Source organism: Vibrio owensii CAIM 1854 = LMG 25443 (assembly GCF_000817815.1).
GTDB classification, from domain to species: domain Bacteria; phylum Pseudomonadota; class Gammaproteobacteria; order Enterobacterales; family Vibrionaceae; genus Vibrio; species Vibrio owensii.
In genome coordinates, this window is sequence record NZ_JPRD01000011.1 from 1 (window position 1) to 57,671 (window position 57,671).

Annotated in this window: 47 protein-coding genes and 2 pseudogenes (1 of these 49 running past the window's edge); 29 read left to right on the forward strand and 20 right to left on the reverse strand. The window is 44.9% G+C overall.

The genetic code is table 11. The features are described from left to right. Positions 1–75: 75 nt before the first annotated feature. Positions 76–2,094, reverse strand: a complete 2,019-nt coding sequence (locus H735_RS05120; protein WP_020197994.1) for a methyl-accepting chemotaxis protein — start codon at positions 2,092–2,094, stop codon at positions 76–78. Positions 2,095–2,234: 140 nt separating this feature from the next. Between H735_RS05120 and H735_RS05125 the strand changes: the two genes are divergently transcribed. Next, the gene (locus tag H735_RS05125; RefSeq protein WP_009706073.1) at positions 2,235–2,723 is read left to right on the forward strand and encodes an NlpC/P60 family protein; all 489 of its coding nucleotides are present in this window, start codon (positions 2,235–2,237) and stop codon (positions 2,721–2,723) included. Positions 2,724–2,757: 34 nt separating this feature from the next. Here H735_RS05125 and H735_RS05130 read toward each other — a convergent pair whose 3' ends face one another. The 3 genes from H735_RS05130 to H735_RS05140 all read right to left on the reverse strand — a co-directional run bounded on the left by H735_RS05130 (position 2,758) and on the right by H735_RS05140 (position 5,173). Further along, a complete protein-coding gene (locus tag H735_RS05130) occupies positions 2,758–3,102 on the reverse strand; it encodes a DUF3802 family protein (protein WP_005427720.1) in 345 nt (114 codons plus the stop codon). A 140-nt stretch (positions 3,103–3,242) separates the two neighbouring features. Further along, positions 3,243–4,205 (reverse strand): GGDEF domain-containing protein, encoded by a 963-nt coding sequence (locus tag H735_RS05135; protein ID WP_020197995.1) that lies wholly within the window; start codon positions 4,203–4,205, stop codon positions 3,243–3,245. Continuing rightward, positions 4,205–5,173 (reverse strand): response regulator, encoded by a 969-nt coding sequence (locus H735_RS05140; RefSeq protein ID WP_027726852.1) that lies wholly within the window; start codon positions 5,171–5,173, stop codon positions 4,205–4,207. Before H735_RS05140 ends, H735_RS05135 begins: the two co-directional genes overlap by 1 nt. Before the next feature lie 224 nt (positions 5,174–5,397). Between H735_RS05140 and H735_RS05145 the strand changes: the two genes are divergently transcribed. Beyond that, positions 5,398–6,264: a fructosamine kinase family protein gene (locus H735_RS05145; protein WP_020197997.1), complete on the forward strand. Its 867-nt coding sequence runs from the start codon at positions 5,398–5,400 to the stop codon at positions 6,262–6,264. A 252-nt stretch (positions 6,265–6,516) separates the two neighbouring features. Further along, positions 6,517–6,711, forward strand: a complete 195-nt coding sequence (locus H735_RS05150; protein WP_005427574.1) for a CPXCG motif-containing cysteine-rich protein — start codon at positions 6,517–6,519, stop codon at positions 6,709–6,711. A 117-nt stretch (positions 6,712–6,828) separates the two neighbouring features. Here H735_RS05150 and H735_RS05155 read toward each other — a convergent pair. After that, a pseudogene (locus H735_RS05155) lies at positions 6,829–7,194 on the reverse strand (riboflavin synthase subunit alpha); the annotation flags it as partial. A 51-nt stretch (positions 7,195–7,245) separates the two neighbouring features. Between H735_RS05155 and H735_RS05160 the strand changes: the two are divergent. From H735_RS05160 to H735_RS05170, 3 genes are all read left to right on the forward strand, one after another. Then, entirely contained in the window at positions 7,246–9,246 is a 2,001-nt protein-coding gene (locus H735_RS05160) for a recombinase family protein (RefSeq protein ID WP_161624581.1), read from the forward strand. An 85-nt stretch (positions 9,247–9,331) separates the two neighbouring features. Continuing rightward, positions 9,332–9,604 (forward strand): helix-turn-helix domain-containing protein, encoded by a 273-nt coding sequence (locus H735_RS05165; protein ID WP_227741573.1) that lies wholly within the window; start codon positions 9,332–9,334, stop codon positions 9,602–9,604. A 100-nt stretch (positions 9,605–9,704) separates the two neighbouring features. Beyond that, on the forward strand, positions 9,705–10,427 hold the full coding sequence (locus tag H735_RS05170; protein ID WP_020198001.1) for a riboflavin synthase: 723 nt from the start codon (positions 9,705–9,707) through the stop codon (positions 10,425–10,427). A gap of 285 nt (positions 10,428–10,712) precedes the next feature. Here H735_RS05170 and H735_RS05175 read toward each other — a convergent pair whose 3' ends face one another. From H735_RS05175 to H735_RS05185, 3 genes and pseudogenes are all read right to left on the reverse strand, one after another. Next, positions 10,713–11,495 (reverse strand): HNH endonuclease, encoded by a 783-nt coding sequence (locus H735_RS05175; protein WP_020198002.1) that lies wholly within the window; start codon positions 11,493–11,495, stop codon positions 10,713–10,715. Then, positions 11,495–12,850 (reverse strand): AAA family ATPase, encoded by a 1,356-nt coding sequence (locus H735_RS05180; RefSeq protein ID WP_020198003.1) that lies wholly within the window; start codon positions 12,848–12,850, stop codon positions 11,495–11,497. The genes H735_RS05175 and H735_RS05180 overlap by 1 nt, the downstream gene beginning before the upstream one ends. Positions 12,851–13,097: 247 nt before the next feature. After that, positions 13,098–13,349: pseudogene (locus H735_RS05185) on the reverse strand (riboflavin synthase); the annotation flags it as partial. A 281-nt stretch (positions 13,350–13,630) separates the two neighbouring features. Between H735_RS05185 and H735_RS05190 the strand changes: the two are divergent. Then, complete coding sequence (locus H735_RS05190; protein ID WP_009706068.1) at positions 13,631–15,001, forward strand: MATE family efflux transporter; 1,371 nt, start codon at positions 13,631–13,633, stop codon at positions 14,999–15,001. A gap of 105 nt (positions 15,002–15,106) precedes the next feature. Then, the gene (locus H735_RS05195) at positions 15,107–16,123 is read left to right on the forward strand and encodes a DUF3080 domain-containing protein (protein ID WP_020198005.1); all 1,017 of its coding nucleotides are present in this window, start codon (positions 15,107–15,109) and stop codon (positions 16,121–16,123) included. Between the two features lie 7 nt (positions 16,124–16,130). Here H735_RS05195 and H735_RS05200 read toward each other — a convergent pair whose 3' ends face one another. Beyond that, a complete protein-coding gene (locus H735_RS05200; protein ID WP_005440958.1) occupies positions 16,131–16,973 on the reverse strand; it encodes a DNA ligase in 843 nt (280 codons plus the stop codon). A gap of 317 nt (positions 16,974–17,290) precedes the next feature. On the opposite strand from H735_RS05200, the gene H735_RS05205 reads away from it, so the two are divergent. The 13 genes from H735_RS05205 (at position 17,291) to H735_RS05265 (ending at position 32,454) form a co-directional block, all read left to right on the forward strand. Then, on the forward strand, positions 17,291–17,611 hold the full coding sequence (locus H735_RS05205; protein ID WP_005440957.1) for an STAS domain-containing protein: 321 nt from the start codon (positions 17,291–17,293) through the stop codon (positions 17,609–17,611). 28 nt (positions 17,612–17,639) lie between these two features. After that, entirely contained in the window at positions 17,640–18,488 is an 849-nt protein-coding gene (locus H735_RS05210) for an OmpA family protein (RefSeq protein ID WP_020198006.1), read from the forward strand. Beyond that, positions 18,485–20,584: an SLBB domain-containing protein gene (locus H735_RS05215; protein ID WP_020198007.1), complete on the forward strand. Its 2,100-nt coding sequence runs from the start codon at positions 18,485–18,487 to the stop codon at positions 20,582–20,584. Before H735_RS05210 ends, H735_RS05215 begins: the two co-directional genes overlap by 4 nt. Next, positions 20,584–21,273, forward strand: a complete 690-nt coding sequence (locus tag H735_RS05220; protein WP_020198008.1) for an AAA family ATPase — start codon at positions 20,584–20,586, stop codon at positions 21,271–21,273. The genes H735_RS05215 and H735_RS05220 overlap by 1 nt, the downstream gene beginning before the upstream one ends. 12 nt (positions 21,274–21,285) lie before the next feature. Further along, entirely contained in the window at positions 21,286–21,669 is a 384-nt protein-coding gene (locus H735_RS05225; protein WP_020198009.1) for an Hpt domain-containing protein, read from the forward strand. Positions 21,670–21,882: 213 nt separating this feature from the next. Beyond that, positions 21,883–23,442, forward strand: a complete 1,560-nt coding sequence (locus H735_RS05230) for a sigma-54-dependent transcriptional regulator (protein ID WP_027726853.1) — start codon at positions 21,883–21,885, stop codon at positions 23,440–23,442. Then, positions 23,417–24,493 carry a glycosyltransferase family 4 protein gene (locus tag H735_RS05235; protein ID WP_020198011.1) on the forward strand — a complete coding sequence of 359 codons (1,077 nt, stop codon included), beginning with the start codon at positions 23,417–23,419 and terminating at the stop codon, positions 24,491–24,493. The genes H735_RS05230 and H735_RS05235 overlap by 26 nt, the downstream gene beginning before the upstream one ends. A gap of 152 nt (positions 24,494–24,645) precedes the next feature. Next, entirely contained in the window at positions 24,646–25,830 is a 1,185-nt protein-coding gene (locus H735_RS05240) for a glycosyltransferase (RefSeq protein ID WP_020198012.1), read from the forward strand. A 10-nt stretch (positions 25,831–25,840) separates the two neighbouring features. Continuing rightward, complete coding sequence (locus tag H735_RS05245; RefSeq protein WP_042979616.1) at positions 25,841–27,013, forward strand: glycosyltransferase family 4 protein; 1,173 nt, start codon at positions 25,841–25,843, stop codon at positions 27,011–27,013. After that, entirely contained in the window at positions 27,006–28,427 is a 1,422-nt protein-coding gene (locus tag H735_RS05250) for a lipopolysaccharide biosynthesis protein (protein ID WP_020197385.1), read from the forward strand. Before H735_RS05245 ends, H735_RS05250 begins: the two co-directional genes overlap by 8 nt. After that, positions 28,424–29,809 carry an O-antigen ligase family protein gene (locus H735_RS05255; protein ID WP_020197384.1) on the forward strand — a complete coding sequence of 462 codons (1,386 nt, stop codon included), beginning with the start codon at positions 28,424–28,426 and terminating at the stop codon, positions 29,807–29,809. The genes H735_RS05250 and H735_RS05255 overlap by 4 nt, the downstream gene beginning before the upstream one ends. A gap of 96 nt (positions 29,810–29,905) precedes the next feature. After that, positions 29,906–31,030, forward strand: a complete 1,125-nt coding sequence (locus H735_RS05260) for a glycosyltransferase (RefSeq protein WP_020197383.1) — start codon at positions 29,906–29,908, stop codon at positions 31,028–31,030. Next, entirely contained in the window at positions 31,027–32,454 is a 1,428-nt protein-coding gene (locus tag H735_RS05265) for a GumC family protein (protein WP_020197382.1), read from the forward strand. The genes H735_RS05260 and H735_RS05265 overlap by 4 nt, the downstream gene beginning before the upstream one ends. Before the next feature lie 34 nt (positions 32,455–32,488). Here H735_RS05265 and H735_RS05270 read toward each other — a convergent pair whose 3' ends face one another. Continuing rightward, positions 32,489–33,997, reverse strand: coding sequence for an ABC transporter transmembrane domain-containing protein (locus H735_RS05270; protein WP_020197381.1), 1,509 nt, complete (start codon positions 33,995–33,997; stop codon positions 32,489–32,491). Continuing rightward, a complete protein-coding gene (locus tag H735_RS05275; protein ID WP_020197380.1) occupies positions 33,994–35,058 on the reverse strand; it encodes a molybdopterin guanine dinucleotide synthesis B family protein in 1,065 nt (354 codons plus the stop codon). Before H735_RS05275 ends, H735_RS05270 begins: the two co-directional genes overlap by 4 nt. A gap of 394 nt (positions 35,059–35,452) precedes the next feature. Between H735_RS05275 and H735_RS05280 the strand changes: the two genes are divergently transcribed. Genes H735_RS05280 through H735_RS05290 form a run of 3 tightly spaced genes read left to right on the forward strand, consistent with a single transcriptional unit; the run spans position 35,453 to position 38,419 of the window. Further along, the gene (locus tag H735_RS05280; RefSeq protein ID WP_020197379.1) at positions 35,453–36,565 is read left to right on the forward strand and encodes a glycosyltransferase; all 1,113 of its coding nucleotides are present in this window, start codon (positions 35,453–35,455) and stop codon (positions 36,563–36,565) included. Then, the gene (locus H735_RS05285) at positions 36,562–37,770 is read left to right on the forward strand and encodes a glycosyltransferase family 2 protein (protein WP_020197378.1); all 1,209 of its coding nucleotides are present in this window, start codon (positions 36,562–36,564) and stop codon (positions 37,768–37,770) included. The genes H735_RS05280 and H735_RS05285 overlap by 4 nt, the downstream gene beginning before the upstream one ends. Positions 37,771–37,780: 10 nt before the next feature. Next, positions 37,781–38,419: a sugar transferase gene (locus tag H735_RS05290; protein WP_020197377.1), complete on the forward strand. Its 639-nt coding sequence runs from the start codon at positions 37,781–37,783 to the stop codon at positions 38,417–38,419. A 47-nt stretch (positions 38,420–38,466) separates the two neighbouring features. Here H735_RS05290 and H735_RS05295 read toward each other — a convergent pair whose 3' ends face one another. Next, positions 38,467–38,856 carry an ATP-binding protein gene (locus H735_RS05295; protein ID WP_020197376.1) on the reverse strand — a complete coding sequence of 130 codons (390 nt, stop codon included), beginning with the start codon at positions 38,854–38,856 and terminating at the stop codon, positions 38,467–38,469. A 313-nt stretch (positions 38,857–39,169) separates the two neighbouring features. Here H735_RS05295 and H735_RS05300 point away from each other — a divergent pair, with 313 nt between their 5' ends. Then, positions 39,170–43,570 (forward strand): SslE/AcfD family lipoprotein zinc metalloprotease, encoded by a 4,401-nt coding sequence (locus tag H735_RS05300; protein ID WP_020197375.1) that lies wholly within the window; start codon positions 39,170–39,172, stop codon positions 43,568–43,570. Positions 43,571–43,658: 88 nt separating this feature from the next. On the opposite strand, the gene H735_RS05305 is transcribed toward H735_RS05300, so the two are convergent. Genes H735_RS05305 through H735_RS05315 form a run of 3 tightly spaced genes read right to left on the reverse strand, consistent with a single transcriptional unit; the run spans position 43,659 to position 45,302 of the window. Further along, positions 43,659–44,321: a DNA alkylation repair protein gene (locus H735_RS05305; RefSeq protein WP_020197374.1), complete on the reverse strand. Its 663-nt coding sequence runs from the start codon at positions 44,319–44,321 to the stop codon at positions 43,659–43,661. Continuing rightward, complete coding sequence (locus H735_RS05310) at positions 44,321–45,082, reverse strand: class I SAM-dependent methyltransferase (protein WP_020197373.1); 762 nt, start codon at positions 45,080–45,082, stop codon at positions 44,321–44,323. Before H735_RS05310 ends, H735_RS05305 begins: the two co-directional genes overlap by 1 nt. A gap of 4 nt (positions 45,083–45,086) precedes the next feature. After that, entirely contained in the window at positions 45,087–45,302 is a 216-nt protein-coding gene (locus H735_RS05315) for a DUF6434 domain-containing protein (RefSeq protein WP_020197372.1), read from the reverse strand. A gap of 253 nt (positions 45,303–45,555) precedes the next feature. Here H735_RS05315 and H735_RS05320 point away from each other — a divergent pair, with 253 nt between their 5' ends. Beyond that, entirely contained in the window at positions 45,556–45,987 is a 432-nt protein-coding gene (locus H735_RS05320; protein WP_020197371.1) for a hypothetical protein, read from the forward strand. Between the two features lie 56 nt (positions 45,988–46,043). Here the strand turns inward: H735_RS05320 and H735_RS05325 are convergent, their stop codons facing one another. Beyond that, positions 46,044–47,579, reverse strand: coding sequence for a diguanylate cyclase (locus H735_RS05325; protein ID WP_020197370.1), 1,536 nt, complete (start codon positions 47,577–47,579; stop codon positions 46,044–46,046). Between the two features lie 445 nt (positions 47,580–48,024). Between H735_RS05325 and H735_RS05330 the strand changes: the two genes are divergently transcribed. The 3 genes from H735_RS05330 to H735_RS05340 are packed head-to-tail and all read left to right on the forward strand — an operon-like array spanning position 48,025 to position 52,785. Then, complete coding sequence (locus H735_RS05330) at positions 48,025–51,183, forward strand: response regulator (RefSeq protein ID WP_027726805.1); 3,159 nt, start codon at positions 48,025–48,027, stop codon at positions 51,181–51,183. Positions 51,184–51,200: 17 nt separating this feature from the next. Next, the gene (locus H735_RS05335; RefSeq protein WP_020197368.1) at positions 51,201–51,680 is read left to right on the forward strand and encodes a hypothetical protein; all 480 of its coding nucleotides are present in this window, start codon (positions 51,201–51,203) and stop codon (positions 51,678–51,680) included. Position 51,681: 1 nt separating this feature from the next. After that, complete coding sequence (locus H735_RS05340) at positions 51,682–52,785, forward strand: porin (RefSeq protein WP_020197367.1); 1,104 nt, start codon at positions 51,682–51,684, stop codon at positions 52,783–52,785. 100 nt (positions 52,786–52,885) lie between these two features. On the opposite strand, the gene H735_RS05345 is transcribed toward H735_RS05340, so the two are convergent. From H735_RS05345 to H735_RS05360, 4 genes are all read right to left on the reverse strand, one after another. Continuing rightward, positions 52,886–53,827 (reverse strand): DMT family transporter, encoded by a 942-nt coding sequence (locus tag H735_RS05345; protein ID WP_020197366.1) that lies wholly within the window; start codon positions 53,825–53,827, stop codon positions 52,886–52,888. Between the two features lie 183 nt (positions 53,828–54,010). Beyond that, a complete protein-coding gene (locus H735_RS05350; RefSeq protein WP_020197365.1) occupies positions 54,011–54,625 on the reverse strand; it encodes a sugar O-acetyltransferase in 615 nt (204 codons plus the stop codon). A 173-nt stretch (positions 54,626–54,798) separates the two neighbouring features. Further along, positions 54,799–57,282, reverse strand: coding sequence for a PAS domain-containing hybrid sensor histidine kinase/response regulator (locus tag H735_RS05355; protein ID WP_020197364.1), 2,484 nt, complete (start codon positions 57,280–57,282; stop codon positions 54,799–54,801). A 201-nt stretch (positions 57,283–57,483) separates the two neighbouring features. Continuing rightward, positions 57,484–57,671, reverse strand: the 3' portion of a protein-coding gene (locus H735_RS05360) for a hypothetical protein (RefSeq protein ID WP_005442975.1). The gene runs 142 nt beyond the window's last position; the window shows 188 of its 330 coding nt (coding positions 143–330); its start codon lies beyond the right edge, outside the window — the gene reads right to left on this strand; the stop codon is at positions 57,484–57,486.

The window sequence follows — 57,671 nt, forward strand, 5'->3', positions numbered from 1 at the left end:
TAACTGATCGGCATTAGAGCGATTGCCCTGCCTTTGGTCGTATTGGAAGTTCGGTTGCTCTTACCTAATGCTGGATCAACTCACTTGATGCAGTTCGTATTTATGCAGCATCGCTTGTTGATGCCCCGCGATGTCTGCGACTTGCTCTGAACTTTCGACCATAGATTCTAATTGGAGTTTGGTGTGTTCACCTTGGTCAGAAATATGTGTAATGGCTTGCGACACGTCCGCCGTTGCTCGCTCTTGCTCTTCTGTCGCAACAGAAATCTGTTCGACACGCTGTTGGATATGCTGAACCGCTTCGTTAATGTCTGCGAATGCCGATTTGACTTCATCACTCGACTGCAATGCGTAAGACATTTCCTCACGTGAGTCATTCACCGCTTTACGTGATCGTTCTGCTGCTGCGACTAACTCATTCATCATTTCACGAATATTAGTGGTCTGCTGCGAAGTATCACTGGCTAACTTGCGAACCTCATCGGCGACGACTGCAAAACCTCGCCCTTGTTCCCCTGCACGCGCCGCTTCAATCGCCGCATTCAAAGCAAGTAAGTTGGTGTTATCGGCAATGCCACTGATCATATCAACCATCTCACGAATCTGTTTTACTCGTTGGTCGAGTTCAATCATGGAGTGTTCATTGATGTTGAGTGAACTTTCTAGTGACTCCAAACGCTGACGGTTTTGCTCTACCACTGCAACGCCTGTCACTGTGTGCCCCGTCGCTAAATGCGAATCTTCGGAAGAGGCATTCGTCACCGTCGCGATCTCTCTAATCGATGCCTCTAGTTGAGTAATGGTCGTCACCATGCTCGCCAGCGCTTCATTCTGCACAGTTAAGCTTTGATTGGTTTGCTCAGCCGCATCGTGGCTTATCTCAGCGGTTTGGTACAAGGTTTCGCAGTTACGCGTAACGGTTGAAATCGAATCGTGTGTTGAGTCGATAACTTGGTTAAGTTTGCGTGCGACTTCTTTAAGTTCAAACGGGCCAATCTCTTGCGCTTTATCTCGGAAATCATGTTCCGTTAACGCGGAAAGACGAGTGAGGATGTTTTTCAAACCTCGATTGATCCAAGTGCGAAGGCCAAACCAAGTCACTAACACCACGAGCGAGATAACGCCAGCGGCAACAACAACCATCAAACTGACGTTTTGAATGGTGCTGTGGACAATGGTTTCACGCTCATCAATCAGAGCAGAGGCGGAATCAGATACTTGGTCGAGCAAATACATGGTTTCGTTTGAGAGCTGAGAGGCACGTTGAAACTCGACCTTTTGCTGTTCGCTCTGCTCAAGTTTCGCCAGAATCAAACGCAAAACCCCATCATCTTTGAAGCCTGCTTGTACCATCTCATAAGGCGCAGTTAGGCTGGCGAACTCTGTCACTTCCGGATGCCATTCTTTGAAGTCATCGTAAGCGAGGTTAATACCAGCGATACGGTTTCTCATTTCTCTGTATTCTTGCTCCGCTTTCTCTAACTCGGTTTGCATCATCATGACCAAGAAGGTGCTTTCCATCGAGCTTGCAGACGCAATGAAGCGATTTGCCGCATCACTCGATTCAGGGTTGTCGTTGCTTAGAAAGGAGCTGATACGGTTCATCTCTGGACCAATCGAACTTAAACCATATCGAAACCCACCGACGGCCGAATTAATGTCGCTTTGCATCTGAATCACCGCAGACTGTTTCGATAAAATGGAATTGGTGACTTGATGCAACTCAGCAACGTTTTCTTTGAGCATACTTGATAGGTGTTCAGCAACTCCGGAAGTTTGCTCTATGAGCCCGTCACTTTGCTGCGTTAGCTCTTCAATTTGAGAAGTGATAAGAGGAAGTTCATTCGGATCGGTAATTTGCATTCCATAGTTCAGCAGTTTGACCTGCTCTAAAACGTTCCTTGTGAGTGTCGCATTTGCCATTGCCATGGGTAACGCTTTTTGAGACAACTCTTCAAATTGTTCGCCAATCTGTTCCATTCCTTTGAAACTTGAGACAGAAAGGGCTATAACAAGTGCGATGATAGTTAAAAATGTTGCACTGATAGTCTGAATCAGTGAAAGAGAAAGGCGTAAACGTTTGCGCTCTGTCATAATCAATTTATGTTCTTTCTTGGTTTTGAATCAACTTTCCGTTTACTTGTCACATAAGTGAGACAAAAACGTGATTTTCAGCCCATAGTAGGCATTGGTTATGACACTAATATTTCAGTTTTAAGTCATGGAGATGACCTGTGTACAAAGTACGTCGTATATTTTTCCCTTTAATAATCAGTACGCTACTTAGTGCGTGTTCTTCTGGCCCAGACCCAGAAACGCAAGTAAACGCCTCCCTTCCAGTCAACCAACTTCTGTCCGACAATCAGGACTTGTTTCAGTTTTTTAATGAATGGGAAGGCACGCCCTATCGTTTAGGCGGTACAAAAAAATCAGGCATAGACTGCTCCGCGTTTGTACAAAAAGCCTTTGTCGAGGCATACCAAATGTCATTGCCGCGAACAACGCGCCAACAGTCAAAGCAAGGTGTTGAGATGAGTTGGTCTGATGCGCAGCAAGGCGACTTGGTATTTTTCAAGACCCGTAGAAGCACATACCATGTCGGTATCTACTTGGGTAATAAGCAGTTTATGCACGCTTCCACATCGAAAGGCGTGATCATTTCGAGAATCGACAACCCGTATTGGGCATCGAAATTTTGGCAAGTAAGAAGAGTTACAATGTAACTCTTCTTTGAATAGGAATGACGAGAGATTGGAATCAGTCGTAGGTCGCGACAGCTGTATCGAACAAGTTCTTCACTAACGCAATGTATTCATCTAAAAAAGCGATCTGTTCATTGGTCGCTTTTTTCGTCCACACACCCGCTAGCACTTCACCCAAATCTTCTACTACCGCATCAGCTTCTTTTAGTAACTTAAAGCGCACACTTGAATGCAATTCTGGGTTTTGTTCGAATATCGCCATGATGTTCGACGCAACCATGTCAGTCACGACATCTTCAATGCTTTCTGATCCTGTGTCACCGATTTCAGACGTGAAAATATCTAAGTTAAGTGACAAGTGCTCGATTAGAGCGAGATATCCATCGGTTTCTACAACCACTGTTTTTCTCCGTTTAGTGCAAGCCTTCGAAGCTGAAAGCGAAATAGTTTCAATAGTAAGACATGCCGAGAAAATTTCATTAACTTATTTCATATTAATAAGCATTGATGCGTTAACTGAATGGTTTTCAACCAATTAGGTTAGTCATCTTCGTGACAACAGGTTTGATTTCGTCCATTTTCTTTAGCGCGATATAACGCAGCATCGGCACTCTTAAGCCATTGTGTGTGACTCTCGAAGTACGATTTATACTCGCAAACGCCGATACTTATCGTGTAGTTAATCAAAAAGTCTTCAACTTTCACGATTTCTTGCTCGATTCGCTTTCTTAAACGCTCTGCAAAATAGCTCGCCTGCTCTTGATTGGTATGCGGCAGTAGAACAGTGAACTCTTCCCCACCGAAACGTCCACAAACATCACTGCTGCGTGCAGTTTTACGCAATAAGCTAGATGTACGACGAATCACTTCATCGCCAGTATGGTGGCCATAGGTGTCGTTGACCTTTTTAAAGTGGTCAATATCAAAGATCACCAACGAACTTGCCCCTTCAATGACTTTGAGTTGGGCAAACTCTTCTTTCAATGACTGCTCCCAGTACGCACGATTAAACAGTCCCGTGAGACCGTCTTTACGACTGATTTCAGAAAGGTGCTGGTTGGTTTCTCTCAAGTGAATACGGTTACGCGCGGTTTCTGAGACATCGTTGATTTGAATCGCAATATGGCTCACTTCTCCTGAAAGTGAGCGCAATGGCGTGATAACTATGTCTTGGAACATAAGGTTGCTGCTGTTTGAAACCGGCGAGAAGTTGTTGAACTTAAAAAGATATGGTCGGTTTTCCCAGCTAGAGAATGAACGCGTCTCTAAATCCGCCGACGTTTTCAGCTTTGTCTCTAACCATGTTCGGGGTAGATCTTCAAAGTGATCAAATAAACACTCACCTAAGATGTTTTGCGACAGGATACCGCTGTAAGACTGCATGAAACTGTTCCACACACAGACTTTATACTCTTGGTCGAGTACGATAAGTCCAGAGTCCATGGTATCCAGAATTTGGGTAACCCAGTGAAAGTCTGCTATGTCCAGCGTGATTTCGGACATTAGATTAACTCCATGATTTCATAGATGATTTCTACGGATGATTTATCTATCAAAAACAGAACTTCACACTCAAAGTCGAGTGCCTCTGCCATGTAGGTGTATTCGATGGTAAAGAGTTGGCCAGCTTCGCCCTTTTCTTCACTGAAAGGCGTAATGGTTTCAATGATACCTGGCTGACGCAGAGAGAATTGCTTATCCAGTTGGTTACCTAAAGACGTTAGGAAAGAAGAAACCAACAAGTTAGAAACGTTTAAAATGATTTCATTGTGTGGCGTAAACTCCAGTAAGTACCCCAACCGCTCACCGATTTGGTTGATGTCTTTACCGCGCAGGCAAACCAGTGCTTCACCGTGGATACCACCACCGACAAATCGCTGGGCAACCGCCACAGAGCTATCTCGCCCGATCACATCCACCAGCGTCATATGAAGCTCGCCATAAGAAAGCGGCCCCACATGAGGCACTGGCAGTTGAATAAATTCGCGCAGATGGTCCGCCATGATTGCTGCACCTTTACCTAGCGCAATATTGGCCACCTCTCGGAACTTGGACAATGGGGTAATTTCTATGTTTGGCGTTGGTTCAGTTTCCAGACTAGAACTAAAGGCGTAGTGCAACCCCAGACTTTCATACAAAGGAACGACTTGTTCTTCAGAGAGTGGTTTTGCAATAAAGTCTATTGCACCAAGATCTAAACAACGTTGTTTGGCTTCTTGCTGGACGTCACCCGAAACGATGACAATCTTGGTTTGATGTTGGCTAACAGGCAGAGACTCTAGTACCTCGAATCCATCCATTATCGGCATCGTCAAATCGAGAAACAAAACGTCAATATTTTGTTCCGCTAGGATTTTCAACGCCTCGTGACCATCTTGGGCTTCGAGAAGGTGCAATGATGTATCTTGTACGATGGATCGGGAAATCAACTTTCGTGCGACTGCCGAATCATCACAAATCAGTATTTTCATGCCACCAATGGAACTAAAGTCAAAAAAATTATAATACTCGTTGTATCTCAATAGCTCCATATGTTAAGTCGATAAATCATAGAGTTATAGGCGACATGATTCACACTTATGCACATTTTTCACTATGACCGACGTATTTATTGTCGAAGTTTGCTCAAGTGCGCGTCAATCTTCCGCCGTTTATCCTAAACTATTGTTGGTCAAATAGATGAGCGAGGTTTTGTATGTGGCAAGCAATATCGCAACAGCTTTCTGATACCTTAATGTTTGAATATCAAATCACCGAGAAAGTGAAACTTTCAGGCGGCGACATTAGCGAAAGCTATATGATCAATGACGGAGAGCAACGCTATTTCGTCAAACTTAATGATCGGGATTTCTTAGCCAAGTTTGAAGTAGAAGCAGAAAGCCTTCACCTTTTGCGTGAAACCTCTACTCTATTTGTCCCTGAAGTCGTTTTAGTCGGTAAAACTAAAACGCACTCATTTATTATTCTTAATTACCTGCCAACCAAACCGCTCGAAGATGCCAGCAACAGCTTTAAGTTTGGCCAACAACTGGCTCGCCTTCACTTGTGGGGTGAACAAAAAGAGTTCGGTTTCGACAGCGATAATTATATCGGGTCGACACTTCAACCAAATCAATGGCACAAGAAATGGTGCGTCTTCTTCGCAGAGCAGCGCATCGGATGGCAATTACAATTGCTAAAAGAAAAAGGCGTATCTTTGGTTGATATCGATGACTTTATTGACGTCGTGAAACAGCTTTTAGCAAATCACTCACCTCAACCTTCTCTTCTGCACGGTGACCTGTGGAATGGAAACGTTGCACTGACCCCAGCAGGGCCTATTAGTTTTGATCCAGCCTGTTACTGGGGAGACCGAGAATGTGACCTCGCTATGACCGAGTTATTTGGGGGCTTCCAACCTGATTTTTATCAAGGATATGAATCAGTTGCACCACTTTCGGTTGGCTATGAAGAACGTAAAGATATCTATAACCTCTATCATGTTCTTAACCATTGCAACCTGTTTGGCGGACATTATTTGGAACAAGTGCAATCGATAATTAAGAAGATAATTTCTTATTGATTTGGAAGGAAAAGATCATTGCTGAGTGTAAATTTTCGACGCATATCACTCTAGAGAAAGACCCCAAGCCCAACGTTGGGTTTGGGGTCAACTTTTGTACTTATTTCGACTCAATTAGCAACAAGAGCACCTAATATTCTAAGTAACTCGGCTTACGTTGTATCTCTAACCCTAAGAGACAAGCGAGTAAATAAGGGCTGTATTTTCTCTACAATAAAGTATTAAAAGCCCTGCAATACTAGGAGTTTTTGTATGCAAAATTACACTGAAAGACATGTGAAATGTCCCCACTGTGGGCACTCAATCGGCATCACTCTCGATGCAAGTAATGGTAACCAAGAGTTCTATGATGACTGTCCGGCTTGTTGTCATGCGATTCACCTCAACATGAAAGTTGATGAGTTGCAGCAAAAGGTCGAATTGTTCATCGACGACAACTACGAGTAGGAACTCACATCCCCCCCTAAAAACAGAAGAAACAAAAAAGGAGCCTCAAGTGCTCCTTTATTATTTTTACCCTGTTACTTTTGCCTAATAAAACAGAGTTAACTATTTCTCGCAGAACTAAAGCTGCTTCGCTGCTAATACACGTTCTACCGTATCAACGATGGCTTGTGTTTGTGGATCGAATTCTACGTTGATTTTTTCACCCACTTGGCGACGACCAAATAAGGTTCTTTCGAGCGTTTCCGGAATTAAGTGTACTGAGAAACGGTTGTCTTCGACTTCACCAATGGTCAGTGAGCACCCATCTAAGCCAATGTAGCCTTTCGCAAGCACATACTTCATCGACTCTTCTGGCAGGGTAAACCAAATGGTGCGGTTGTTTGGCGTATCAATGACGTCTGCAATTTCTGCCATCAAGCTAATGTGACCAGACATGCTGTGACCGCCGATCTCATCACCGAACTTTGCTGCGTGTTCAATGTTGCCTAACTGAAGTTTAATCATGCTATCATGATTAAAAATGATGAGGGCGCTATGAGAATACCGAAGATACACGTTTATGCTCGTGTGAGTACACTAGGACAGGTCGAGTCTGGTTTATCGCTTGGCCTGCAAACTAACGACGACATGATAAACGAATACTGCCAGCGATACGGTGCAGAACTTGGGAAAGTATACTCCGATCACGGTCGTAGTGCTTTTCATCAAAAAAATCTCGCTGGTAAGCTCGGTGACTTCCTGACCGATATGGCTGACAAGAATAATCTCGACGTTCAGGCTGGTGACTATCTACTGGTTCGTGCGCTTGACCGTATTTCACGCGCAAATATGGACGATGCATTCTGGTTGTATCTTCAGATCATGCGCAGCGGTGTCTCAATACTAACAACAATGGACAACCGTGAGTGCAAACCGAATGACTCTGTTAGCCAGATACTCGCTACTCTTAGTTTCGATCTAGCAGGCGAAGAATCGCGTAAAAAACAAGCCATAACGCTTGCTGCTATGCGTAAACGTATTAAGCAATACCAAACTGGTGAACGCGCACCATGTGGTAACCCTTACAACGTCTCAACTGGACTACCTTTCTACGCTTATGCTAAAGACAACGTTTGCTACATCGATGACCAAAAATTTCAGCTAGCTAAAGACATCTGCCAAATGGCATTGGATGGAAAAGGTAACGTTACTTGCAGAGACTACCTAAGAAAACATGGTGTTGACTTAAACGTTGACTCCGTCGCGAGTGTGTTCAAGAGTGAGTGTCTTTATGGAGACAGACAAGTAACCTTACTCGACTTAGATGCAACCAATAGACACCCTGAAAAGAAGAAAGTCTACTCTACCTTCATATTAAAAGATTACTTTCCCGCAGCTTGTACTAAAGATGAGTTTCATCGCATTCGAGCCATCAAAGACAGCTACAAGATTCATGACAATCGTCGTGTTAGCTACTCAATACTTGGTGGTATTAGTCGTTTGTATTGTAAAGATACCGTTGCTATAGGCTCTCGTGAAAATGGTGGTATCTACAAATGCTCTTCACCTGAATGCGCATGTGGCTTCTATGCTAGGCAACAACTTTTAGACTATATAGTACTGTCGTGTTTGTCTGAACACCAGATAGTCCCCGTAGAACCAGACAAGAGAAAAATTGAATCTATCCAACAACAAATCGGTGCTTACCAACATCAACTTTCAACATTGAAGAAGATAATGTTTGATAACCCGCTTGCATTCGATCTAGCTGACCAAGACCGTCTCAGTGAACTATCAACTAAAATTCAAGAGCTTAATAATCAATTGACTATAGAACAAGAGAACCATGCGCATTCAAACTCATTCATTTCTTTAGACGACGTTAAGAACTGGCGTGAAAAGAAAGAAGCGTACATTTACGGTTCAGATGAAGACAAATTGGAAGCACGAGAAATTGTTCAACGATTGGTCAAAGAAATAAGAATTGTAGAAAATACAGTAACCATTAAAACCATTGATAACAAAGTACATTGGTATTACATCCCTACTCCATCAAACCGTAGAAAGAAGGCGTATGTAAAACTACTAGTCAGCGATCATGCTCAAAACATGCGTTCTATCAACGAAGCCTTGGACAAAGTCTGTTTTACCGAAGAAGAGATGAAAAACGGCAAGCATCATTACCCACTTGAAGCGTATGCACCAGACTTGGTGACTGTAGCTATTAAATCGCCGGCGAAAGAAAAAGACGAATTTGAACTCCTGCTAGAGACAGTCACCGAACCGTTTGTCTTTAAACGTCGTGTGCTTCTCTCTATGGGGTTATCAGCGAACCAATACCAAAGACACGCTTCAGTTGAAAAAGCCATTGAGAACGGTTTTTATGCGGTTTCTGTCGACTACACAAGCAAGAACTACAAATATCCCACTGATATTATTGTATCACCACGAGAAATAACTACAGATGATATTCATGCTCTTCTGTGTGTTCGTAAAATAAAAACAATTGAGAGTATCGCGCCAAAGCAAAGAGAATTCACGTCTAAGGTGTATTGAGTTGGGTTAATGTTTATCAAGTTGATGACGGCTCGGTGTGATTTGTTAGATTTGAGAGTAAGTACTCCAGTCCAGAACTAAGTGTATGAGTAACTCTACCTGCACCCATAACGGTGCAGACAGAATCATGAACCAAGTCACAGAAAAGAAAAACATTACTGGCTATAGAATCAAAGAGATACGGTTAAGTAAGGCGTGGTCTCAAGCTGATGTAGAGCGTGAATGTAGTTTGCGCGGTATCGATATTACACGTAGCAAGCTTGCCAAGATCGAAAGCGGAATGGTACGTGTGACCGATGAGATGATCAGAGACTTGTGTATCGTGCTAGGCACCGATGCTAATTCGTTATTTGAATAAAGTACCAGCAGTAATGACAGCGCGATCTATCAATTACATTACAACTGGTTCAAAATACTGACTACTACACAGCCATATCGGTAAAACAGGAGAGCCAACAATGTTCACGGGTATAATTCAGTCTGTCGCGCTTATTTCATCCATAAGTGATCACAAGGGTATCAGAACTTTTAACATTGAGTTTGAACCTGGCTTCTGCGATGACTTAGAAATTGGAGCTAGTGTTGCGGTTGATGGTGTTTGCTTGACTGTTACCGAGATCGTAACCCCGACACAAGTCAAGTTTGACGTAATGTTGAAAAGCCTTGAGATAACCACTCTAAGTGAATACAAGCATAACCAAAGAATCAATGTAGAACGTGCCGCGAAAGATGGTGTAGAAATCGGTGGTCATCCACTATCTGGGCATGTTGATTTCAAAACGTCAGTTCTAGACGTACAACAAATCGATGATAACTACCGTGTGCGTATATCAGCTCCACGCGAATGGGTAAAATACATTTTCCCGAAAGGCTACATTGCTTTGAATGGGGCAAGTCTTACTGTGTCGGACGTTGACAAAAAAGAAGGCTGGTTTGATGTTTGGCTGATTCCAGAGACTCGCAGAATGACTACTTTCGAAGAGAAGCAAAGCGGTTCAAACATCAACGTCGAGATTGAACGTGGAACTCAGGTGATCGTTGATACTGTGCGAGATGCTATTAACGAAAAAATGGGAGCTTTAATGCCACTGTTTGAGAAGTTTTTAGCCTCAAATAACGTGGATGTTGATTCTATCGGTCAAGCCGCGAAAAAGGCCCTAAATGAGTCTGATAGCAAATAGTAACATAAAATATGTTCATATATTGAATTATATATGATTTGGTATTTATTCTGATGCGGCTGAGCATGTCCGATAGAACGAGTAATAACTCTTTGCCAGTCGCTATTGGACAAAAAAGCTATAGCTCCTGATAAACTTATTATAAATCTGGTGATTCTAAGGTAGATAATGGTAAAAGTTAACGACCTAGGTAATTTAATTATTATTTTTAATACATATAGAAATAAGAACTGTAAATTTGACTCTTACCTTTCTCTAATCAAAAAAGTCAAATAGATAATATTATTAAATTTTATCAGAGTAGAACTTAAACTTACTGTCAGAAAGTTTATCTTTATTGCTATGTCGGAAGCTAGAATCTCCATGCTGATCAAAACAACCGCTTTCTCTTGTTCCTGAGATTGAATCAATAAATGAGTTTTTCATTTCGGGACAGTCTTTAAAAACTGTCATCCAAACACTAAAATAACCGTGACCTAACATTGAAGAAACGATTAATTCTTTTATTCCAGCATTACCTTTATTTTTAGTATAAATTTCTAAGTGGTTTTCAGCGATACCCCATACCTCTGCTCTTTGACTTATTCTATCTTGTGCTATTATCTTACCTTCAGAGTCATACGTATTCCTTACAGTTTTATCCAATCCAGTTAACCAGAGAGTATTTTTAGCTACGCCTTGAATAGCAAGATGATTACTTGAATTAACAGTTATAGAACCATCAGATGAGTACTTAAAAGCGTTAAATGTATTATCTCGATCAGGAAAAAAGAAGTAATCAAAAAACACTCCTCTACTGCCTTTTGAAGAGTTACAGTTCACACAAGCTAGAAGAAAGTTAGACCATCTACCCTGAAGTTCTGGTTTTGCATAACTTCCTTTCTTAGGCTGTATATGTTCCACTGCTAAGTTAGTAGGTATCGATCTCTCGCAATAACTACAATACGATGTCACATGCTTGCTAGCAAATTCACCTCTGCTTATCCTAGAGATTAATTCTGTTTTCGCATCTTCATAATGTTTGAGATCACTATCAAATGGAGAACTATTTCTTCTAAATGGCCTCATTATTTCTCTCCAAACTTTGATAGCATTTGTAATTCTAGAAATGCTTGATAAGCAGGGTTGTCTGCATATGGTGCTACAGCAGAGGCTAAGCGCTTCTTAAATTCTTCCTGTTTTTCTCTATCTGTACAATCCAGTTCTTCCAATTCTTCCATAAAGGATTTAGCAATTTCTTTCATTTCTTCATATTTGATCGATACATCAGGTCTTTCTACCCCCATATTTTTTGAAATCTCTTCTACACTTTTATTTGCATAGTTTAATAGTGGCTCTCCCGTCATCATGATTATCTCTTCACTAGAACGGATAGACTGTATAATAAATGGAGAATGAGTTGTACATACAAATTGAATATTAGGAAAAGTGTTACGCAAGCTTTCAACGATTTTTCTTTGCCATTTAGGGTGTAAGTGTAAATCGATCTCATCTATTAATACGACGCCTTCTACCATTTTTATGGCTTCACCATCTAGATGAGGGTTTAGAATCGCAGCTCTTCGCGCTATATCACAAAAAAGGCTTAATATTGTTCTTTGACCATCACTTAAATGCTCAAATGGTATAGTCAAGTTTTCTTTAAACTCAACCATTACCCTAGATTCTTCAAGATCAAAGCGAAACCCAATACAATCTTCTAACGCAGACATTGCCGCTATTTCGATCGCTTTCTTAACAGGATTCACATTTTTCTTTTGTAATTCACTCAGCTCTAGTTTTAGCAACCATTCTTCAATAGCATTGCTATCAGTCCCAGTGTGAAAACAATCCAAATAAGGATCAAAGCGAGAATGCTGTTTTCGTGCCGCACTTTCAATGTTAGCTTGATTTTTGGATATCCATAATCGATCACACTCATAAAATGCAATCAATGGCAAATCAAACTGTTCGCCAGATTCAATATATTTTAAGACGTCATGTCCAAGGTTAGATAAAATTAAATTATATTCAGTTGGGTAGTATTCACCAGACCATGTATTTAAATATCTAATATTACCCGATAGATATGTTTTAGTATCGCCTTCCTGTCGAAAGCGTTTCCATTGGACATATCCTCTTTTAGATTCTAGATTTCTATCAACGATTGGAAACTCACCATACACCTCAATGCTAGTTTCCTTAGATAGATCGAATCTTCCTTGGCGTTGAATCTCTCGAATTTCTGAGCGCTCAATTGGTCTTAAGTTTGATTCACTTTTAATATACGCATGAGCCCAACCGGCTAAAGACACGGCGAGAGCTTTTAAGAGAGAGCTTTTCCCACTACCATTGACTCCCACAATTAAATTGAATTGTGGGTTCAAAGTAAAAGTTTCATCAGAGAACAACTTAAAATTATGGATAGTAATTTTTTCTATCATTTGGAATTCTAGCGTTAAAGTACCTATAAAAAATTATACTAAAAATTATGTAGTTAGTCCTAGTATACTTGGATGTTTGGAGGTAAAAAGTGCTAACCAGCTTATTCTCAACGTCATTTTCCAATCCACTGCCAGTTTTGGCTGTCATCAATGTGTCAGGTTGAGGCTTTCGTTGATAAGTAACAGTTATCTATTTCTCACACACCCACAACTTTTTTAATCACATTATAATGATTTAAACCTGGAAAATGTTGACGCTGTCGCCTTCCGCCAATTCGCCTAGGTTGGTCAACGCAAGTGTCGCTTGCATTAGGTCAAAGCTGATTTGCGATCCTTCGATTTTCGTTACGGTGAGGCAACAACCGTTGTGCGCAACAGACGCGCCAATTTCAAGACCTTCATTTAATGCGCCTTCCAGTTCAACAACGTGAGTTTGAAAGCGATCTTTCTTGTCGATATGAACGACTTTAGCCGTACCCTGAACGATTCCTGTAAACATTCTTTTTACCTATTTGTTAGAAGCGACTGATAGCCAAGCTAAACGTCCGCCGAGTGTTTTTACAATCGTCTATCAATTAACCAAAAATCCACATCTTGTGGGTATGGTATCTGAGCATACAATTGTTTATCATCTGCGCGGAGTTCCACCGAGGCATTTTTTCACCTTATAGTGACTAAAATCAACCATCAGATCAGTTCATCACATCTTTTGTCCTCGAGCACTCTCTTTCGATTCAAATTATTTCTTTTACAATATATTGTTCCGCTCTGGAGTATTTCGTGCATCGCTATAAAGAAGAAGCATCGAGTCTTATTAAATTAGCTACCCCTGTGTTGATCGCTTCTGTCGCGCAAACGGGGATGGGCTTTGTCGATACCGTAATGGCAGGTGGCGTCAGCGCGACCGACATGGCTGCGGTATCTGTGGCTGCAAGTATCTGGCTTCCATCAATTCTATTTGGTGTGGGTTTATTGATGGCGCTTGTACCAGTGGTTGCTCAGCTCAACGGTTCAGGTCGCCGCGTTAAAATCCCATTCGAGATCCAACAAGGCATTGTGCTTGCCCTACTGATCAGCATTCCAATCATCGGAGTGTTATTCCAAACCCAATTCATTCTTGGGTTAATGGATGTCGAAGCAGCAATGACAGAGAAGACCATTGGCTATATCCATGCGGTTATTTTTGCTGTACCAGCGTTCTTGCTATTCCAAACTTTACGCAGCTTTACTGATGGTATGTCACTAACGAAGCCTGCGATGTTCATCGGCTTTATCGGTTTGATGCTGAACATCCCACTTAACTGGATTTTCGTTTACGGTAAATTCGGCGCACCGGCACTAGGCGGTGTGGGCTGTGGTGTTGCAACCGCGATCGTCTACTGGGTGATGTTTGGCTTGCTGCTACTTTACGTAACCACTTCTGCACGACTAAAAAGCATCAACCTGTTTGGCGAGTTCCACAAGCCTCAACTAAAGGCTCAAATTCGTCTATTCAAACTGGGCTTCCCTGTCGCTGCGGCGTTGTTCTTTGAAGTAACGTTGTTTGCCGTGGTTGCGCTTTTGGTCTCTCCACTCGGTTCGATCATTGTTGCCGCGCACCAAGTTGCAATTAACTTCTCTTCACTTGTTTTCATGCTACCAATGAGTGTGGGTGCGGCAGTGAGTATCCGCGTTGGTCACCGTTTGGGTGAAGAAAACGTAGATGGTGCACGTGTTGCTTCTCGCGTAGGTGTGATGGTCGGTCTTGCTCTTGCTATGATGACGGCAATTCTAACTGTTGTGTTCCGTGAGCAAATTGCCCTGCTTTACACCAATAACCCTGAGGTTATCGAACTGGCGATGGTGCTATTGCTGTTTGCAGCGATTTACCAATGTACCGATGCGGTGCAAGTTATTGCGGCAGGTGCGCTGCGCGGTTACAAAGACATGCGCGCAATCTTCAACCGTACCTTTATCGCCTACTGGTTGCTTGGTTTGCCAATCGGCTACGTGTTAGGTCGTACAGACTGGATTGTTGAGCCTATGGGCGCACAAGGCTTCTGGCTCGGCTTTATCATTGGTCTATCGTCGGCTGCATTCCTACTAGGTATTCGCTTGCGTTGGATGCACCGCCAAGACCCTGAAGTGCAATTGAATTTCTCTCAGCAGTAATTCAAACTTCGACTATCAAATTTTAAAGCCAGCGAACGCTGGCTTTTTTGATCTCTCCCGCGCGTCACAAAGTATACTTATCTAAGTGATTAAAAAGGAAATGCTGTGAGAAGTTCACTTGTTGCTACGGCGCTTTTATTATCGACAAGCTTACTCACTGGGTGTAACGAATGGTTTAACCCAGAGAAAGCGGTATTCGAAAAATACAATCAACGCTTGGCCAACGTATTAGACACATCAGAATCTGAGCTAGAAGCTTCTCCTGCTGTCACTGTTCCTGAGAAAAGAGAACTCTTTCAAGAACTCCCTCGCCTATCACTTGGCTTACTAGAGAGCTATCAATTACGTCAATGTGGCCTGTTCAACTTGCTCGCAGAAAAGAACTCGCAACTGGGTAAAGTCCAAGACGCCTTTTATGATTTCGACTATCAAACCAATCTGCTCAGAACGCTCAACGGTTGTTTGAATGATTACCCATTGAGTAACGAAGAAAGCACAAAACTTAACGGTTTGTACGATCAGAAATGGCATCACCTCACCGTACATCTCGACAATATGTTGCTGACTAGCGATGCCATGCGCAAGCAATTAACCGGCTCTCAATGGTTGCCGATGGAAAGCAAAGACCAAGTCGCCCACGTTCGAGACGCTTTCCTTGCTTTAGATGAAATATACCAAACGCCTTATCGCACTCTTTCTCGCTTACCCGACGTAACCATAGTGAACTATCAAGAAGAGATTGAAAAAACACGTCTTGTTGGACGACTGTATTACACCTTGATTGATGCGACCCATTGGCTAGAACAAACCACACAAATGCTCGAAGCAAACCAAGACAAAATTATTTGTGGTGCTAACCGAGACACCACGCAGTTTCGCTATTTGAGAAACGTATTTCAGTCGATTTATGTTGGTGAGGTTCAACCTTACATGGCGTTTGTCGACAGTACTTATCAGCAGCTCGATGGTGGGATTAACTTAGTCGAACAAAGAATGGCCGCACATGGTGCAAACTACGGTATTGAAAAAGCACATGACCAATTTCGACAAAAGACATTGGAACATGTGCAATTCTGGAAAGACTTATTTAAACGCTGCGGTGTGAGTGTTGGCAATCAGTAACTTCGATTTATTGAGGAACTCGCTCTCTCAAAAATCGGGCAAATCGTGGTTTTCCATTATGGGTATAGCCGTTAAAGCGAAACGTGATTGTTGAGCCAATTCGTGGCGGCGACTTTCTTACATCATCGGTAAAGCCACTGCCAATGTAAAATTCTGTCCCATTGCTCAAACGCACCAGCAGCGCTCCCATCATTCCCAGTAAACGTCCCGTCCCTGGTTTGTAACCGACCACTAAGGCTTCTGCATCTTCAAAACGTTTGAGCTTGAGTAAATCACTGCCTCTTCCTGCCTGATAACGGCTTGATACCTTTCTCAACATGACACCCTCACCGTCAGATTGCGAAATTTGGTCGAGTTGTTCGAACAAATGTTTCTCATCTTGAATTGCACGATGCTCAACGTACTTAATATGAGGCGCGTCAATCGCAAACACCAAGTCCTGAATGTTGTAGTAACGTTTTCTATAATCACCAGCCGAATAAGGCATATCAAACAGCATGAAATCGATTCTTTGCCATGCACTGTCTACCGGCGTTCTGTCTAAAACCGTCTGTTGAACAAGATGGAAGTTACCTCGCCCTGCCCACAATTCGCCATCTAAAGGATAATCAGGTAACACTCGGATAAACCAATCTGGCGCGTAAATGCGATTACCATTTCGCGTCACTAGATGTTGTCCCGTCCAGTACGCCCGAATGCCGTCAAGCTTTTCGCTATACCAGTATTGGGATACATCTATTCCGTCTTGATAGGAATCGGCAAGTGAAACAGGTGGTAGTAAGTTGGGATCAGCTTGAGGCTGGGCGGAAGCTATTACAGCGAGGGCAATCAATGTCATTCTTAATGGCATGCGGGAACCTTGTACGAAAAAGCACCTCTATTGAACCGTACCTCTCTTTAAACGCCTAACCCACATTTTACGTTCTACGACTCAACGCAACACTCATAAGCAAATGAGTGCAACTAAATACATAAAGATCAGATCGAATTAGCATTTATAACCCCCTAAAACGATTCACTTTTTTGATTCTCATATTGAGAAAAACCAGATTCTCAATATGAAACATCGTTCTACACTTATTTAATATCCTGTAATTAAAGGATTTTTTATTTGGCACGTTCCCTGCTCTATCCAAATCAGGAAATCGAATAAATGGAGAAAGCATCATGGAACTACGTAAACTTGAAACTACCCCAAATACGCTAACTATCGAATTTTTTGGAGACCTAGATGCAAAAGGCTGCCGTCAAGCACAACATCAAATTGATGAGGTGATTCACAGTGACGATCACAAGGAAGTAGAAATCAACCTGCAACACGTCCAATTTCTTGATTCTTCGGGGATTGGTGCCATTGTTTATCTATATAAGCGCCTAGTTGAACGTGAGCGTAGCATGATTATTGAAAACGTATCAGGACAGCCATTGGAGATCATGAGCTTGTTACGCATCAATCACGCTATCCCGGTCAATTCAAAAGGTCATTAAAAAAATACCGGTTAATACGGAGGTTGGCATGGTGAATCTTTTACGACAAAGTGTGTTTTGTAGTCTCGTTGTCGGCATGTTTGGTTGCTCAACGTTTAACTACCCTGATCATGGCAAGGGTGGCATGGCTGAAAGCTACCAAGATATTTCTATCGAGAATTATCAGTTTTCACCAGTGATGCCTGACGAGCCTCTTGGCCCTGAGCACGGTTTACGTTTCGACTGGCAGTTAACCAAGCTGCACTTGGATGCTTTGATTCAAGAAGGCGCACGCTGGTGTTTCCCTGCAGCCGTCGTGCAGGCACTTGAGAAACAAAACCGTATCGCTCGTGAGTTGGAAGGTGGACTACTCCTTGATGCAGCCAACGACATCGTAATTCAGCGCCGACGACTAAACCAGCTTGAGCAACAGCTCGATTACGTATTATCGCAAACTACGTGTAAACCACCGCAAGACATAGAAGCATTGCGCAGTGACCTAAACATCGTTGCGGACATCTATGACCTTCTGAATGTCGACAACCAATTCGCTGTCGACTCTGCGGAGATCAACCCTAAATACATGGGACATCTTGCTGAGGCGGCTTATATTCTTCGTGACCATCCATCTTTATCTCTGGTCGTAACCGGACATGCAGATGCAACGGGCACACCGGAATACAACCAAAAATTGGCTCAAGACCGAGCTGAGCAAGTTAAGCGTTACTTGAACGTATTCGGTATCACCTCTGACCGTGTGCAAACCAAATCTGTGGGCGAAACACTGCCTCTTTACGAAGGGCAAACACCAGCGGTTCGTTTGACTAATCGCCGTGTGAGCATCGAAGTTCTGAATGCCAATTCAGACACAAGCGCAGAAATGGGAGGCACACTATGAGAATCCTCAAAGCCATCACCACCCTACTGATGCTGTGCTTAGTCACCTTCAATACGGCATGGGCAGCGGAAGATGACGTGGTTAAAGTCGGCGACTTGGTACAAATCAACCTACCCGGTGAAGCATCTCTGAATAAAGGTTTTCAAGTTGATAAACGTGGTCGCATCAATCTGCCAGAAATCGGTCCGGTTTTTGTTGCAGGCTACAATGAGACTCAGCTTCAAAATGTCATCACCGATAACCTTAAAACTGTCTTCCGCGATGTAAGCAACGCACGTGTGTTCATCAAACAACAACAACTTTTGATTTCAGTACAGGGTTACGTGGTCAAGCCGGGCGAATATACGCTTCCATCTGGCTCCAATATTCAAATGTTCCTGTATGAAGCAGGCGGTCTACGTGCTGGTGCTCAGCTTGATAAAATCATCGTAAAGCGTGGCAACAAGAACATTGAGTTCGACTACAAACGCTTTCTCGATACCGGTGACGATTCAAAACTGCCAACTCTAGAATCATTGGACGTACTCTTCGTCCCTGCTTCACCTTTGGTCGGGAATATTGAACAAGAATTCGATGCAGCGAAACTGGCAAACTCAGGCGACAGCGCTGATTCTGCTCGCGCAATTAAAGTATTCGGTGAAGTAAACGCACCGGGCTCATTTACCTACAAACCCAACACGACACTTGTCGATGTGGTCATGCGCGCTGGCGGTGTTACTCGTTACGCGAGTGTGGAACAAATCCGCGTTATCACCAACAACACACCGATTATGTTTAACCTTAAGCGCTACCTAGATACAGGTGACCAAAGTTTGCTGCCAGAGATCCTTCCGGGGGCAACCATCTTTGTGCCAAAACAGGAAGAAGAGATTAAAGCTGGTGCGAACGTGGTTTATGTAATGGGTGAAGTTGCTCACCCTGGAGCCTACGAAGGTAAGAAAGGTGCGAGCTTTATGGACATTCTTGCCAACGCAGGTGGTCCAACACGTTTTGCCGAATCTCGCCAAATCCGCGTTATCAAAGCGGATGGTGGTGTCATCAATTTCGACTTAACCGCTCACACCGAAGGACTGTCTAAACAAAAAGTACCGACGGTTGGACCGGGTGACGCTATCTTCGTCCCAGAAAAAACCGACATGAATGAAAAGTCATGGCTGAAGGTTGCACCAAGTCGTGCGGTCGCTGTTATGGGTGAAGTCGTTCGCCCGGGTCGTATCGAATGGTCAGACGAGATGGACTTGATCGATTTGATTGCTCATGTGGGCGGCCCTACTCGCCGTGCGGACACCAGTAAGATTGAAATCTCCAACAACGGTAAAGTCACCAAGTTTGATTTGGATAAATACATCCTACAAAGCTCACCACATTCTAAGTTGCCAAGGGTTTCCGCTGGCACAGTGGTTCGTGTTCATGCGCTACCAGACGATCCATCAGACAACAAATCACAGTGGGTCAGCCAAAGCTCTGATGCATCAATTTATGTGTTCGGTCAGATCAACGCGCCGGGTCGTTACCGCTTTACTAAAGAGATGCATTTCCTAGATATCTTGTCTGCGGCTGATGGCCCAACCAAAGATGCTGATATTCATAACATCCGAGTGACGCATCGTGGTTTAGGTTACGCAAAAGTGAGCAAACTTAACCTGTCGCTTTACTTTGAAACTGGCGATGAGTCAATTCTGCCAGATGTACGCCCTGGCGATACCATCTACATTCCAGAGAAAGACAAGAACTGGCTTGATCGCTCTAAAGAATCCACAGTTCGCGTACTGGGTGAAGTACATGCACCGGGTCGCTATGTCTTCAATGACAACATGACCATTCTTGACCTGCTTGCTGAAGCTGGTGGACCGAGTGACAGTGCTTACGTTGAGAAGATCAGTGTGGTTAACATGTCTTGCTGCCAAGGTCAGGCGCGTGTGTTTAACTTGGTTGAATTCAGCAAAACCGCCAACATATACGACCTGCCCGTGATTCGTGCCGGTGATACAATTTACGTTCCGCACAAAGACGAAAGTTTTGCCGAGAAAGCCCGTGCTGGCTTGCGTGACTTGCTACAAATCACCACCACCATAGTGTTAATAGGAGCGCTGTAATGACTATTCCTGCAACACATGCTGAGATTGAGCAAATCTATCTTCAAAGTGAACTCAAGGGCTACAAGTCAATTAGTGTCGTGGCTTGTCAGTCTGAAGATGGGGTTACGTCTGTGGCTTCTGCACTGGCAGAACGCTTGATTCTTGCAGGTCATAAAACACTTTATGTCGACCTAAACCTGTTCAAGCCCGCTTACAGCACGGTTCATGCTTTTGAAGAAGAACAGGAAGAAGTCGGACAATTGATCTCTCGTGAGGAAGACCATCAAACGCTGGTAGGGTTAACCGTCCCTTCCCTTGCGAGCACACAACTCGCCTATCGCGACCCAACCATGTTACGAAAGGCGGTCGATAAGTGGCTTGAGCAATACGACCGAGTGGTAATTGACACTTCACCGCTACTGAGCATGAACCGCAGCAACATTCCTGCCCAAGTCGTTGCAGGCGTTTGCGATACTTGTGTACTGGTTGCCAGTTACGGCTCAACGACTACGAGCCAAATCGACCAAGCTAAAAAGCTATTAGAAACCAGCAATGCCAATCTGCTAGGCGCTGTACTGAACATGAAGCACAACGCAGGTTTAAAAGACGAACTGATTCGTCAGGTGAAAAAACTGCGCTTTTTGCCAGAGAAGCTGAAAGCGAAAATATCGAAACAAATAAAGAACAGCGAATTATTTACCTTATAGGGAGCGCGCACTATGAATACTCAAACCGATGTAACGTTGGAGCAAGAATTGGTCGATGAGTTGATTCTTCAGCAAATGATCAAAGATACCTGTGCGGAAATCATGCCTACCTTAATCGAGCACTATATTGAGGAATCTCGCGAGCGCGTCGAAAAGATTCAGCAGGCACTCAACAGCCAAGACAAAGAAGCGATGGAGTTTGAAGTCCACACGCTTGGTAGCTCTGCACTTGCCTTGGGTAATCGCACTCTATCGCGTCACGCTCGCACCATCGAGAAATACTGTGTTGAAGGTGATACAAAACAAGCTTTTGAGCTTTGCCAATCCTTACCAGAACTGGCAGAACAGTCTTTTACCGCGCTAAACCAAAGAAAAGAGCGAGGGTTTGAAGACTAACAACAAATTTCAGGGATTTAATTAACTAAAAAATAAAGAATTTTCTGCAATCCTCACAGCGTGTGCTAATACTTAAATATAAAGATTCTCAAAATGAAAATCGAAAAGAAGCCATCAGCTTGAGGCAAGAAAAACGAACTTATCATGACAGCATGAACCTCAAGCCGACTTAACGCATTAAAACAACGAATTGAAAAAAGTTGGGAAAGGATTATGAGACCAAGGGTGTTACTGGTAGAAGACTCTACTTCACTAGCCATACTTTATAAGCAGTACGTCAAGGATGAGCCTTACGACATCTTCCACGTAGAAACGGGACGTGAGGCGATTCAATTCATTGAGCGCAGCAAACCGCAACTTATCATTCTCGACCTTAAACTTCCGGACATGTCGGGCGAAGACGTGTTGGACTGGATCAATGAAAACGAGGTCCCGACCTCTGTCATCATCGCAACGGCGCACGGTAGTGTCGATCTCGCGGTCAATCTGATCCAGAAAGGCGCGGAAGACTTCCTAGAGAAGCCAATCAATGCTGACCGTTTAAAAACCTCAGTAGCTCTTCACTTAAAACGCGCGAAATTAGAAAATCTCGTCGAAAACATTCAATCGACCTTCGATCGCCACAACTACCATGGTTTTATTGGCTCTAGCCTACCGATGCAAGCGGTATACAAAACCATTGATGCGGTAGCCCCAACCTCTGCAAGCGTGTTTATCGTTGGTGAAAGTGGTACGGGTAAAGAAGTGTGTGCAGAAGCCGTTCACAGACAAAGTGATCGCAGAGACAAACCTTTCATTGCCATTAACTGTGGCGCTATCCCACGCGATTTGATGGAAAGTGAAATTTTCGGTCACGTAAAAGGCGCGTTTACCGGCGCAACCACCGACCGTAAAGGTGCTGCAACGCTAGCCCACGGCGGCACACTATTCCTAGACGAACTGTGTGAAATGGAACTTGAGATGCAGAAAAAACTTCTACGTTTTCTGCAAACCGGAACCTACACCCCGCTTGGCGGCACCAAAGAGATGAAGGTGGATGTACGGATTATCTGTGCAACCAACAGAGATCCATTAACCGAAGTGGAAGAAGGCCGTTTCCGTGAAGACTTGTACTATCGTGTGCACGTTGTGCCAATCGATATGCCGCCACTCCGCGAACGTGGTAGTGACATTGTCACGCTAGCTAAGCATTTCTTAACCACATACGCGAAGCAGGATAAGAAGAAGTTCAGCAATATCGACAGCGAAGCCCAACATGTGATTAAGCATTATGACTGGCCGGGCAATGTGCGTCAGTTGCAAAACATCATTCGCAACATTGTCGTGTTGAATGACGATGACAAAGTGACGCTGGCACACCTACCCGCTCAACTGACTCGCAAGCCGTCAAAAGCACGCACTGTCACTCCACCTCATGTTGAAAGTGCTCAAGTAGCCGCGGTAAATCCAGTCTCCACTACAACGCCAATGCAAGCACAACCATTAGAAAGTGCGCCTGTAGAAACATCTGCGCAACCGGAGTTCTCCTCAACTATGGTTACGAACGAAGCGCCTCCAGCAAGCCCTGCGGCGCAAGTGTCATCACCTTACTTCAATTCCGATGGCACCATTCGTCCAATGTGGAAAGTTGAGCGAGAGGCGATTCAAAACGCCATTGCGTATTGTGATGGTAACGTTCTTAACGCAGCGGTGATGTTGGAGCTTAGCCCTTCCACTGTGTATCGCAAAAAACAAGCGTGGGAAGCGGATGAAGCTAATCTCGAACAATCTTGAGATCCCAGTCGTTGGCGAAGTTTGGATTCTGCTGGATAGCCGCATTTACGGTGGCATTGAAAGCCATGTAGTCGAACTCGCCACTGGCTTGCAATCCTTTCATGCTAACGTACGAGTTGTGTTGGTGGTGGAATACGATCCACCAGCACCACTTATCGACAAATTAAACCAGGCTCAAATCCCTGTGAGTTATTTGTGGCACCTGTGCCCAAAGTCAGAACGGTCAAAGACCATTCCAGTCAAACAAATCACTGGCGCGGTGGCTGAGCATCAACCCAGCGTTATTCACACCCATGGATACAAAGCGGCACTGTTAGCCAGAAGCGCAAAACTATTCACTCGTACTTTTCCCCGTTTGATTTCCACCTACCACGCCGGTGAAACACCAACGGGCAAAGTTTGGGTGTATGACTGGCTGGATCGATATTCCGCGCGGCTCTCTGATCACAGCTTTGCGGTGAGTCAAGCCATTCAAGACAAGCTCCCTACTCAATCAGAATTGCTCAATAACTTTGTTACGATTCCCGAACAGCATTGTCGCTACAAAGAAATCGCATTTGTTGGTCGCCTAAGCCATGAGAAAGGCGCAGATCGCTTCATCGATATTGCCCGCCAAATTCCTGATATCGAGTTCTCTATTTATGGTGACGGACCAGAAAAACCGAGAGTCGTAGAAAGTGCCCCTACCAACGTGATATTTCACGGTCATCAAAGTGACATGGATGCCGTTTGGCGTAATATCAGCGTTCTCGTCATTTCATCGCGCTATGAGGGCTTGCCAATGGCGGCGTTAGAGGCGATGGCGCGTGGTATCGTTGTGATAAGCCTTGACGTTGGTCGCCTTCCTGATTTGATCCAAGATGGTCAAAATGGATTCCTCGCTCACGATATTCCGGCACTAACCGACAAGATCAATAACTGGTTGGAAATGAGCCATAGCGAACAATACCCAATGCGCCACAAAGCAATTGAGACCATCAAAGCGCACTATTCCTCTCGCAGCATCATTCCGATTCTGATTGAACGCTACCAAATTGAGAATCACACTTGATGCATATCCATTCTCAATTTGAGAAGTTTCGTATCTGATTTTCACACCCACTGCACTTCCCATTCAAAAACAGACACTTAAAGCAATAGCATATTTTGGCATCTCGGTTGCAATAGCTAATCCAAACAGATTGGCTAACCGAGGTAACGACTATGACTACTCCAAAACGCATTCTTTACGTTCATTATGGTGATAACTGGATTCGCGGCAGCGAAGTAGTACTGCTTGACCTCATCACAAATATTGACCGCGACCAGTACCAACCGATTGTCTGGTCAAACTGCGAGCCTTTGATTGAAAAATGCCAATCTCTAGGCATCGAAGCAGAACATTCGAATTTCAGCCTTGTTGGCGGTTGGAACACACCTCGCTGGGACATTAGTGGTTGGAACGATTTGATCAAACAAGGCACAGCGTTGATCGAAAAGCACAACATTGACCTTGTCCACGTCAACAGCGGCGGCCCATGCCAATGGATGTGCCTAGCTGCTCGTATGAATCACATCCCTTTGGTAACGCAACTTCATTGCCACTACACCTTGCGTGACCGCTTCTCACTGGGTCTGCACCTTTCTCCAAAATTGATTTGTGTGAGTAAAGACGTGGGTCACGAGATTCTCAAAGATGGCTACCCAGAAGAACACCTTCATGTCGTTCATAACGGCGTGTCATTGGAGAGTCACGATGCACCTATCGATGTCAAAGATCGTTTGGGCATTCCCCACCAAGCGTTCACCTTTATTTCGGTTGGATCTCTCATTAAACGCAAAGGCTTTGACCGCTTAATCCAAGCCATGCGTATGCACAACTACCACCAACATAATCCACATTTGGTGATTGTTGGTGATGGTGAAGAACGTATCGCATTGAAGCAGTTAGCCGTTGATTTGGGCGTGGAGGATCGTGTGCATTTTGTTGGTGAACAACACAACGCCGGAGACTGGATGAAAGGTAATGTAGATGCCTTCATCAGTGGTGCTTACGAAGAGGCATTTGGTCTTGTTCTTGGTGAGGCAGCACTAGCGAAGTTACCAATCATTGCACCAAAAACAGGTGGTATCCCAGAATTGTTTGAGCACAACCACAGTGCCCTATTGTTCGCCAATCACGGTATGGCGAGTCTGTTAAATGCGATTCAGCAGATGATTCAAGATGCGCCGCTACGAAATAAGCTAGCCGAGAATGCGCATCAACACGCAAATCAGCATCTGACGGTTTCTGCCTCAGTCAAAGCGATTGAAGACATTTACCGCGATGAACTGACACAGAAAGAACTGACACCCATGCCTGTCAGCCACTGCATGAAACCAATTTCGCGCTGGTTAAACATCAACTAAGGAGCTCACCATGAAACGTGTATTGATGTTTGACGCCATCCCAATGCAAGGCGGTTCCAAAATTGCCAACGCTGAGTTGATTAAACAGTGTGACCAACGTGACGTGATTAGCTATGTCGCGACGACAAATCCAGAACACTGGACTGCCACATTCAGCTCAAACCCTCGCGTACAGGTATTGAAAATCAAGCGTTCTCCAATCACGTCGCATCATGGTATCGCTTATTGGTTGATGAACTGTTTTTACCTAGTGCAGCTGATTTTGGTCACGTTCAAACTACCAAAACTCGACTGGTTTATGGGTTTGTCTTCACCAAACAACGACATGCCTTTGTACCTGCTTCGTCTGTTCAATCGCAAACCTATCGTGCAAATGGTGCATGGCCCGGTCGGCGTGTCTCGCTCATCTGGCTACTGCTTAGTAAAAGCATCTGCGATTCATTATTTATCGAACACTCGTGCTTCCATGATTGATGCGCTTGCTGCCTATTTAAAAATGCCAAAACCGGCGGTAGAACGCTTTTGGACAACCTTAAACACCTCTTCGTTTGTGAACGGCTTGTCTTCAGAACGCGCACCAAAACAAGCGAACCCGATTTCTAATCGAGTGTTCTGGGCTGCCAGCCTTTTGAAATGGAAGAACGTTGATCTGTTGCTCGACGCGATGAAGTTGGATGAGTCAGCAAACCTAAATGCGACCATCTGTTACATCAAACCTAACATCGAAGGCGTTGAATGCTCGCAGCCAGATTTCACTCAGGCAAATATTGAGTGGCACGAATCACCAGACAACCTTGACGAGCTAAGAGCACAGTGTGGTGTGTTTGTGTCGACCAGTGAGAACGAACCGTTTGGGTTATCAATTTTAGAGGCGTTAGCCGCTGGTATGTGTGTCGTGATTCCACATGACGACAGCTATTGGGATCGAGTGTTAACCCATGGCAAGAACTGTATTAAATACACACCAAAAGACGCCGCTTCTCTCCACAATGCCATTCGACTTTTAAACGAAGCACCTTGGCTGAAAGTCACCATGGGGATGGAGGCACTGAACGTTGCGAGTTTATACACCGCAGAACGTTGTTACTTCGATATTACCCAACAGCTTTGTACTGACCCGAATAATAAAGCTCAAGACAGCGCAAAGAAGCGCGACAACGTCAAAGGATATGACCATGTCTAAAGCCATGACCAATATGTCACTGTTCGCCATTGCGTTGGTGATCAACAAAAGCATCAGCTTAATTATGCTGCCAGTGCTTCCTCAGTTTCTCTCGCCAGAGCAAATGGGCAAACTTGAGTTACTAACTTCTTTCGGTGTTGTCACTGCCCTACTTGCAAGCATGGCAATGCACGAAGCGCTGTACCGCTTTGTTGGTGTAGAGAAAGATAGCGAGAAGAAAGTGACCATGCTTAACCAGATCTACTCGCTTTCTGTTTGGATCGCAGCGGCGATTGGCTTGGTTTTATTGTTTGCGATTCTAGTTGCCCCGATTCCTAGTCCGTTTTCTCAATTTGAATTCATCGTGCTGATGTTGGCAATTATCTTGGAAGGTGCGATTGGTATCGGTACTGCTTGGCTGCGCATGCAAGATGATAAAGCGAAAACCCTGCTAAGCGTGATGGTGACCACCACTGTGCTTCAAGTTGTATTTATTGTCGCCGCTTTGATGATTCACCCACACGTCATTTCTGTCTTGCTTGGTGGTCTACTGGCTGCCGTTATCCAATTTACCTGGCTACACATTATCAATAAATACAGAGTTGTCATGCCTGACATGGCGATCGCAAAGCAACATCTGCATTACTGCATCCCTGTCATGATGTCTGCGCTAGTCGCTTTTTGCTTGAACGGTGCCGAGCGTTGGTTCATTGGTGCGAACGTTTCACTAGCAACACTTGGTGTTTACGCGATTGCGGTGAAGTTTGCCATTGGCATGTGTATTTTGGTTCAACCATTCGGTATGTGGTGGATGCCACGTCGCTTCGCCTATCTAGAGCGTAATCGTGGCAAAGAAGCCGTTAGAATTTCTCACTTCGGTATGATTTATATTGCTGCACTGACGGTCTTAGTCGCGACCCTTGCCTTCATTATGATCAGCCAGTTTTTACCAGAAACGTATCAAGAAGCCGCGCTTTACACATTGTTCCTTCTGCCAATTGCTATGATCAAAGAATGGAGCGAGCTACTGAACATCGCGATTCTTTACAAACGTCGCACTCGTTGGCTGCTGGGAATCAACGTCGTTGCCGCTGGCGTCGCAATTACTCTTCTATTTGCGCTTTCTTCTCTTGGTATTTATGGCGTATTCATCGCACTTTACTACGCGCAACTAGCCAAACTGGCGATGACGTTCGTGATTGGACAACAGTGCATGCAGCTTCCTTTCCACCTAAGTTTGATGGTCGCATTACAAATCATCTCAGGAGTGGCACTGTTCCTGCTTTACTCTACTCAATCCATCGGAAGCGCGATCGTGATTTGCATTTTGACATGCACACTGCTTGCAGGCATCGCCTTCCGATACATGTCTAAGGAAACACGTAACAATCTTGTGATGAGATTAAGAACGGAAGCGAAAAGAGTGACGTTATGAATGCCACGGATGTGAGACCAACCCAAATCATCGCTGCGATAACCTTTACTGTGGTTATCGCTTTAGCGTGGTTGGTGATGCCGCATCCGATTTTGATTGTCGCAATTTGTTTTGCTCCGCTTGCCATCTTGTTTGTCCTCAACCAAACCTTTTGGCTAGTGACTTTGTTTGTCATCTTCTCTTTCTTTCGAATTCACGAAGCGTTTCCGGTTATCTACAACTTCAAAATCCCATTATTGTTGTCTTTAGGTGCACTTGGCGCGTTATCGTTTCATCTATTGATCAGTCGTCAGCTATCGGTCTTCTGGCATCCTTCTTTAAAGTGGCTGTTCATCTTCTGGGCGTTAGTTATCATCGGTATTGTGTTCGCCTCAGCACGCGACATCGCGATTACCGTTTTCAAGAATACGTATTGGAAGATCATTGTGATGACACTGGCGATCACTTGGCTTATCACCACACCTAAACAGCTCGCACAAATGTCAAAAGCGATTATCGTTGCTGGGCTGTTGGTCGGACTCGTTGCACTTTATAACGCCACGAACGGCATTGATATTGTGGAAGGAACGCGTGTGTCGATTGGTCGTTCGTTTGGCTCGGTATTAGGCGACCCCAATGACTTGGCGCTGGTTTTGATGTTCCCCCTCGCCTTTACGGTGAGCCAATTGGTCGAGAAACGGTCGTCCATGTGGCTTCGAGGGTTTGCGCTGCTCACTTGTATCATCCTGTTTATGTCGATCCTTGAAACACAAAGCCGTGGTGGTTTATTGGGAGCACTGTCAGTCTTCGCGTATTTCGCGTTCAAACACATCAAGAGTAAGGCTTTGGTTGTCTTCCTAGGCTTAGTCGCGGCTTTGATTCTGTATGCGGTCGCTGGGATCTCTGGGCGAGCATCGGGCGGCGCTGCAGAAGCCGGTATTGATGCCTCGGCAATGGGACGTTTGTACGCTTGGGAAGCGGCTTTCAAAATGGCACTCGACAATCCGATAACCGGCGTTGGTTTAGAAAACTTCTACTACAACTACTTCTTCTACAGCCCGCATTGGGATGGCATTAACCACGCAGTGCACAGTACTTGGTTTGGCGTCCTGGCTGAAACCGGTTTTGTTGGTTTAGCGGTTTTCATTACTCTGATCGTTTCTCTGGTAAAAACGTCATTAAGTTCAATCTCACTTCTGACTGAAAAGTCCCACTTCACGCTTTCTGTAGGTGCAAACGCCGTATTGAGCGGACTTATTGGCACCATAGTCTCAGGGACCTTCCTCACCCAAGGCTTCACTTGGCCGATTTACATACTCGCCGCGCTAACCATAGTGATAAATCGCATCGTTCAAACTGATTGTCAAAATGAGAAATCTTCACCCTCTCAAATTAAGAAATAACCTAACCTATTGTTTTAATAACACTTAAGTCTTTGGCACGCATCGTGATACGTCTTTGAGTAACAACAACGAATCAATTGGCTCAAGGAGAGAACGATGACAGATATCGTAGTATTTGGAGAAGATTTTGGCGGCTTGCCCTCTTCCACTCAACATCTGATAAAGCACCTAGCTAACAACCATCGTATTCTTTGGGTCAACTCGATTGGCTTAAGACAGCCTAAGTTAACCCCGAAAGACGCTAAACGCCTCGTCACTAAACTGACTGGTTCGGTCAAACAACAAGACAAGGTCCAAACGCCTTTCGGTCGTGAAGAAGAGTCAAGCATCAACACCATTACTCTTTTGACGATTCCTGCTCCCAAATCGAAGTGGGCACGTAGCGTCGCGACGAAAATGATGAAACATCAACTGAGCAAAAAGCTGAATGAGCTAGGCTTTCAACATGCCGTTTTTTGGACATCACTGCCTACCGCTGTGGATATTTGCCGAGAAATGAGCACCAAAGGCATTGTTTATTACTGTGGAGACGACTTTGGCGCGCTAGCAGGTGTGGATCATCAAACTGTTTTGGAACATGAAGCAGACCTGATTGATAGCGCAGACCTTATTCTGGCTGCAAGTGACAAACTTGCCGCTGAGTTTCCACAAGAGAAAACCGTTACCCTACCGCATGGGGTGGATTTCAGTTTGTTCTCAGAGCCAGCGGCGAAAGCGCAAGATATGCCAAACAATGGTCGTAAGGTCCTTGGTTTTTACGGCAGCCTATCAGAATGGTTAGATTACCGTTTGATAGAACAAGTGGCCGATCAAGCGCAAGATTGGGACTTGGTCTTTATTGGTCCAAATGAATTTCCTCACAACCCGTTGCCACAACGAAGCAACGTCCATTACCTAGGACCACGAGCACATCAAGATTTACCTAGCTACTCACAGCATTGGGATGCGAGCTGGCTGCCATTCGTCGATAACGCGCAAATTCAAGCCTGTAATCCACTTAAACTATTGGAATACCTCGCAACAGGTACACCGGTCATCAGTACGGCTTTCCCAGCACTTAAACCCTACCAACACATGCTGCATGTTGTGGCGGACGTGGATGATGTTTGTGCAAGCCTCAATCACTTACTCCCACCACCAGAAGGATCACTCTCGATCATCCAACAACAAAGTTGGCAATCAAGAGCACGTCAAGTTGAGCAATTAGTGAGGGCGTTATGAACGATTTAAGAGACAACATCACCCTTTTACTGCACGGCGCGTGGCGACGTCGTTACCTGATTGTCATTCCGATGTTGGTGTTGCCAATCTTGGGGTTTACCGTCAGTAAAATGATGCCAACGAAATATGTGGCGCACACGAGCATGTTGATTCAAGAAACAGCGAAAATGAACCCGTTCCTTGAGGACCTTGCCGTCTCGACTATGCTGAAAGACCGCTTGAGCGCATTAAGCACCTTACTAAAAAGCCGTCATGTGCTGTATTCGGTTGCTCAGGAGCAAGGCTTGATTGACGACAGCATGGGTCCGAAAGAGCAAGAGTTCATCATTAAAGATCTTGCTAATCGTCTAACGGTTCAACAGCTTGGCAAAGACTTCATTCAAATCCAGTTAACCAGTGGCAAATCTGAAGGCATGGAAGAAGTGCTCGGTTCCGTCAGCGACCATTTTGTGGAACAGTTGCTTGCACCAGAGCGCTCTTCAATTAAAGATTCAAGCCACTTTCTTACCATTCACATCGATAAGCGCCGCGAAGAATTGGATAAAGCCGAGCAAGCTTTTGCGGAGTACAAAAACGCCTACTCGCACGCGACACCAGAGATGCAAGCGCAAAGCCTGACTCGTTTAGCGAGCCTAAAGCAGACATTGGCAGAGAAAGAAGCGGAACTAGCAGGTGTAAAACGAAGCTTGGGTAGCTTGGACCAACAGCTTTCAAAGACCAACCCAGTGATTGGTAAGATTGAGGAACAAATCATCGAGATCCGCAGTGAATTAACCCTACTTCGCGCCAAGTACACAGAAGCACACAGCATGGTTCAAGGTAAGCTGCGTGAGCTAAATCGCTTAGAGCAAGAGCGTTCGGTTCTACTCAACTCAAAACAACCAGAGATGAACAGTAATCAGCTTTGGGATATCGCCAGTACAGCAACGGTAAGCAATATTGGTGATGCGCAGCCTCTGCTTGTTTCTCAGCTTCATCAATTGCAAATCATGCGCGGGCGATACGAGTCGCTTCAGGAAGAAACCATTAGCTTGCAAAGTATGATTCAGGAGCTAGAAGTCAATGCAAACCGTTTTGGTAGTACCGCAACTGAAATCAACCGTCTTGCTCGCGACGTGACAGTAAAACGCGAGTTGTATGACGAACTGGTTGAACGTTACGAAATGGCACAGCTCACCGGGTCTTTAGGTGTGTTTGAGGAAAACAAACGTGTGAAAGTCATTGATGAACCTTACACACCAACGATTCCTGCCAACCTGCCAGCGTTTGTATTTGTCATTTTAGGATTCATTGGCGGAGCAGGTTTAGGGATCGGTTTGGCGACCATTGTTGAACTGGCTGACAACTCCATTCGCTCTCGTAAAACACTCGAGAAACACCTTGGGGTGCCAGTGATTACGACCATTCCAAAAATAGCCTTTTAGACCGAATACTTGATTGCTCCTTGGTGCGATGGTGTTACTCCATTCGCACCAAGCTGAGCAAGGTGTAGGTTTCAACACTTGCGTTCACCTTAAGCAAACGCATCAATACGACGTCTTGCCCAATACAGTGATGATTCAACACAATGAGCTTAGGTTTCGACAACAAAACACGTGCAATCAAAATCTGGTTATACAGCGTTTTGTCTAAATGACGTCCGAACTCGGCAACTGCACAATCCAAGCGCTCTGGACTGATGCCGACAAACAAACACACACTGCTCACCTCCTCTTCTGTGGCTCGACGATTGCCATATCGAATGTTGGTCAAAACCGTACCTCGAAACAGCTGACATTGGTCATCGATGATATAAACATACCTACGTAATGAAGAATTGTTGATGGTTCGAATGTCCATTTTCTCCAGCGCCACGTCCCCCATGTAGTCGGTCACGATCCCACTCAATACAGTGCAAATCGCGGTTTTGTTGATTGGGTCGATGCTCGACAGATCAATCGAACGCCCTTTAAAGATATTGACCGATAAGTTTTCACCCGAGAACGGAACGGAGAAATTCTTAACGCACAAACACAGAGCAAGGTCAGTATCGATTTTATGAATCTGACGCTTGTAATTACCCCGCGTGCAACTCATCGCCAACTCCAATCGCTCCTTGGCGACATAGTAAGTGATGGCATAGCCCCAACTGATGGTGATGTCTCTTAGCGCGTTAAATAACAAACCGATGATCAGCATCAAAGTGCCAAAGTTTTGCTCCACCGGATGCTCTTGCCAAACTTGGTGAGTGAACAATAACGCAAGAAGAATACAGAACCACATTGCCGTTTGCTGGGTGAGAACAGCTTGGAAAACGCTATTTTGCTTTGATGTATCACCCAACATCTCGCTACAGCGATTAAGGCGTCGCCCTTCGCGTTTAATCTGACGAAACTGATTCACACTTTGGTAGCCCATAATGCGCTCGCATAAATGCCCGCTCAAACGACCTCGGTCAGTGCGCAGTGTTAAAGCAAGTTCGGTTAAGCGTGGTGTCAGCGCCAAAGACAATGAAAAAAGCCCAGCAACCACCCAAGACACTTGCCAACTGAAACTCGGCCACAAGTAGAAGATAAGCACGAGATAGCCAATAAACGAAAACCCGCTGGTGACTAACGTCGCCGCCCCTAAACTCGCCCAGTTTTTAATGTTGTTACTGTCGGTGATCATTCGACTCATCGACACACCAAGCCTTCTTGGAGGTTGCTCGTTCTTAGGTGACATCAACTCGATATAGAGTTGATGTCGTATGTCTTTTAAGTAATGCTGACCAAGCTTCTCGCCTAAATAGCTTTCGACTATCGTCAGCAAGTACGCCCCAATTCCCAACAGTAAGAAAAGCACTAAGTTGTAAAACTCCGCATCATGCCAAAGCGTATCGAGCACCAAAACATTCCCGACGTTGAGTGCGGAGATGATCAATCCTAGTATCACTAACTGAACCAGCCAGCGCTTTCTCACGCCGGAAAAAAGGGCGTGCAGCTTCATGCGAGTTCGAGCTCCGGTGTCATGCTTGGGAAGTGCAGTAAAGACTTCGAAATACTGGGCTCAATAAGCAAATCTAAGCCATAAACCGGCGTGTCTATCTGTTGTGTAATCTCACGGGTAGACAAGGGTGACGCGCACACAATACCGCTGACAGCAGAGACGGAATACCCTTGATTACTCAACCACTGGACGCCCGCCGTTGCACCTAATGACTCTCTCGCAGCAAAAACGACGTTTGGGAAGCGGGCTTTAAACTCTCGATTCTCAAGTAATTCTCTGGTTTCTTTCTGGAAGATCCCGTCGGCTATCTCAACCACAATGGCGTTACACCCAAATCGAATCAACTCTTGAGACAGGCGATCGACAATATTCATCAGGTCAAAACTGTTTACTTTAAAGGTGGTGGCGTGACCTGCATCTGTGAAATCAAGCGCGATATAAGCACCGGAGTCTTTCATTAACCAAAGGTCGCCGCCTGCCCCAGTTCCCGTCACTTTCATCGCGCCAACACGATAACCGGCCTTGTTCAGACCTCTGATGATGTGCGCGGCAGAAGTCGTTTTGCCTGCGTTCATAGAAGTACCAACTACCGCTACGCTCGGGACGAGATCAACCAAGTTCGAATCATCCACAGCGAAATCGGACACATTAATGATTTTGCCCGAGTAGTCCGCAATAAGACCGACAGGTTGAATGACCGTTGGCGATTTGGTCTTCGAATGCCAAGAGATCGCTTGAGCAGCAATCCCACCCGCTGCCACCATATGGCACTCTTCGAGTGAACCTGGTACAACAGCTTCAAACTGATCCGGCGCATAGCGATGCCCATACGCCAAGATAATCTCGTCTCCTTCAAACAACGTGGCGCGTCGTCCGTCCGTTCTCTCTCCAAATTTGTGATGACCAACCTGCACAATTTTCGCCAATACAAGATCACCAGATTTTGGCTTGCTTACCCCATTCCCTCCAACGAGAGATTGCATAAGCTCAAGGGGAACACGACGGGTTACAAAAGTTCGCTTAGCCGAAGCAATACGGTAAGCCTGACTCAACATAATCATAAGAACTCTCCATTTCTACCATCTGTAGAGATGCGTTTTTTCAACTCGATTTCCGACTTAGTGGTATCAACGCCCTGCGTATTTGGTCAGGTTTTGCGCTGACAGAAAGCACTGTAAAAAACCAAATGTGAAGCAGTTGTGAAGAACTGATGGTTTGAAATAAAAGATTCACAAAACTTATCAATTAGATTCCAAATAGCTGCTAACCAATTGAATTCTCGCTCCTCTTGATATGACGAAATTTGAATCTCAATTTGAGAATCTACCCTTCTCGTTTTGACTCACTTTGAAAGACAAGATTTAAACCACTGAATTTTAATAGGTTTATTTCTGGCATACAGACTGCAATGAACTGGATAAGCAAAATTAAGGGAAATGCGTCGAGGGCTCAGGAATGAAAAACTCAGAGACTAGAAACTCAAGCAATAATGGTAACGTGATCGTTCACATCGTTCAGCATCTCGCTCCAGGAGGATTGGAAACTTTGGTGCTTGAGATGCTTCGCTTTGCCAAAACCGAAGACTCCGTTTTTGTTATCAGCCTAGAGGGAAACAAACAAACTGCGCTAAATCATTGGGAAAAGTTGGCGGACTTTGAAGACCAACTCCACTTTCTAAACAAACCGTCTGGTTTGCATCTATCAACCTTCAAGGTTTTGAAAGCAAAATTAAAACAACTGAATGCAAACGTCGTCCATACACATCACATTGGGCCTTTGCTGTACGGTGGCACTGCAGCTCGTTTGAATGGCATCAAAACCCTGATCCACATTGAGCATGATGCGTGGCATTTAAACAATAAAAAGGCTGCGAGACTGCAATCGACGGTTCTTAAAGTGCTTCGTCCTCAAGTCGTGGCGGATGCTGACTTTGTCGCTGACCAAATCACGAATAAGTTGGGATATCAGCGCGTAAGCACCATCCATAATGGAATCGACTGCGAGAAATTCACCGATGGCAATTCACAAAAAGCGCGTGAGTTTTTCGCTCTACCTACAGACAAGTTCATTGTAGGTACAGCGGGTCGCTTAGAAACGGTGAAAGGACAAGAGATCCTCATCAAAGCCTTTTCTCACCTGCCACAAAACACCCACCTTGCGATTGCTGGTTGTGGCAGCCAAAGAGGCATTCTTGAAGCACAAGTTCGCACACTTGGGTTAGAAGACAGAGTGACTTTCCTCGGATTAGTCAGCGACATGCCTCGTTTTTATCAAAGCCTAAACGTGTTTTGCCTGCCTTCACTTCAAGAAGGTTTCCCTCTATCCACACTAGAAGCACAGGCTTGTGGCGTACCTTGCATTGCAAGCGATGTTGGCGCGGTAAAAGAAACACTGTGCCCACAAATCGGAGCGCTCGTCGAACCGAACAAAGTGCCAATGTTGGCAGATGCGCTATCGCAGCAATTATCACAAACACCCCAATCACCGAGAGCACACATTCTTAAGCATTTTGACATTCGCAATATGGTGAACCGCTACGCGACATTGGCTCAGGGAGAAAACGCATGATTGATCTACTATGGACGGCTGGTTTTGTTTTGTCTGCGCTACTGATTATCTATCATCACGTCGGTTATCCTTTGGTTTTGAATTGGTTATCGGCACGCAGAGAACAACGAAAAGCGAAAAAGAATGCAAGAAAACAAAAAGCAAAAGAGCGCTGCTACAAAGCTTCAAAGCGTGACTGCACACTGCCAAGTGTCACGGTGATCGTTCCTGCTTACAATGAGGAACAATGGATAGCAGAAAAAATCCGTAACCTAGCAAGCCTAGACTACCCGAGAGATAAACTGGCCGTCGTCATTGCTTGCGATGGCTGTACAGATAACACCGCAGCGATTGCACAAGATACGATTCAAGAAGCGATTTGCGCAGATACTCTGTTCATTGTTCATGACCATGAGGTAAACCGCGGTAAAGTCGGATTAATCAACATGGAAATGGAGAGCGTCACTTCAGATATTACTGCATTAAGTGATGTGTCTGCCCTCGTCTCTTGCGACTCGCTCTTATTGGCCAGTCAGCATTATCAAAATGAGAAAGTGGGTGTGGTGAACGCAACCTACCAAATCATGGCGACACAAAACCAAGGCGAAGCAGCCTACTGGCAATATCAATCGAACGTGAAATACAAAGAGTCATTGATCGGCTCAACCATTGGTTCTCACGGCGCATTCTATACCTTCAGAACCAAACTGTTTTCGCCATTAGAGCCTGAGATCATTAACGATGACTTCATTTTGCCAATGCGCATTGTGCTTCAAGGTTATGACTCCGTTTATGAACCAAAAATGTTAGCCATCGAACTGGAAGAAAGCTCGGACAGTTCAGACTTCAAACGTCGCCTACGTATCTCGGCAGGTAACATGCAGCAGTTCTTGAAATTGAAAAAACTGTTATTACCCCGCTATCGTGGCACTGCATTTGCATTTCTATCGGGAAAGGTACTGCGTCTTGCGACACCTTACCTAATGATTATGTGTTTGGTGAGTTCATTGCTGCTGATTCACTACCCAGCGTTTCAATTTCTGATGCTGGCACAACTGGCAGTCTACTCAGTTGCTCTCATCACTTACTTAATACCAGTATTAAATTTGTTTAAGCCATTTAAGTTAATCAGTTACTTAGTGGTTGGACACATAGCTAACTTCGCAGGCGGACTACGCTACCTACTTGGAATGGAAAACGGACGCTGGAAGCGCGTTAATCAATAAGGAAAGCATCATGAAAACTTCACGCTACGACTCAAATATTCATTTAGCAAAACGCGCTTTCGATGTAGTTGTTTCACTGCTCATCTTGCTAATCACCATGCCGATTATGCCTTTGATTGCGTTAGCAATTGTGATGAACTCAAAAGGCCCTGTGATTTATCGTCAGCTTCGTGTTGGACGCTGCACACCAGAAAAAATGGACCTGTTTGAAATTATGAAATTTCGAACCATGTATGTGGATGCAGAACAACGCTCTGGTGCGGTATGGGCTTCTGAGAACGACCCACGTATCACTCCGGTTGGACGCTTCCTACGCAAGACTCGCTTGGATGAGCTTCCACAACTGTTCAACGTGCTAAAAGGTGAAATGTCTCTGATTGGCCCTCGTCCAGAACGCCCTGCTTTCTATCAAAAGTTGGAAGACGAAATCCCTTATTTTGTTGAACGCACTTACGGTGTGCTACCTGGCATCACAGGTCTAGCGCAAGTAAACCAAGGCTATGACTCTTGTATTGAAGACGTTCGTCGTAAGGTAGGTTTTGACCACAGTTACGCACTGAGTTTGAGCTCTTTCTACTCGTGGATTTCCATGGACATTGCCATCATGAGCAAAACGCTAGTGGTGATGATCGACGGTCGCGGTCAGTAAACCATAGAGGCTCAACTGATTAGAAAGAAACAAAGAATGAAGAACCGTTACTCTTGCCATTGGCGGCGCATATTCTCTATCGTCGCTGATGGCACACCATGAGTGCTCTTGTACTCACCTCGGCAAACCTGCACTTCCACTTCAATCTGTTTTTTCTCGCAATACTTTAGATACCGTTTCATCTCCCAATGGCGCACAAACGTGTTACTGACAATCACAGTCTTTCCTTTGCTTAGCCATTTGCGAGTTTGCTGAAAGCACCACTCGTGCGCATCAGCCAGCTTTGTGCCATCAAAATGGTATTCGCCAATTTCATTCTCAAAATACATGTCAGCTTCAAAATGTTTTGCTTTGAGCTGTTTGGACAATTTCTTGGCAAGTGTCGTCTTACCAGAGCCCGGTAAACCACGGATTAGAAGAAGTTTCGCGTTAGACATAATGGGATGATTTCAGTGAAAAACCAGCAAACTGTACGCTATTTTTATAGAAAAGAAAGCGAAAGCAACCACAAGGTTTTGCCATTCTCGGAATCCTGCTCCCATTTGCGTAAATAATCGCGATGCGCCATTAATTTTTGTTCCCTCCTGTCGCATTTGAAACTAGAATGCGCGCGCATTTATTGAGCCCTAAAAAGTCACTAAAAGTTAGGCACTTATAAACCAAAACTCAATATCTGTGAGCTTTTAGATAAAGTTAATCTCAACCAACTCGCCATCCAGACGACGATGGCATTTCATAAGGGTTTAGTCTTTGAAAAGAAGTCTTCTTTCAATCCTTGTCGCTTCGCTGCTGTTTGGCTGCGGAGGCGATGAAAACAAACACTCAACAAGCACCACGTCTCCAACGGTCGAACCAAATTTACCGCCTGATCAACCAGATATTGGCGTAACGACCTACCAAGGTAAGCTATTCATTAACGGTAAACAGATCACTGGTGATATTCAGTGTGATATGCAAGACATCAGTGAGTCTGGTTACTTCACCTATGCAGCTTCAGAAGGCCATTTTGATTGTCAATTTGGTGGTGTGACTTTAGGTGAGTTCAGTTACCAGATCCCTGAGCAAACTCGTATGGGTTCACAGCCAGCTGAATTAACGCAAGCCTATGACCTAAAAGACGTACTCGGCCAACACGCAAACAATGCCACTAAGCTGTTAAACAAGATCGACACGTGCCCTACTCAGGACGCACAAGTGTGTTTGGATGAAATCAACAGTTATGACATCCAAGACTTATACGAAAGTGACGATCAAGCTGCGATTGATGAGTTCCTCAATCCAAGTGTTGCAAACGAAGGTGAACAACCAAGCGCGCACGTTGACCCAGAACTTCAACCAGAAGTCACTCCGGGCGCAAGCAACAACTTAACGGGGTCGTTTGTGTCTGCCAATGCAGAGGCGACTTACGAATACAAACCAAGTGCAGCCAACAAACCGTTGACCAAAAGCCGTTTGACCGACTCCCAAGGAAATGCGCTTGCTGGCATCGAGTTCTTTAGCCAATCCGCACGCGGAATCACGGATGCCAACGGTGAATTTGAATACCTTTGGGGTGAGAACCTGATCTTTGGTATCGACACCTTTACTCTAGGCCAAGTGAAAGGCAATAAGGTCAATTACCAACTTGCGGATTTAAGCGACAACCCATTGGTGAAACAGAACCTTGATGCGTTCGTTCATCGCTATGGTGTGTCTTCTGGCAACCACATTGAGATCAGCGATACCGTTCGTCAGGTGTTTGCACAATATCCGAACGTTATTAACGAGCTGATCAATCTGAGCCTACCTAACGGCGCAAAAATTGAAGGCACAAACTTCACCACACCCAATGAGTTCGAAGCGCAATTCAGCCAAGGTTTAACACAAATCATTGATGGGCAACTAAAGCAGACGCCTCAATGGTCAGGTTTTGCTGCACCTATGCTGCGTACGGTTCGTGCTTCTGGTAGTAATTATGTCACGCAGTCTCTGCATCAGATTTATGCTGGCGTGGATAGCGTCCACATCTTCCATGATAACCATGGTTGGGGAGGCTCTGGTTACACACGTGCGATGCGCAACTTCAACCTAACCAATGAAGCGTTCCCTGTTCTGATGCCACGTAACGACAACAGCTACTGGCTCCCGTTTGGTGAAGAAGCGGCGTGGACACGTGGTTCAGGCAAAGATCAAAAAGCCTACATTGTGGATGCCACAACCATTGATGAGAACTCAACGGTGGTGATGCAGCGCCCAGAGGTGATTTCCAAACAAACCGCGACCTTTAATCTACCAACCATGACGGCAGGTATGATTGGCTCGGGTAAAGTGGTGTTCTTGGGTAATGCGATGTACACCTCTATCTTCTCTTGTCCAGAAAACTACTGGGCAGGCGCAGATCTGGGCATCGACAGCGAAGCGCAGCAATGTCGTTACAGCACGCCTCACAACCAAGAAGCACAAGATGCGGATACTCGTACCGATCGCGGCAGTATGCAAATCATGTTCAGCAACTTGATTGATTGGTTAGTGCCGAACGCAACGCAAGAATCTGTCGCGATTGCTACCAACATCAACAAAGGTCACGCATTCCGTTGGGATCGCAAAGAAGGTCAAATCTACGATTTCTTTGTCAACCCAAGCTATAAGTTGGGTGAAATGGACGTATTAAGCAGCGGCCAGTTTGATTCATTAGATCCAACCTCTACACCACTGCTTTTGCTTCAGTCTTACGAAATCAAAACCGATGGCTACGCGACAAAATCCGTCGTGTCTGACATCAACCAACCTAAGTTGGACGCCGATGACGTTACAGCGCTGATCGAATACGTAAACAACGGTGGTAGCATCATCTTCTTTGATGCTTTGGAAGAGAGTAACCCAGAGCCAATTGCTCGTTTAGCGGATGCAGCAGGCGTTTCTGTTGGCGGAGCGAACGTTGCCAAGACATTCCAATCTCTGTGTACTGACAGCTATTGGTGTCACAGCACATCAGGCCCGAATGTCCCTAACTTGCATACCGTCGCAGAGCACGACCTTGTGGTTTATGAACGTTATGCAGACACGACTAAGATTGAGATCAATGACAACGGTACGGTGACGTGGCCGGGCAATATCGACATGCCTACCCTTGAAATACCGCTATACAACGTCTCCATTGATGGACAAGAGCATCAACGTTATGCATTCCACATGGTGAAGTCTGAACAAGAGAAACAAGCAGCAATTGCAGAGCTTCAACTCGAGTTTCCTGGCGTTCCGGTGTGTAAAGACGATTACCAATACGAAGTAAACTGTATTGAAGTGCGAGAAGGTCATGGCATTCCTAGCCGTGGTAATCACCATCGCCCAGACTTTACTCGTTACGAAATGAGCCCTGAAGTCGTCGATAGCATGGTAAAAGCGGCGAACTTAGGTGCCAATATTGATCGCTTACTTTCTCACGAGCTTTACTACCGCAGTAAAGGGGAAATTGGTGAACGCTTGTCGCAAGCTGAGCTAACTTCAACCTACGATAACCTATCCGTTTGGCTTTGGAATGATGAGCAATACGAGTTCAATCCAAACGTACAAGATGAGCTTGGCTTCAAACGTGCGCTCGAAATGCTGAACTGTTACACGAGCAACGCACATCAAGGCGGTAATGTTTGTGGTCAAGATACGCGAGAGCAACTTGCTAAATGGTCAATGATTACCGAATCAGGCGAGCTGAACCCGTCTTACCCTCTGAACTGGATGGAAAAGCCGTTAACACGCATGATGTTAGGTCGCTCTTACTGGGATTTAGATATCAGTGTTGATACGACTGGCTACCCGGGTCGTCCTGTTCAATCAGCCAGTACAGCGAACGTTGCGATTCATACCGACAACAAAACCGTGATTGGTACGGCAGGCAGCATGCAATCGACAGGCTTGTGGGCGCCACAACTTGAAGAAGTCACCATCTCTGGTGGTGTAAAAGCGTCTATCAATGTTGCATTGGTTGATGACTTAACAGGCCGTGCAAACCACGAACTGAGTTTGAAGCGCCCACCACGCGTACAAAAGACTTTCCAATATAACGGTTCGTCTTTGAGCTTCAAAGTACCTTACGGTGGTTTGATTTACATTCAACCGTTAGAAGTGGATTCTCGTGACGTTGTGACGTTTAACTTCACTGGTGTGCTTCGTGCGTCTTGGTGGAAAGACGGTGCTTGGCTAAACCCAATCAACACTGACGTGCCATTGGCAGAAATCGATTCAGGTCATTTCGTCTACACGACGCCTATGAAAAACGTACTGGACACAGACGTACCTAAGTTTGCCGATGAACTGAACGCATTCGCGAACCATGCGAGTGATTTTTACGGACGTGATCAAGTCACGGCAGAAGGAAAACACCGTCGATTTACATACGATGCCCTGCTCGCCAACCGACATCGCTTCGTGAATGATGTGCAAATCTCGATTGGTGCAGCACACTCAGGCTACCCAGTTCAAAGCAACAGCTACTGGCCAACATGGACCGTCGTTCCATCAAACCCAACCAATGACTGGTTGCTATGGCATGAAGTCGGACACAACCTTGCTTCAGCGCCGTTTATGATGGCAGGCTCTACTGAGGTCACCAACAACATTCTTGCGCTTTACATGCAAGAACAGCGTGAATCAAAGCCATACATGGACCGTATAGCGAGTGATTTATCCAAGTCACCTTTATGGCTCGATCGCTTTGAAGGCCATGCTTGGAGTGAAGCGGATGTCGGCATGCGTTTAGCGATGTTCGGTCAGTTAAAGCTTTGGGCAGAAGACCATTTCAACATCGATGATTGGTATGCGAATCAAGCCGAGAAGCCTAGCATCTTTGGTGAAGACCAAGGCTGGAACTTCTTCAAACTCGCACACCGTAAAGCACGTGGTGACAGCATTGGCGACCAAGGCATTAACTACTGTTCTGCACAAAGCAGCCTGTTAAGCCAAGGCGATCTCATGATGGCATGTGCCTCATACCTAACCGGATACGATCTGACAGATTACTTCCGTTTGTGGAACCCATCAGAAACCAAAGCCAACCTGCCAAATGGCACTGTTGATTACTCTGGTGGTTTAACGCCTGCCGGTTTCAACGCGGTTGCGACGATGGATTTACCGAAACCAGATAAGTCTCCTTCTGAGTATTTGTCTGTTAAGTAACCCGTAAGACGATAAAAGCCGACAGAGTTCGATTCTGTCGGCTTTTTTTATCACTCTGTTTGCTTTGGCAAAGTGCTGAAAAAGTAAACTACAAGGCCATCAGCTCTTGCTTAGTTTGCTTATCCAGCTTTTCTATCGCATATCGAAACGCCGTCCTCGGCATCTTGCTATGGTGACGTTTCAAGTAGTCCACCACTCGCTCCGGTTCTTTTTGCGCCAGCACTTTGAGCATCCAGCCATAGCCTTTTTGCACTAAATAATGATCATCTTCGAGCAACAAATCCGCTATGTGAAAAGGCTCAGTCCCTTTGTATAGACCTTTATTGATCGGATAGATAAGCGTCACAGCGGCTGCTCGCCTCACGGCAAAGTTATCACTCTTAACCCACTCCAATGTGCGAGTAAACAGGCTGTTGTCTTGAGCAATAAGCGCACCGAGTGCATGGGTGCAAAAATCATCACAATCATTCCAATCGGTTATGTATTGATAAAGCCAAGATTCGAATCGATCGTACGTGGCGGCGTCATACTGCTTTTTTACTCTGAATGCCCAATCAAACGCAATCACGCTTAATGCCCAATCACGCTCTGCCAGCAATGTTTCACACTGCTCAAAAACGAAGTCTGCTTGCTTACTGTCTAAACTTCGAAAACCATCGGCAGAGATCGCTCTCACCAAGCCCGTGCGCACTCGCTTCTCTGGGTACCCAATCTCACTTAACTGTTGAGTTAACGTTTTTACAATACTCATTATTTTTCTTTCTGTACTTCCATTTCGATACGTTTAGCATGAATCAACCACCAAGGTCGTCCATCAAACAAACGAGGTCCAACTTGTTCGACTTCCAACATCAACCCGTCAACAACTTCTTCAGGTAATACTTTTCTTAATTGAACTTCATGACTCACCCATTCTTGATAGACCGCATGCCAAAATTCGGAAATGCCCTCTCTTTCAGTGGCCTCGATTAATTCAAATCCGTTTTTTTCGAGAGCTAAACGCCATGCGCTTCCGAGCTTTTTAAATTTAGGCGATCCTTCTAATGGTTCTCGTGTCGTGAAGATCAGTTGACCACCTTTGTTAAGTAAACGATGGATATCCGATAGCACTTGGTCTTCATCTCTTGCAAATGGCAGAGCATCAATGCTGATCACACTGTCAAACTTTGCTGAAAGGCTGGATAAATTCTCAAACTCTAATTTGAAAAACTCGATGTTTGAGCCTTTCAATGTATGTTGTTGAGCATACTCAATCGCAAATTCAGAACGATCGACACCTAAAACGTGACAGTTTAATGTCTGGTTCAGCCAGCGACTAAAACCACCAGCTCCACAACCTAAGTCCAATACAGTCTGGAGGTTGCCTGCAATGAGTTTACCTTTGAGTTGTTCGAGTAACTGTATAGTGCAACTACTGTAAGGCTGTAGTTCAGAGGGATACTTCTCGCCTGCCGCTTTGGTCCATAACGAATTAAAGAGAGCGTTGTTTAAACGGTATTGATAGCTATCCATAACATTACTTTGCTTGCTGCCTGCGTAGCCACTCTTGTGCGGCCTTACCCATGCTTGTTCCTTCTGCGTCGTTCATCCACTGCATAAAGCTACGGTCAAACTTGAAATCGTCTCCACATTTGGATTTGAAGTAACGACGTACATTTTGAGTGCTCTTATAGGAAGACGTAATTAACGTGTTGTCTTCAATATGGTTTTTATGCCAATCCACTTTGCTCATATGTCTCTCCCTTTGTGCTTTGTTGCGACTCCTTGCTCAAAAGAAAGAGTGACATCTTCTATGAGCTACATCCACCTTGAGCCTGCGAATACTTCATTTTTGCCAATTCAGTCATATTTCCGTGGTTTATGTATTGTGCTGACAAGAATCCAAATTGGAACGGGACACGAATATTTACATATCTCGTTGTAATCAGTTTAAGTAAGAGTCGGTCTGCCATTAGGAACCTTCACTACTCAATAAAGGAATGAAAATGAAAGAAACGCTCCAACCAAAGCTTCAACGTCAGTTAGGATTAGGGCTGTTAGCAATGCGCTTAAGTATCGCGTTGGTATTTATCATGTGGGCGCTAGATAAAGTGCTGGTACCAGAGCATGCAATGAAAGTGTTCTCTGGCTTCTATGGCTTAGATATTTCGAGTGGATTTTCAGTCGCGTTAGGTATTGCCCAGTTGGTGTTCATCGGAATTTTTGTGGCTGGACTTTGGAAGAACCTGACTTATCTTGCGATTCTGGTATTACACGCAGGCTCGACTTTTTCTTCGTTCGCGAAGTACCTAGACCCGTTCAACAACCTATTATTCTTCGCGGCATGGCCGATGCTTGCTGCGTGTTTCGCTCTCTACCTATTGCGAGATCACGACATCTATGTGTTGAGAAAGCAGCCTCAAACAGTTACGGCTTAACTCACCACCAGCGACTGAGACACAATAAAAAAGGGAGGCTTCACACCTCCCTTTTGCTAACTGAATATCGGCACTTCTACCATCGAAGTATGATAAAACGCATAACGCCCTTTACCTAACTGCTTCGCTCGGTACACCGCCATATCGGAACAGTGCAGCAGAATATCAATATCGCGCCCCACGCCCTCTGTGAGAACAACCCCAATTGACGCGGTTAAACTGATATCAATGCCTAAACGATCCGCCGTGCTTTGTAATTTAGCGAGGAATTTGTCTAGCTTGAGCTCTAATTCACGCTTAGTTCGAAACTCTTGCGTTAACACCACAAACTCATCACCACCAAATCGACCTATGATGTCGCGCTTGTGGCCAAAACTCTCTCTCAACACCGCCACAAACAGAGCGATAACTTTATCGCCCGCTAAGTGACCGTATGTATCGTTGATGTACTTGAGGTTATCCATATCAAAGAAGATACAGGCCTTGGGCGTATTACTTAGAGATAACGACTTCTCTGCCCCTCGCAAGAAATACTCCCGCGTGAGCAACCCACTGCGTGAACAAAACACGCCATTACGGCTGGCTTGAAGAACCTGTTCAAAGTGCTCTTTTAGCTCCATAGAACTGTCGTTGAACACCACCTTGCTCTCTTCTAAGAATCGGTCAAGCGGTTGAGTTAAACCGACCACCTGCTTACCCATCAAGCGTGCGATAACGACGTAAATCGCGATAATCAGCATCACGTTCGCACCAAACATCAAAGTTCCATCACCTAGCAAGGTACTGAACTTAGCTTTTGAAAGCAGAATCCAAGGCGTGCCTTCTATCTTAGTAAACTCAACATATGACAAATCAAAAGGCTTGCTGTAAGTGAAAAAGCCACCATTGGCCGTTTCTGTCAGTGCTTTAAGGCTCTTTTCACGGTCGAATAGCTTCTCGTAACCGTAGTTAAACAAGTTAATCCCAACATAATGCTTGTCTTTGGAATGACTGATGACATTAAGATTCTCATCTAACAGTACGCTGTAGATGTCGTTTTCATTGTCGGTTTGAAGTGCGGTTTGAATTTCACTGAAATGAATAGACGCTGAGATGGTGCCCATCAAATCACCGAGTTCGTCAAACATGGGACGACACAGCACATAAACAATTTTTCCATTTGAGACGTCGGTGAGAACGTCTGTCATCACCGCTTTCTTACTGCGGATCACTTGATGGAAGTAGTCACGATGAGCGATGGAATGCACTTTATTGTTGTGTGTGCTGACCATGTTCCCCACACCATCGCTGAATCCAATGCCCGCCAGCTCAAAGGCCTGCTTATATGGAACCGCACGTTGCGCACGCTCTTGCAATGTGATGTCCGATTCGATGAAGTGCTCATCTTTACTCATTGCGCGTAGCAGATCACGGTAACCATCGACGATAGTACCAAGGTTGAGCTCTGCAGATTTAACATGGTATCGGGCTAGGTTTTTCGCTTCGTCGACCTGCTGGTATGCCCAGTAGGTGAAGTTAGTGAAAAGCGCGATCAAGACAATCGGGACAGTGTAACGCAGAGTGACCGATTGAAGACTTCGAGATACGTTCATGATTTAGTTATTGTTATTTGTTGTCGTATGGAGGTTAACTTTTTATGTAAGCCTTTTTCCCACTAACCTTTGCATCGTTTGAAGTACAACTCTGGGAAATCACAAGCACATATTTCACAAAGTCTCATTAGCAAGAAAATCCGACGATTATACCCACCCCTGTATATCGACACAGCCACTTTATGACCTTTTACGACAAAACATTTTACTCACTCGACAAATGGTTTTTGTTTATAAATATCATTACGTTGAATAATTCTCACTGAGTGAGAAACCCTATTTTTATTGATAGATTAGAAGATTTATCTCTTTCAAACACCGACCTTTTGTAACGAGTATCACAATTTTTATATGGCGAAAGTGTGAATTTTTCTGCTTGATTTCTAACAATTGAGATAGTTAGCCTACACTTTTCATATCAACTTATTGGATATGGACGTGCACAGTGGTCGGATCGTTTTCATGGAATAACCTATCTGTTAAGCACAAGCTGTTTAGCTTAGTTTTTTTACCCATCGTTTTACTCCTCTTTCTTGCGGGGCAACAAGTTCACAGGCTTTCCACTCAGGCTCAAGATCTGGAGAAAGCGCAACTGTTTTCCGACTATATGGATAGCGTCTCTTATCTGTATAACTTGCCGAATAACAGCGAAGTATCAGACAAAGAGTCGGAGATCAAAACCGTCACGCAGTCGCTCAATAATGAAGCCAAGAATATCTTTGCCGACAACGGCGTAGAAATGGCAGATTTGCTAGCGAGTCTGGAAGAAGCCAGTCTTTCTCTCGCTACGACAACTGACATGGATGAGCGCTTGGACGTTGCAGAATGGCGCGCAGACACCTACAAGCAGATTCTATTGGCGTTAGAAAAAGTCCCTTTTAATGACGCTACATCCGAAATCCAAGCCCACCTCTCTGCCCTTATGCAGATTGAATGGTTGATGTTTTGGTCCAAAGAAGAAAACCGACTTAGCCAATATCTGATTTACTCCGTTGAGCAAAACCAATTTTATGACGCTGACATCAGCAGCGAGATTGAATCGCTCGTCAAAAACCAACAATTGTTCCTTGAACGCTTCGTCACACTTAATGCCAACCAACAACAAGTTGAACTGTTGATCGAAACATTCACCAATGAAGTGTTCGTCCTTAGCCAAGAGTTCAGAAGCTTTCTGTTCAACGAAGAAGCGCTCAGCACTCTGCCAGAAGGTGAAGTTGCCGCAGGTTTAACTGCATTAAACGGACGCTTAGCGTTGCTTAAAAACGTCGACAACAAAATGACCGAACAATTGAAAGCCGACGTGGATCATGCAATTACGACTGCAAACCAACAGCGCTTGATGTTCATCGGTATCATGTCTGTCATTACCATTTTGGTGATTAGCTTGGCGTTACGTCTGGTTCGTAAAGTGACGAGTAATCTTCAGTTGGTTTTGGAATTTCTTCGTCGTGATAGCTACAGTGAGGAATCGCCGCTTGAAGAGCTCGTTAAAGGTAAAGACGAGTTAAGCAAGTTTGCTCAAGAAGTGGAAAGACTGAGTTATGAGCGTGAACAAGCCAACATCAAACTGACACAAGCAAAAGAAGACGCTGAACGCGCCAAAGACGATGCGATCAAAGCCAGCAAAGCAAAAAGTAGCTTCCTTGCTAACATGTCGCATGAAATACGAACACCACTTAACGGTGTTATCGGTATATCAGAAGTGCTGTCTGATACCTCCCTCACTGCCACGCAACGCGACTATGTGGATACTATCGAGACTTCATCGCAACTACTGTTGAGCTTGATTAACGACATTCTAGATTTCTCAAAAATTGAATCAGGCATGCTACTTATCAGCCCGCATTCAACTTGTGTTCGTGAGTCTATTTACGACATCGCTTCCATCGTTTCGCCTAAAGCCAAAGAGAAAGGCATCGATCTTCAAGTGAGCATCAGTCGTAACACACCTTTCCGTTTGATGATTGATGATCACCGCTTACGCCAAGTGGTGATGAACTTTATGTCTAACGCGGTTAAGTTCACGGAAAAAGGTACGATGCTTCTTTCTGTTACCACCCACAGTGTTTCTGGCTCTAACGCAGTCATGGAATTCTCTGTTCGAGATTCAGGTATCGGTATCGATGAACAGCAACAGAAGAAAATCTTCGAACCATTTGCACAAGAAGACGACTCTACAACACGCCAGTTTGGTGGTACCGGTCTTGGCTTAGCAATCAGTACTCAGCTCGTTGAGTTAATGGGCGGTAAGATTCAATTGGAATCTGAAAAAGGCCAAGGTAGTCGCTTTTTCTTCCAACTGTCCCCTTCTGTTGTTCAGCTAGACTTTGATGCCAAACATGCCGCGGCCAACAGCCAAATTTGGTTGGTTTGTGAAGATGCCGCAATGGAGAGCACACTACGTGATGAACTGAACTTCTATCGCATTGCGGTTCATCAATCCGTGACGAGCTTAGACGCCCTCCCAACTTGGATTAACGACAAAGAACACATCATCGTCATCTACGCCGAAACGCGACCAAATGCTGCGATGGAAAGCGAAGATGCCTTCCACCGATTAGAAACTCAAAATGTACGCGTTTGCCTAATCAAACATCTGCAAAGCGACCAATTTGACTTCGGTGAAAGCGTCAGTGCAATGATCACGCAACCTCTGCTTGGCCAACGTTTGGTGAAAGCGCTTGAAAACTGTGAGGCCAAATTTAGCCAAACCGCTCAACGAGTCGCAGCAAGCGCGACAGCCAATACCAAAAACAAAATCTTGGTGGTCGATGACAACACAGTAAACCAAAAAATTGCGGGCTTACATGTGACAAAAGCCGGCTTCACGTTCGACCTCGCCGCCAACGGGCAAGAAGCGGTCGACATGTTCAAGAAGAACCAATACGCCTTGATTCTAATGGACTGCATGATGCCCGTTATGGATGGATTTGAAGCAACAGAGAAAATCCGCCAAGTCGAAAAAGAAGAGAACCGCAATTACCGCATTCCAATCATTGCGCTCACCGCCAGTGTGGTCGATGACGACATCCAGAAATGTTTTGATGTCGGCATGGATGACTATGTACCCAAACCATTCAAAGCCAACATCCTAAAAGAAAAACTGACAAAAGCCGTTGATATCCCGACAGTAGATAGCCCTGATGTAGTACCAACCCCAATCAGCGCTGCAGCAAAAACACGCCCGGCAGACAAGCCTGAAGAGCCTGCAATGAACACCTTGCCAAGCCGCTCAGAACGCATCTTGTTGGTCGAAGACAATACCGTTAACCAAAAGGTTGCGTCATTGCTGCTGAGCAAAGCGGGCTATCAATTTGAGATCGCCGAAAATGGTCAAATTGCCGTGGACATGTTCCAACAAGATAACAGCTTCGACATCATCTTGATGGATTGCATGATGCCAGTGATGGATGGGTTTCAGGCGACAAAAGAAATTCGCGCTTATGAACGAGTTTCTGGTCTGCCTAAAACCCCGATCATTGCACTGACGGCAAGTGTGGTGGACGACGATATTCAGCGCTGTTACGACTCAGGTATGGATGCCTATGTGCCAAAGCCGGTGAGAAAAGAAAAACTTCTTCACCAAATTGAAAGTGTGATTTAACGGATAAGGTAATGGTCATGGATACCCATTTCTTAGTGAACAAAAACAAAGTGTTGAGATCACTCTCTACTGCAATGATCGCCTTTGCCCTGTTAATGTCTTTTGATAGCAAAGCATTGGCGGCAGACCAGTATGCGATTTTCTCTCTCGACTCAGGCTTTAATGAGCTCAGTATCACCAAAGCAAGAAAGCTTTACCGTGGTAAGACTAAGCGTTTGCAAGGTAAGCGTGTTGAGCTGTCTGATTGGCCAGATACTTCCTCGGAACGATCAGAGTTTTATCGCTATTTACTCAACAAAAACATCGCGCAAATGAACGCGCACTGGGCGAGCTTGTCGTTCTCTGGCAAAGCGCGTCCACCAAAAGTTATCGACAATTCCAACATGGATGCCCTATTAGCCTGGATGAAAGAAAAGCCGAATCGCATTGGCTATGCACCGGTGAGTAGCCTCCCTTCTGATGCACAAATCCTCTACGTAGTAAGTTCGGAGAAATAATATGAAGAAAACACTCATCGCATCAATGACAGCAGCAGCGCTTAGCAGTGTGGCCTTTCCGAGCTTGGCAGCGATAGAATTAACGGACAACTTATCATTGAGCGGCTTTGGCTCGACGTCTTGGGCAACCACCGACAATGAAACGCCCGTCCTTGTGAACCGATTTGTCGACGACGAAAATTGTTACGACTGTGATACCACGTTCGGCGTTCAGCTCGACTTCTACTACGATGCCTTTAAAGCTTCTGCCCAAGTAGTAAAAAGACCGCAAGATCACTGGAGCGATCCACAACTTGAATGGGCTTATCTCGCTTACACCTACGGTAATGTTGAATTTCGTGGTGGTCGCTTAAGAATGCCAGTGTTCTTGGCCTCCGAGTATTACTATGTGGGACATGCATTTACGCCAGCGCGCCCACCAAATGAGGTTTACGACAGTATCTTGGGGATTACCGCGTTTAATGGCATTTCATTCTTGTGGAACTACGATCTCAACGACAGCATGACGTTAACCACAACGCCTTTTATTGGCTTTCGTGATGAGAGTTCAGTCGACTTTAACGCTAATACTGAGCTAACGTTTAAAACTAATGAAATGTACGGCGTGAACTTTATCTTGAGTGGGGATTACTACCGCTGGAACTTTACGTATTTAGACTCAAATTACGATCAAGAGACCAAGCTACGTAACCTGACCACCAATATTCCTGGTGTGGGTATCGTTCAGATTCCGGATCAAACCATCAAAGCGAAAGACCAAAACATTCAGCTATTCTCACTTGGTGCTGAGTACGAGTTTGATGCGCTGACGTTAACCGTGGAAGGACAAACCAACGACATTGCTTCCGCATGGTATGTGCAAGGTACTTACAACTTAAACAAGTTCACACCTTATGCGACCTATGGCCAGCAGTTTGATGACCATGAGCATCGAGTTGGCGATAGCTACCTCTTCGGTGTGAGATACGATCTTCACTACAATGTGTCACTCAATGCAGAGTGGCAACACTTCAAGGCTTATCGTGACGCCTCTGGCGCGTTCGTCTCTAACCCTTCCGATGACGACGCTAATATGTACACCATTATGCTTAACTTTGTGTTCTAACCCTTTGGCAGGTCGACACTCATCGACCTGCCTTTTCCTCTATAAACATTATCCGTCTATAAACATCACAACTTACTTCATCCTTTGCCGTTGTACCGATTTATGATTTGAATCGGTTAATCATCACGACCGAGACGATGGTTAGCACCATCCCTAAAGCGTGAAACCAAGTAAATGCTTCGTCCAATATGAAAATTGCACACAACGCTGTCATTGCTGGGCCGATGTTACTCACTAAACTCAGATGCGCAGGGTTCAGCCGTGCCATGGCAGCAGCAATCAGATAAGAAGGAATGACGGTACAAAAGATGCCTAGCAACACACCAATAGTAATGAGTTCATTGTTCATCGAGCTCAACTGTAACGAGCTAAACGATAAATGAATAAGAATGGCGACACCGGCACTGCCCATGCCGATACTGGTAAACATGGTACTCCCTAGCTTCGCGATGCTGGCTTTGCTCAACACCAAATACACGGCAAACACAAACGCAGAAAGAATTGCTAGCCCACCACCAAGCCAGATCTGCTCACCATAGTGAGAAAGGTCATGCGCCACAATCAGCCCCACTCCCAAATACCCAACCAACACGGCTGACAGCACCTGACGGTTGGGTGATTGCCCCTCTTTAAACCACATAATTAACACGACAAAAGTCGGAAACAAGAACAGTAATAAACGTTCAAGTTGAGCAGAAATGTAGTTAAGTGCCGTGATATCGAGATAGCTCGCTAAGTAATAACCAAGCACACCAATCGCGGCTGCTTTGATTCCGTGGTGTTTCACTTTCGCTGGGTTCTCGGAGCCGCGTAGCATCCAAAAGAGAATACAAAGGTAAAGAGGCAGTGAACTCATTGCTCGAAGCGTCATGATGCTCACCGCGTCACCGCCATACTGATACGCGAGTTTGACAAACACAGGTTTAATTGAAAATAACAGCGTACCAGCGAGCGCAAACATAACGCCAACAGTCATTGCACTGACAGGCTTCTTTTGGGATTGGTGTTCTGAACTAGGGCTGGAATCGGATGCCATATTCATTTTCTCTCCTTGATGATTGATAACATTCAAACAAGGCTACGAGATAGAATACGATTCTGGCTGCATCTACTCGCAGCCAGGCACAACTCAACCTACCGACTGCTTGGTATTGGAAGGAGGAGCCACCAGAGGTTGGTTGTGCGGATGATCATTTTACTTTCCTATTCGGGTAGAAGGTTCAGACTAACCATTGAACATATTTTGTTCAAGCTTACGGTCTTTAAAATAGTACTCTTTATCGTGTTGTCCGACCTCTCGAAGCACTCGACAAGGGTTACCAACGGCGACCACATTGGCAGGAATATCCTTAGTTACGATACTGCCCGCGCCAATCACCGAGTTTTCTCCGATCGTCACACCCGGTAATACCACCGAGTTCGCACCAATCCATACGTTATCTCCGATTCGAACCGGCATGTTGAACTGTGCTACGTCTCGTCTCAAATCGGGATCGATTGGGTGCCCTGCCGTTGCAATGGTTACATTAGGCCCAATCATCACGCTATTCCCAATGTAGATGTAGGTATCGTCGACCAAAGTCAGATTGAAGTTTGCGTAAACATTGTCGCCAAGGTAAGTGTGACAACCCCAGTTTGCTCTTAAAGGCGGTTCGATGTAGCAGTTCTCACCAACAGACGCGAGCAGACGACCGAGTATCTCGCCCCGCTTTTCTGATTCCGAAGGACGTGTGTGATTGTAATCGTATAAGATCTCAAGACATTCAGTTTGCATTGCCGCCAATTCTTCATCATTGCAGAAGTACACTTTTTGGCTGTGCAACATGGTTTTCTTATCCATTATTATTCCTGTTGAGGGGATATTCTTGGTTGGAATTTAGCAGAGTCAGAATAAGAAAGGCTTGCCAAAAGTCATGAAATTCGCGCCTTACTTTGTAAGCAAGGTGAAGTAATGAACCCAAGACACGTTTTCACCGACGATGTATTGTTTCTTCACAGACAAAAATGCGACGCTTATTCTTTTGGCGCGTTTGGTAGATGCCGAGACAAAGCATCCATGAGATCCTTTTTGATGAGTGGTTTGGCAAGAACTTCATCTGCACCCGCATCGATAAAAGATTGTGTCGATTGCTGCATCACATCCGCAGTCCAGCCGAAGATCACGACATCATCCAGCCCTTGCTCGCGAATTCGCTTAACGACCTCAATACCACTCATTTCTGGCATATGGTTATCAATAATGATGAGATTGAAAGACTGCTCGTTCAACAAGTTCAGCGCTTCTTGTCCACTGCTGCATATGTGACTTTTCGCCCCTAACTTATCTAAAAAGACTTTGGCGATGATTTGATTCATCCGATTGTCATCGGTAATCAGCGCGTGAACGGACGAGAGATCTTCAACCTTCACATCCTCTGTTTTCTCTTCAATGGCATCGCCTGAAGCACTCGGTAAGCTAATCACAAAGCGGAACAGGCTTCCCTTTCCTAACTCGCTCTCAACACTGATTTGGCCATTCATAAGAGTCACTAATTTTTGACAAATCGCTAAGCCCAACCCGGTGCCACCATACTGCCGAGTCGTCGACACTTCCGCTTGTTCAAATTCATTAAAAATAGAATCCATACGATCTTGAGGAATACCGATACCGGAGTCTTCTACGCAAAATTCTACGAAGGGCGGCTCTAGCGCTTTGATGGAAACATTAATATGACCAGCCTTAGTAAACTTGAGCGCATTGCCGACAAGGTTGAGCAAGACCTGCCGAATACGTACAGAATCACCACTATATTGGCATTCATCGCTGCATTGGTTGTCCACGCTGAACACAATACCTTTCTCTGAACACAAGCTTTGGTAAGTCACTTCCACCGGAGTAATGATGTCTGCCATTTTGAAAGGATGAATATCGAGTGCAAGCGCATCACTCTCTACCTTGGCTAGATCTAAGATATCATTGAGAATCGAGATCAAGTGTTCACCCGAGTTCAATGCGAGTCGCAGCACTTTCCTTTGTTCCGGGTCTCGGATGTCATCGATCAGTATTTGTAGCATCCCCAATAGCCCATTAAGCGGCGTTCTGATTTCATGACTCATCGTCGCTAAAAAGGCCGATTTCGCTTCGTTGGCGTGCCTTGCCTTTAATGCCTCGGTTTCAAGGTCACTCTCTAAGCGTTTCACTTCTGTGATATCACGTTCAATGGCAATAAACCGCTCAACAACACCTTGCTCATTCCTCAATGGGATAATATCGATATCAATCCAATAGGGTTGTTTGTTTCTCGTATAGTTGAGTATCTCCGTCCTAACTTGCTCACCCTGTCGAATCGCTTTTCCGATGTCTGCGATCGTCTCTGGTGAAGTATCAGCACCTTGCAAGAAAGCCCCCGGCGCTAGCCCTTTGATGCCATCGAGTTGATAACCCGTCATGGATTCAAACGCCTTGTTTACCCACTCAACCTTTCCGTGGTGGTCCGTGATAACAACGGCATCTCGCGCGGCTTTAACAACGGTCGCAAGTAACTCGCTCTCCTTCTCTTTTTCTTTCAATTGAAGGTTAGATTCTTCTAGCTCCTGCTTGGATTTTTCGAGTTCACGGTGTGGGTTAACAAATAGCCTTTTTCCTATGAATGTTACGATAATCGAACTCACGATTAACACGCCAATTAAGCCCTTTAGCAAACTGCTTTGAAGGTTCGTTAATTGTTCATCCAAGAAGGATTTACTGACACCTTGAGTCAAAAGCAAATTGCCTCGGCTCAAGGGTTCTTTATTGATGATCCATCGGTCGATTTCGCTTGCTGTTGGAGCGTGCTCATGGCTATGGGAGAGATGCTCTTGCGCCTGTGTTTCGGTTAGGTGAGCCAGTTCAGGAAGCGGTGGAATAGTTTGACTGAGTTCATACCACCGCTCTCTTCCTGTTACGAACGAACCAAAAAAGTCATCGTAATCGACAGCGGTTTCACCATATAACATCCCGACAAAATCACCGTTATTTACAAGGGGCATAAAAAGCTTTAAGCAGATGTGATTAGTATCATCGTGCAGCAGATACACGATGCGCTCATTTAATCGAGACTCGGAAAGCGCATTAAAAATCGCGACTTCTTGTTCAGATGCGGGGTGACGAAAAGTGTCTTCGAACAATAAATCGCCGTTAACATCTCTTGCTGCAAATTGCATCGTTTGATGTTGGCCTTTAAAACGCTCTAACTGGAACGCTAAACCTTCAACATCATTGTCGACCACTGCATCGATAACCCCACGGTATTGGGATGCAAGGACGATTCGGTCTTCCGCTACCTCTAAGTACTTCTCCATGAAGATCTTGGCCGACTCTAGCTCAAACCGACCATTCCCCTTTTGGAGTTGTTTGATTGTCGCCTGACTTTCTTGAGATAACACAATAAGTGAAATGACTCCGTAAATGAGCGCAGTCATCCCAATAAAAATGAGTAATAGAGCTTTCGGACTAAACCTAGAGAGCTTTTTTGCCATGAGCACATGCTTCCTTGCGCGAATTCACCGCTTTCACATCAACAAGTGTAGGATACGTAACCGGTTAATTCTCATACTCATTTAGGGTTAACCTTTGGGAACCAACTCCATCAATACAAATCACACATGAACCTAATGGATGGGAAGCAGTAAACTGGCGGGATCAAAAATGCCGCAAAGTTCGAATCTTGCGGCATCTTTCTAAACTGGCTTGTTTGTTTTTTTGCGACTTTCCAAGCGCGCTTTAAATTTCTTATTTCGGCGCTTTAAGGCTCGGAAGAACTTCGACTCTTCGTGATACCAACCAATAACGCTAATGGGGAATCCCACCAGCATCATGATGAAGACATCGGCAGGAAACTGCTCTGTAATATCCCTTACCGTTTGCA

Excerpts from the sequence above, each read along its gene's own strand:
- H735_RS05120 (WP_020197994.1), bottom strand. The coding sequence starts at position 2,094 with ATGACAGAGCGCAAACGTTTACGCCTTTCTCTTTCACTGATTCAGACT.
- H735_RS05135 (WP_020197995.1), bottom strand. The coding sequence starts at position 4,205 with ATGTCCGAAATCACGCTGGACATAGCAGACTTTCACTGGGTTACCCAA.
- H735_RS05140 (WP_027726852.1), bottom strand. The coding sequence starts at position 5,173 with ATGAAAATACTGATTTGTGATGATTCGGCAGTCGCACGAAAGTTGATT.
- H735_RS05145 (WP_020197997.1), top strand. The coding sequence starts at position 5,398 with ATGTGGCAAGCAATATCGCAACAGCTTTCTGATACCTTAATGTTTGAA.
- H735_RS05150 (WP_005427574.1), top strand. The coding sequence starts at position 6,517 with ATGCAAAATTACACTGAAAGACATGTGAAATGTCCCCACTGTGGGCAC.
- H735_RS05160 (WP_161624581.1), top strand. The coding sequence starts at position 7,246 with ATGAGAATACCGAAGATACACGTTTATGCTCGTGTGAGTACACTAGGA.
- H735_RS05165 (WP_227741573.1), top strand. The coding sequence starts at position 9,332 with ATGAGTAACTCTACCTGCACCCATAACGGTGCAGACAGAATCATGAAC.
- H735_RS05170 (WP_020198001.1), top strand. The coding sequence starts at position 9,705 with ATGTTCACGGGTATAATTCAGTCTGTCGCGCTTATTTCATCCATAAGT.
- H735_RS05175 (WP_020198002.1), bottom strand. The coding sequence starts at position 11,495 with ATGAGGCCATTTAGAAGAAATAGTTCTCCATTTGATAGTGATCTCAAA.
- H735_RS05180 (WP_020198003.1), bottom strand. The coding sequence starts at position 12,850 with ATGATAGAAAAAATTACTATCCATAATTTTAAGTTGTTCTCTGATGAA.
- H735_RS05200 (WP_005440958.1), bottom strand. The coding sequence starts at position 16,973 with ATGCCATTAAGAATGACATTGATTGCCCTCGCTGTAATAGCTTCCGCC.
- H735_RS05205 (WP_005440957.1), top strand. The coding sequence starts at position 17,291 with ATGGAACTACGTAAACTTGAAACTACCCCAAATACGCTAACTATCGAA.
- H735_RS05210 (WP_020198006.1), top strand. The coding sequence starts at position 17,640 with ATGGTGAATCTTTTACGACAAAGTGTGTTTTGTAGTCTCGTTGTCGGC.
- H735_RS05215 (WP_020198007.1), top strand. The coding sequence starts at position 18,485 with ATGAGAATCCTCAAAGCCATCACCACCCTACTGATGCTGTGCTTAGTC.
- H735_RS05220 (WP_020198008.1), top strand. The coding sequence starts at position 20,584 with ATGACTATTCCTGCAACACATGCTGAGATTGAGCAAATCTATCTTCAA.
- H735_RS05225 (WP_020198009.1), top strand. The coding sequence starts at position 21,286 with ATGAATACTCAAACCGATGTAACGTTGGAGCAAGAATTGGTCGATGAG.
- H735_RS05230 (WP_027726853.1), top strand. The coding sequence starts at position 21,883 with ATGAGACCAAGGGTGTTACTGGTAGAAGACTCTACTTCACTAGCCATA.
- H735_RS05235 (WP_020198011.1), top strand. The coding sequence starts at position 23,417 with ATGAAGCTAATCTCGAACAATCTTGAGATCCCAGTCGTTGGCGAAGTT.
- H735_RS05240 (WP_020198012.1), top strand. The coding sequence starts at position 24,646 with ATGACTACTCCAAAACGCATTCTTTACGTTCATTATGGTGATAACTGG.
- H735_RS05245 (WP_042979616.1), top strand. The coding sequence starts at position 25,841 with ATGAAACGTGTATTGATGTTTGACGCCATCCCAATGCAAGGCGGTTCC.
- H735_RS05250 (WP_020197385.1), top strand. The coding sequence starts at position 27,006 with ATGTCTAAAGCCATGACCAATATGTCACTGTTCGCCATTGCGTTGGTG.
- H735_RS05255 (WP_020197384.1), top strand. The coding sequence starts at position 28,424 with ATGAATGCCACGGATGTGAGACCAACCCAAATCATCGCTGCGATAACC.
- H735_RS05260 (WP_020197383.1), top strand. The coding sequence starts at position 29,906 with ATGACAGATATCGTAGTATTTGGAGAAGATTTTGGCGGCTTGCCCTCT.
- H735_RS05265 (WP_020197382.1), top strand. The coding sequence starts at position 31,027 with ATGAACGATTTAAGAGACAACATCACCCTTTTACTGCACGGCGCGTGG.
- H735_RS05270 (WP_020197381.1), bottom strand. The coding sequence starts at position 33,997 with ATGAAGCTGCACGCCCTTTTTTCCGGCGTGAGAAAGCGCTGGCTGGTT.
- H735_RS05275 (WP_020197380.1), bottom strand. The coding sequence starts at position 35,058 with ATGATTATGTTGAGTCAGGCTTACCGTATTGCTTCGGCTAAGCGAACT.
- H735_RS05280 (WP_020197379.1), top strand. The coding sequence starts at position 35,453 with ATGAAAAACTCAGAGACTAGAAACTCAAGCAATAATGGTAACGTGATC.
- H735_RS05285 (WP_020197378.1), top strand. The coding sequence starts at position 36,562 with ATGATTGATCTACTATGGACGGCTGGTTTTGTTTTGTCTGCGCTACTG.
- H735_RS05290 (WP_020197377.1), top strand. The coding sequence starts at position 37,781 with ATGAAAACTTCACGCTACGACTCAAATATTCATTTAGCAAAACGCGCT.
- H735_RS05295 (WP_020197376.1), bottom strand. The coding sequence starts at position 38,856 with ATGTCTAACGCGAAACTTCTTCTAATCCGTGGTTTACCGGGCTCTGGT.
- H735_RS05305 (WP_020197374.1), bottom strand. The coding sequence starts at position 44,321 with ATGAGTATTGTAAAAACGTTAACTCAACAGTTAAGTGAGATTGGGTAC.
- H735_RS05310 (WP_020197373.1), bottom strand. The coding sequence starts at position 45,082 with ATGGATAGCTATCAATACCGTTTAAACAACGCTCTCTTTAATTCGTTA.
- H735_RS05315 (WP_020197372.1), bottom strand. The coding sequence starts at position 45,302 with ATGAGCAAAGTGGATTGGCATAAAAACCATATTGAAGACAACACGTTA.
- H735_RS05320 (WP_020197371.1), top strand. The coding sequence starts at position 45,556 with ATGAAAGAAACGCTCCAACCAAAGCTTCAACGTCAGTTAGGATTAGGG.
- H735_RS05325 (WP_020197370.1), bottom strand. The coding sequence starts at position 47,579 with ATGAACGTATCTCGAAGTCTTCAATCGGTCACTCTGCGTTACACTGTC.
- H735_RS05335 (WP_020197368.1), top strand. The coding sequence starts at position 51,201 with ATGGATACCCATTTCTTAGTGAACAAAAACAAAGTGTTGAGATCACTC.
- H735_RS05340 (WP_020197367.1), top strand. The coding sequence starts at position 51,682 with ATGAAGAAAACACTCATCGCATCAATGACAGCAGCAGCGCTTAGCAGT.
- H735_RS05345 (WP_020197366.1), bottom strand. The coding sequence starts at position 53,827 with ATGAATATGGCATCCGATTCCAGCCCTAGTTCAGAACACCAATCCCAA.
- H735_RS05350 (WP_020197365.1), bottom strand. The coding sequence starts at position 54,625 with ATGGATAAGAAAACCATGTTGCACAGCCAAAAAGTGTACTTCTGCAAT.
- H735_RS05355 (WP_020197364.1), bottom strand. The coding sequence starts at position 57,282 with ATGGCAAAAAAGCTCTCTAGGTTTAGTCCGAAAGCTCTATTACTCATT.